The sequence below is a fragment of the Pseudoselenomonas caprae genome (assembly GCF_008271345.1).
GTDB classification, from domain to species: Bacteria; Bacillota; Negativicutes; order Selenomonadales; family Selenomonadaceae; genus Selenomonas_A; species Selenomonas_A caprae.
Window position 1 is genome coordinate 1 of the sequence record NZ_VTOZ01000025.1, and the last position, 46881, is coordinate 46881.

The window sequence follows — 46881 nt, forward strand, 5'->3', positions numbered from 1 at the left end:
GGGTGACGATATTTAAATTTTCTTTTTGAGAAGGACTTTTATAAAAAATGTCTAATATAAAGAAACAAGAGAAACAGATAGTGTTTATTGTATACTGTACTTTTTTATCAAACATACCGAATAAATGATATAAAATACAGGTGGATGGTGAAAAGGTCTTCCGATAACACACAAATGGGTAAATAATATGACCTGATTGCCTAAAAAAGCATTGACTTTTGTAAACCTGTAAACTATAATTAGTTCCATCGTTGAATTGTTTAACGGATAAGGGAGGAATTCGCATGAATTTCAGCAAGAAAAGTCTGAAACTCATGAGCGTGCTTGCGGGCACGATGCTCATGGGAAGTGTATTTGCCGGTTGTGGGGATGAAGGCAATGCCGATGAGATCAAGGTCGGTGCCAACTTCGAGCGCACGGGTAATGTCGCCAACTATGGCCAGGCAACGCTCGATGGCTTCAATCTCGCCATCAAGGAAATCAATGAAGCTGGTGGTATCAACGGCAAGAAGATAAAAGTCGTTGAAGCAGATAACAAATCAGAGGCTTCGGAGGCAGTCAATGCCGCTACGAAGCTCATCTCCGATGACAAGGTCAAAGTCATCGTTGGCCCGGCTGTAACGGCAAATGTCATTGCTGAGTCCCAGGTCGCTACGGACAACAAGGTACCGGTCATCGCACCGGATGCTACGAGCCCGGATGTAACGGTCGAAAATGGCAAGGTCAAGCCGTTCATCTTCCGCAGCTGCTTCATCGACCCGCAGCAGGGTTCGGTCATGGCGAAATTCGCGGCTGAGCAGCTCAAAGCCAAGACGGCTGTCATCTACGTCGATAACAGTTCGGACTACTCCAAGAGCCTCGGCAAGGTCTTCAAGGAGAAGTTTGAGGCTGCTGGCGGCAAAGTCCTTATGGAAGAGGCTTTCCTCGCCAAGGATCAGGACTTCAAAGCCGCTCTGACGAAGCTCAAGACGGCCAATGCTGATGTCGTATTCGTTCCGGCCTACTATGAAGAGGTCGGCAAAATCGTAAAACAGGCCCGTGAGCTTGGTTTCGCGCAGCCGTTCCTCGGCACGGACGGTTGGGATGACTCGAAGGTTGCCGATATCGCTGGTGCTGACGCGCTGAACAAGACGTATTTCAGCACGCATTATTCCGATAAGGATGCGGAAGTTAAAGGCTTCATCGATGCGTTCACGAAAGAGTACGGTCATGCGCCGAACGTATTCGCTGCACTTGGCTACGATGCCGGCAAGATGCTGGTTGATGCCATCAAACGTGCAGGCAGCGATGATCCGGAGAAGATCCGCGAGGCTCTGGAGCAGACCAAGGACCTCAAGGTCGGTACGGGCATCATCACGATGGACAAGAATCACAACCCAATCAAACAGGCAGTCATCCTGGAGAACAAGAATGGCGACCGCGTCATGGTTGCCAAGATCATGCCGGATGCTGAGTGATTGAGCCAATAAGGCAGACAAGGGGGCCGCAGTGATGCGGCCCTTTAGACTATCGCAGGTTGTCCTTCATGGACGGACGCGACAAGGAGGCTATTATGGAATTTACGCACCAGGTCCTGCAGCAGCTCGTCAATGGCATATCGCTGGGCAGCATTTATGCGCTGATTGCGTTAGGCTATACGATGATCTACGGTATCATCAAGCTCATCAACTTCGCTCATGGCGATATCTATATGGTGGGCGCATATATCGGTTTCTATGCGATTACGCAGGCACATCTTTCAATCGTACCCGCACTTTTGATCTCATTCGTTGTCACCGGCATCCTCGGCATGGTGGTGGAAAAGCTGGCTTATAAGCCGCTGCGTCATGCGCCGCGTATCTCGGTGCTCATCACGGCTATCGGTGTCTCGTTCTTTCTCGAGTACACGAGCATGTATTTCGTCTCGCCGACGCCGCGCACGTTCCCAGCTATGTTCGGCGATGTGGCCATCAATATCGGCGGCATCGTCATCAATGGACAGCAGATGCTGATCCTTGGCATCACGGCAATTCTGATGGTCATCCTGACGTATGTCGTCCATAAGACGAAGACGGGCAAGGCCATGCGGGCCGCCTCGTTTGATACGGAGACGGCGCAGCTCATGGGCATCGATTCGGATCGCATCATCTCAATCACGTTTGGCATCGGCTCGTCACTGGCAGCGGTTGCTGGTGTGCTGGTCGGTGTCTACTACAACTCCATCGATCCGCTGATGGGCATCATGCCGGGCCTCAAGGCCTTCGTTGCCGCTGTTCTCGGTGGTATCGGCATCCTGCCGGGGGCTGTGGTCGGCGGCTTGATCCTCGGTGTTGTCGAGGCGTTTGTTTCCGGCTTTGTCTCGTCGACATTCCGTGATGCCGCGGCTTTTGCCATCTTGATCCTGGTGCTCTTGTTCAAGCCGACAGGTATCTTCGGCAAGAATACGAAAGAAAAGGTCTGAGGGGGGAGCTTCATGAAATATTTACGCAAGAATGACTGTATCATGCTGGGCTTCGCCATTGTCCTGTTCGCGGTCTTGCAGGGGCTTATCACGGGGCGCGTGCTGAGTTCGTTCTGGCAGCTGAATCTGCTGATCGTTGGCATCAATATTATCATGGCGGTGAGCCTCAACCTCATCAACGGTTATACGGGACAGTTCTCGCTCGGCCATGCGGGGTTCATGGCGGTTGGTGCTTATGTCGGCATCGTGCTGACGACGAATTTCCATCTGCCCTTTGCCGTGGCATTGCTCGCCGGTGGTGTAGCAGCAGGTTTTTTGGGCTTTCTGATCGGCATTCCGACACTGCGCCTGCGCGGTGACTATCTGGCGATTGCGACGCTGGGGCTCGGAGAGATTATCCGCGTCGTCATCATGAATATCGACTATGTCGGCGGCGCAGCTGGCTTCAAGGGCATTCCACATCATACGAATTTTGCCTGGGTATTCTTCCTCATGCTGTTCGCACTGTTCTTCATCAAGAATTTCGTGAACTCGAATCATGGCCGTGCCTGCCTGGCTATCCGAGAAAATGAGATTGCTGCAGAATCGATGGGCGTCAATACGACGAAGTTCAAGGTCATGGCCTTTACGATCGGCGCTGCGTTTGCTGGTGTGGCTGGCGGCTTGTTTGCGCATTGCTTCTATCTTGTCAGCCCGAACTCGTTCACGTTCATGCAGTCCTTCAACTATCTGATCATGGTCGTCATGGGCGGTCTGGGATCGATTACTGGCTCAATCGCTGGTGCGTTTGTCGTCACGTTCATTTCGGCAGCTTTGGCCAGCTGGCCCGAGTTCCGCATGATCATCTATGCACTGGCGCTGATCCTGCTGATGTTCTATCGCCCGCAGGGCTTGTTTGGCTACATGGAGGTCACGAACATGGGGATCTTCCGCAGAATATTCAAGAAAGGAGGCCGTAACTGATGGCCAACGAATTACTCAAAGCGACGGATGTGTCTGAGGTCTTTGGCGGCCTCAAGGCGGTCTCGGATTTCAATTTCCACATCAATAAAGGCGAGCTCATCGGACTCATCGGCCCGAATGGTGCCGGCAAGACGACGGCGTTCAATCTGATCACGGGCGTCTATCAGCCGACGACGGGGGATATCAAGTTCGATGGCAAGAGCATCGTCGGGCTCAAGCCTTATCAGATCACGCAGCGCGGTATTGCGCGCACGTTCCAGAACATCCGCCTGTTCTCAGAGCTTTCGGTGCTGGAGAATGTCAAGATCGCGTTCCATTTCCATGTGAAATACGGCCTGCTGGAGTCGGTGTTCCGCATGGGACGTTATTTCAAGGAAGAGGAGCGTATCGAGGAAGAGGCACGGAAGCTGCTGAAGATCTTCCATCTTGAGGACAAGGCTGAGGAGCTGGCCAAGAACCTGCCGTATGGTGCCCAGCGCCGCCTGGAGATTGCGCGGGCGCTGGCTGCGAAGCCGAAGCTCCTGCTGCTCGATGAGCCGGCTGCCGGCATGAATCCGCAGGAGACAAAGGAGCTCATGGAGATGATCGCCTGGATACGCAAGGAGTTTGGTTTGACAATCCTGCTCATCGAGCACGATATGAGCCTTGTCATGGGCATCTGCGAGCGCATCTACGTGCTTGAGTATGGTATGATTATCGCGCAGGGGACTCCGGCCGATATCAAGAACGATCCTGAGGTTATCCGGGCATATCTGGGAGGCGAAGCATAATGGGCAAAATGTTGGAATTGAAAGATGTGAACGTCTATTATGGTGCCATCCATGCCATCAAGGGAATCAGCCTTGAGGTCAACCAGGGCGAAATCGTTACGCTGATCGGAGCAAACGGCGCTGGCAAGTCGACGACACTGCGTACGATCTCGGGCTTGCTCAAGCCGAAGACGGGTACGATCACATTTGAAGGGCAGGATATTGCTGGCATCCGTGCCCATGAGATTGTCCGCACGGGGATCAGCCAGGTGCCGGAGGGGCGCCGCATCTTTGCCGAGATGTCGGTCATGGAGAACCTTGACTTAGGGGCGTTCACGCGCAAGGACAAGGCCGGCATCAAGGCCGATATCAAGCATGTCTTTGAGCTGTTCCCACGCCTTGAGGAGCGCAAGGATCAGATTGCGGGTACCTTGTCGGGCGGCGAGCAGCAGATGCTCGCGATGGGCCGCGCGCTTATGAGTCGGCCGCGTCTTCTGCTGCTGGATGAGCCGTCGATGGGCTTGGCACCGCTGCTCATCAAGGAAATATTCAATATCATCGTCGATATCAACAAGGCTGGTACGACGGTGCTGCTTGTCGAGCAGAATGCGAATATGGCCCTTTCGATAGCCAACCGTGCCTATGTGCTGGAGACGGGGCGCATCACGCTGGCAGGGGATGCGAAGAAACTCGCGGCCAGTGAGGATGTCCGCAAAGCATATCTCGGTGGCTGAGTGTCGAGAGAAAAAGAAGCAGGGATTCGCCGCACTTTGGCGAATCCTTTTACTATAAACAATGCAGAAAATCCCGAAGCCTGCTTCGGAAGCGGAAATGGAGGATATCAATATGTTTGTTGCAAATCGCATGGCCAAGAATCCCGTAACGGTGACGCCGGACACCTCGCTTGATGATGCGGCGCTGGCGATGAAGAAGGGCAATTTCCGCCGCTTGCCGGTGGTGGAAGACGGCAAGCTGGTCGGTTTCTTCAGCGACAAGGATCTCATGCGCGTGGCGCCGTCGCCAGCGACGACCTTGTCGCGCTATGAGGAAAAATCCCTGCTGGCCAAGCTGAAGGTGGCGGAAATCATGAATAAGGATGTCATCTCGGTCAGTGAGGATGCGACCATCGAGGAGGCCGCCCTTATCATGTACGACAAGAAGATCGGTGGTCTGCCGGTGGTCTCACAGGTCGGAGCGGTCGTTGGCGTGATCACTGAGACCGATATCTTCAAGACGTTTGTCGATGTCATGGAGCTTACAGGGGGCAAGACGCGCCTTACGGTGCTGGCCGATAACAAGGTCGGTGTCGTCAATGAGCTTTCGGGGGTCTTCGCGGCTGATGGGCTCTCCATCGACAGCCTGGTGACTTGCAAGCAGCCTGATGGCAGCTATGAGATCGTCATTCGCGGGGATATCCCGGATGTTGCCTCGTTGAAAGAAAAAATCGAAGCCAAAGGATATAAGGTCATCCACTCGGTCAGATTTTCATGATGTCCATAGATGAATACAAGTGGAGTGGGCGATTTTTTGCTTGCTTTTTCGATGTTTTTCATGGATAATATAAATAGGAATACTTTACTCTGATATGTGTAAGTGTACGTGTTAAACATTAAGGAGGAAGCTAACATGGATGTCAACAACATTGCTTCGCTCTCCCAGCAGACCGCTGCATTGAGTGCGAGCTACAAGAAAACAACAACGTCGACAACGACGGATGCTGAGAAGAATCTGACCACAACTACTACGACAACCGAGGCGTATAGCCTCGATATCTCTGAGGCGGCGCAAAAGGCCTCGGGGGCAACGAAGGGCATGACGGCTGAACAGGTGGATATCCTCAAGGAAGGCATCCAGAAGAGCTATCAGCTCATGATCAAGACGATGACTGAGCAGAATCTCAAGCTGCAAGGCTGGCTGGATCAGGGTGTTGAACAGCTGAACTTCGATGGTATATTGATCGGTGCGGACAAGTTCGCTCTGCCAGAAGTGGCCACGACGCCGGAAGAGGCAGCCAAGGCTGTGGCTGATGGTGGTGCTTACTCGGTTGACAGTGTGGCGACACGTATCATGGATATGGCGACGTCGATTGCTGGCGGCGATCCGGATAAGCTCAAGGCCATGCAGGATGCTGTCGAGGAAGGCTTCCGTCAGGCAGGTATCACTTGGAAGGACGCTATGGGCGAGGACGATATGCCGCAGATCACCAAGGATACTCATGCGGAGATCAACAAGCGGTTTGAGGAGCTGTTCAATAAGCTGAACAATCCGGAACAGGAATAAGCAGGGATACAGACTCACTGCGTGGATAAGCGCTTGCTGGCTATGCTGGCGGGCGCTTGTTTTTCTTGTTTTTAGAAAACGTTTACAAATTTCTTGACTTTCGCAGCGGTTAGCGGTAAACTATAAGCAACAAAACAAAATGCGGTGCAAATGCGATGAGATGTCGGTTTGCACCATGTTTTTGGGGAAACATGAAAACGTTTACTTGATTATGGGGAGGAAAAGAAAATGGAGCAGGAAATCTTGAAGGAAATGAAAGCGGTTTTTACGGAAAAATTCGGCGATAAGACGACGCGGAGCTATTTTTCGCCGGGCCGTGTCAACCTGATTGGCGAGCATACCGACTACAATGGCGGCCATGTTTTTCCGTGTGCGATTTCCCTTGGTACGTATGCGCTGGTCGCTGACCGCGACGATGGTAAGACGCGCGTCTACTCCATGAATCTTGCCGATAAGGGGGTCATCGAGTTCTCGATGACGGGGCTTGCATACGATAAGGCCAAAGATTGGGCCAACTATCCGATGGGCGTAGTCAGCGTGTTTGAGCAAGCTGGCCATGCTTGCAGCCACGGCTTCGATATTGTCATCAATGGCACCTTGCCGGGCGGTTCGGGCTTGTCATCTTCGGCCTCGATCGAAGTGCTGACGGCAGTCATCCTCAACGATGCCTTTGGCTTCGGCCTCGATATGGTCGATATGGTCAAGCTCTCCCAGAAGGCGGAGAATGTATTTGTTGGTGTCAATTGCGGCATCATGGATCAGTTCGCTGTCGGCATGGGCAAGAAAGACTGCGCCATCCTGCTGGACTGCAATACGCTTTCGTATCGTTACAGCAAGATCTCGCTCAAGGATGCGAGCATCGTCATCACGAATACAAACAAGCCGCACAGCCTGGCATCGAGCGCCTATAACGTCCGCCGTGCCCAGTGCGAGCATGCACTCAATGAGCTTAAGGAAGTGAAGCCGGAGCTTACAGCCCTCGGTGAGCTGTCCAATGAGGAATTCAACAAGCTGGCTGGGCATATCGCTGAGCCGTTGGAGCGCCAGCGTGCCCGCCATGCCGTCTATGAGAACAATCGCACGCTTGAGGCTGTGGCGGCACTGGAACAGGATGATGTCGAGCGCTTCGGCAAGCTCATGGATGCATCGCATTTCTCGCTGCGCGATGACTACGATGTCACGGGCAAGAACCTCGACACGCTGGCGGAGCTTGCCTGGGCACAGGATGGCGTCATCGGCTCGCGCATGACGGGGGCTGGCTTTGGTGGCTGCACGGTCAGCCTGGTACGCAACGATGCAATACCAGCTTTCAAGGAAAATATCGGCAAGGCCTATACGGAAATCATCGGCTATGCACCGAGCTTCTATGTGGCCAGCATTGCGGATGGTACGCATCGTCTCGGCTGAGGGAGATAGAAAAGCAGCGTAGAAAACGCATAGAAAACATGATAAAATAGAAAGCGATTTCTGTTTTGATTATTTACGGATAGAAAGGGAGTTTCCATTATGTCTATTCTTGTTTGCGGCGGAGCCGGCTATATCGGTTCGCATGCGGTGCACCAGCTGGTGGGCAAAGGCGAGGATGTCGTCATCGTCGATAATCTGCAGTCGGGCCATCGCGATGCGCTGAACCCCAAGGCTAAGTTCTACGAAGGGGATATCCGCGATGCCGCTGTCCTCGATAGGATCTTCACGGAGAATAAGATTGAGGCGGTCATTCATTTTGCCGCGAACTCGTTGGTTGGCGAGAGCATGGAAAAACCGCTCAAATACTTCAACAACAACGTCTATGGCATGCAGGTGCTGCTGGAGGCGATGGTACGTCATGGTGTGGACAAGATCGTCTTTTCCTCGACGGCGGCAGTTTACGGTGAGCCGAAGCGCGTGCCCATCATGGAAGACGATGAGACGAATCCGACGAATACCTATGGCGAGACGAAGCGCACGATGGAGAAGATGATGAAGTGGGTCAGCCGTGCCGATGGCATCCGCTATGTGTCGCTGCGCTATTTCAATGCGGCCGGTGCCCTCGATGATGGCTCGATTGGCGAGGATCATCATCCGGAGACGCATCTTATCCCGCTCATCCTGCAGGTGCCGCTGGGCAAGCGCGACCATATCACGGTATTCGGCGATGATTATGCGACGCCGGACGGCACTTGCCTGCGCGACTATATCCATGTCATCGACCTGGCTGATGCCCATGTGCTGGCGCTGGAGTATCTGCGCAAGGGTGGCGAGAGCAATATCTTCAATCTCGGCAACGGCAAAGGCTTCTCGGTCAAGGAGATGATTGAGGCGGCCAAGAAAGCTACGGGCAAGGATATCAAGGTCGAGATGGGCAAGCGCCGTGCTGGCGATCCGGCCCAGCTGATCGCGTCAAGCGAGAAGGCACGCAAGATCCTTGGCTGGAACCCGCGCTACACGGATGTCGAGCAGGTCATCGGTACGGCCTGGAACTGGCATCAGAAACACCCGGACGGCTACGAGAAATAAACAAAGGAAGTTTCAGCCGAAAGGAAGATTACAGTGTCAATCAATACAGAAATCAACCGCCTGTTGCATTTTGCCAAGCAGCGCGGACTTATGAACGAAGAAGATACTTTTTATACGGCCAACAGACTGCTCGACGTATTGAAGGTGGAGGAGTTTGTGCCAGAAGAAATCAGTGAAACGCTGGAAACAGCTGCACCAATCCTCCAGAATATGCTCGCTTATGCGGTGGCACAGGGCCTTATCGAGGATACGGCCAATGAACGCGACCTTTTTGACACGCGCCTCATGGACTGCGTGATGCCGCGGCCGTCAGAGGTCATCCGCCGCTTCAACAGCGATTACGCGCGCGCCCCCAAGGCCGCGACGGATAATTTCTACAAGCTCAGCATTGCCTCGAACTACATCCGCAAGGACCGTATCGACAAGAATGTTGTCTGGCAGACAGCGACGGAGTATGGTGATCTCGATATCACGATCAACCTGTCGAAACCTGAGAAAGATCCGCGTGATATTGCCAAGGCCAAGCTCGTCAAATCCGGTTCATATCCGAAGTGCCTGCTGTGCCGCGAGAATGAGGGCTATGCGGGTCATGCCGGTCATCCGGCACGGCAGACGCATCGCCTGATCCCGCTGCGGCTGGCAGGGCACCGCTGGTTCCTGCAATACTCGCCCTATACCTATTACAATGAGCATTGCATCGTGCTGAACCGCAAGCATATCCCGATGAAGGTGTCGCGCAAGAGCTTTGAGAACCTGCTGGATTTCGTCACGATCTTCCCGCATTATTTCCTCGGCTCGAATGCTGACCTGCCAATCGTCGGCGGATCTATCCTGTCCCATGATCACTATCAAGGGGGCCGCTATACCTTTGCGATGGCCAAGGCACCCATCGAGAAGAGCTATGTGTTCAAGGAGTATCCAGGCATCCAAGTGGGCCGCGTCAAGTGGCCGATGTCGACGCTGCGGCTGACGGGCGAGGACCGTGAGGCTCTGGCCGGATTGGCTGAGAAGATCCTTGCGGCTTGGCGCGCCTACAGCGATGCGAGTGTTGGCATCCTGGCTGAGAGTGATGGTGAGCCCCACAATACGATCACGCCGATCGCGCGCCGCCGTGGCAGCCTGTATGAGCTTGACCTTGTGCTGCGCAACAATCGCACGAGCGCGGAGCATCCGCTGGGGATTTTCCATCCCCATGCGGAAGTGCATCATATCAAGAAGGAAAACATCGGCCTCATCGAGGTCATGGGACTGGCGGTATTGCCAGCCCGCCTGAAGGAAGAGATGCGCCGCGTGGGAGAAGAGCTCGTCAAAGGAACGCCGGACATCGCGGGGATTGAAGCCATTGCCAAGCACAGCGAGTGGTATAAGATGCTGGCGGCTAAATATCCGCAGGTCACGGCCGGACAGGTTGAGAGCATCCTCCAGGAGGAGATCGGCCAGGTGTTCAAGACGGTGTTGATGCATGCGGGTGTCTACAAGCGCGACGATGAAGGCATGGCCGCTTTTGACCGCTTTGTAGCCAGCCTGGATTGAGCAGGGCAGCTGTTTCGGCAAAGTAACAGAGAAAGCAGGGAGTCATCCATGGAAGATAGGAAAAATGCGACGATCGTTGACGTGGCTAAGATGGCCGGGGTGTCGGTGGCTACCGTTTCGCGCGTAGTCAATGGCAACTATCCCGTCAAGGTGGAGACGCGCGAGCGCGTGCAGACGGCCATTGAGACGCTGCACTATGTTCCCAATGTGCAGGCGCGTGAACTCAATACGCGCCGGTCATCGACCATTGGCGTCGTCGTCCCCGGTTTATACAATATGTTCTTTGCCGAAGTCATCGATGGCATCGAGGAGACCGTCCGCAAGGATGGCCTTTCCTTGTTGCTGAACTGTGCAAAGAACGATCCCCAGCAGGAGATGAACTGCATCAATGCACTCGTTTCCCGCAACGTTTCGGGCATCATCGTCATCAGCCCGAATACGGCCGACATCAAGGAAAGCTTTTACGCAGATCTCGTCAAACGGATCCCCTTGGTATTCATCAATGGTTATCATCGCATCCCGAATGTATCCTATGTGGGCAACGATGAGAAGCTCGGCTCACGGCAGGCGCTTGAATATCTGGAGGGACTGGGCCATCAGCGCATCCTGTTCGTGCGCGGTGCGAACTCGGACTCGTACGCCATCAAGGAGGAGTCGTATCGCCAGCATATGGCAGAGAACAAACGGCTCGAAGAGCAGCTGATCGTGAATATCGGCGAAGGCAACGGTGTGGAGACTGTCGACTCGACGATGGCGCGTCTGTTGGAAATCATCCCACAGGCAAAGCCTACGGCAATCTTCTGCTGCAATGACCTCATGGCGGTTGGTGCGCTGAATGCCTGCAAGCGTCTGGGGCTCAAGGTACCGGAAGATATATCGGTCATGGGCTATGATAATATCTCGCTGTCGCGGCTCATCGAGCCGAAGCTGACAACCATGGATCAGAATATGTTCCAGCTGGGCAGCAATGCAGCGGCATTACTGACGGAAAAGATCAAGGGCGGCAAGAGCAAGCGCATCACCCTCGACAATGTGCTTATCACGCGCGATTCTACGGGGCCTGTCCGCTAGGAGCTGCTATGCCTGCGGTAGGGGGGGATTTCCTGTACAATACGTTGCTTTTGTAGTATGCTAGAGAAGAAAGAGGCGCAAGCTGCAACGAGGTGGAGGGAGAGGCATGAAGATTCTGCTGGCAGAGGATGACCGGCTTAGCCGTGATTTCCTTGAAGGATTCATGAAGGTCTATGGCGACTGTGATTCAGCGGCTGATGGCATGGAAGCAATCGACAATGTCCTTGAGTCCATGAAAATGCATGAACCGTACGGCTTGCTCTGCCTGGATCTCATGCTGCCGAAGGTCGATGGGCTCAAGGTGCTTGAAATTGTCCGCAGGCTGGAGGAGCAGTATCATGTTCCTGCTGCTGAGCGGATGAGGGTCATCATCATGACGGCCATCGCTGATGTGAATGTAATCGATCAGGCGTTCAAGCTCGGCTGCGACGCCTATGCATCCAAACCCATCGATACGGAAAAGATACAGAAGGTCATGGCCGATCTAGGCCTGGCGCAATAACGATAAAAACACCGCCCCTGGCAGGAGATAGGTCCTGTCAGGGGCGGTGTTCTGTTTCAGCGCTGGAGTTTCTGTTTCAGATTGGCAACTGCACCGAGCAAGTTGGCATCGTTGCCGTGCTGGCAGGCGATGATGGTCGGGCGGATGCGGGCGACGCGGGCATTGTGGATGATGCGGTCGATATGCTGCTCAATGCCGGGAATCAGATCGGCACGGGCGCTTATGGCACCGCCGATCAGGAAGGCCTCGGGATCGAAGATGTACTGGATATCGTAGATGGCCCGGGCCAGATGCGCATACATATCGTCGATATAGCGGCGGGCCTCGTTGTCGCCTTCTTCAGCCATCTGGAAGATGATGCGGCCGTCCAGTTCGTCGCTGGGGATATTGCGAGCCTTGGCAATCTGACGGACAAGCGCGCCGGAGCAGCCGCTCTCACTGAGGATATCTTGGCGCTCGTTTACATAGATGTAGCCGAATTCGCCGCCATGCAGGTGGGCACCATGGATGATTTCCTTGTTATGGACGAGGGCTCCGCCGACGCCGGTACCGAGTACGAAGAAGGCGACGTCCTGATAGTCGCGGCCTGCGCCGGTCCAAACCTCGCCGAGAGCGGCGCAGTTGGCATCATTCTCCATGGCGATGGGCAATTTGAGCATAGCGGCCAGGGCGTCGCGGATCGGGAAATCGTGGATATAGGGCAGAGCACTGCTGCCGCCGATGATGCCATCCTTATCGTCGACAGCCCCGGGCAGGCTGAAGCCGGCACCGCTCAGTGTGTATTGGCCCGCCATGGTGTCTTTGACGGATTGCAGTTTGTCGTAGAACTCCGGCAGGGTTTTGGGGGTCGGGGTTGAACCTTTTTGCTGGAAGTTGCCAGTTTCGTCAATCACGGCATACTTTATGCTGCTGCCGCCTACATCAAATCCGAGAAAATTCATCTGAGCCACTCCTTCTATCGTATTGTCAATTTTAGCCTAACACGAAATGCGGGTGTGTTCAATGCTGGCTATAGGGATTGGTTGACTGTTTCAGATTTTGGCTGGATAGTGTGTAGCAGTGACAAGTTGTAAAAAATAGAGAAACTGTATATTGTAATTTCCTAGAAAGAAGATTATAATCGGATTAGATGTCTCTGCCATAGGAGATATTTACCGGAAATAATTTGTTTTGAGATTGTTCGGGAGGAAATTATGAATCAAGGACGGAAAATCGTACAGAAGAAGATGAAGAAAAAGGCGCTGGCAGCAGTCCTTGCAGCGGGACTTTTGGCTGTAGCACCAGTTGCTATGCCGAGAGCTGAGGCTTTTGGATGGATGGATGTTTTTACGGGGGTAATCAATACTGCGGTAGAAGCGGATGCTATCAGATCAAATTATCTTAATGCTGGTGATAATCCTGTGGTACAGAATACTAGCAATACTATGGCGGAGCGGCAGGCGACAGCAAATCGTTCGGTTGATTCACGTGCAGTGACGTTAATCGATGGTATTATGAAACAGTTAGTGGATAATGGAGATTACGTATTGCGCAATAATTCGCTTCCGTTTCGCTGGAAGGTAGTTGCAAATGATGAATTCAATGCAAGTTGTAATTGTGCGGACTTCGTTACGGTTTATGATGGCATTGTAGATAAATGTGGGTATAACAGAGATATGCTGGCGGCTGTGCTGGGGCATGAAATGACACATGGTTTTAATCAGCATATTGCGAATAGTGTTGCGAAGACTGCGTGGGCGAAGTCTGTATCCAGTATGGCTAGTGCAGCATTGAATTCTTCGAATTTTGGTGTGGGAACAAGTTTATCTGATTTGTCAGAGACGACGATTAGGTTCTTATCGGTTAAGAATATTAACCTTCCTGATGAAAAAGACGCTGATCGTAATGGCTTCTTTGTTATGGCATCAGCTGGATTTAATCCTGGTGGAGCTGCTGCGATGATGGCGCGCATGAGCTATTATACGGAGCATCATAGTCAGGTAGCGGATTTCTTTAATCCGGATGATCATCCGGATACGCGCAAGCGCCTTAAAGATATGGCTGAGCTGCTGCATAATTACGGCATTGGCCATACTGAGGTCAAGAATGTCAACGATATCTACTTCGATAAGGAATTGCTGCTGACGGCAGAGCCGGACGGTATGCAGGATGCTGAGGAGATGGCATACTTGATTTCCGGCGGCATCGCCAAGGGCTTCCATGACAATCGTTTCTTTACGTCTTGGAATTTCAAGACCCTGCCAGATGGCTCGGTGGATTTTCTTACAAATGATCCGGTTTATGTGCCATTGAAAAATGCTTTAAAAAATGAAAAGGGTCTTGGGCAGAGATTCCAGGCCATGGTAGAACGTGCTTATGGAAATGATGTAAAGAACAATGCCCGAGTTACGTATATGAAGGAAGAGTTGGAGCGCAAACAAAAAAATCGTGAACTACGCGAGAAACAGGCAAATCGCAAGGAAGACTCCGGTGACAAGGCAGTCAATGGTAGGACGTATCTGAAGTTAGGTTTGACGGACTTGGCTGAAAAAGAATTCCAGCGTTCAGCTAAACTGGATGCGAATAATCCGTCAGCTAAGAGCGGCCTGGCAACCGTCATGGGCAAGCAGGGTAAATTCGATGCGGCATTGCAGCTGGCTAATGAGGCCATCGCCATGGATCCGAATCTTGGTTCGAGCTATGTAGCGCGTGCCATCATTTATAAGGATATGGGCAATCTGGATAGTGCTTTGAATGATTGCAATAAGGCGCTGCAGTCGCCGGCTGCCAATACGTATGCCTATAAGCTGGCGGGGGATATATTCCATGCGCAGGGTGCTGAAGACAGTGCGCTGATGGAATACAGAGCGTATCATGAAGCTAGACCAGGGGCAAAAGATATTCCGGCTGAGTACGCAGCGCGGTTGCAGTAAGGCGGCATTGTATGAGAAAATTGCTTTGCAGCGTCCTGGCTGTCGTACTGTTGGCGGCCCCATTGTCTGTTGCGGTGGATTTGCCTATCGCACAGGCGAATCAGAAAGTGTATCGCAAGGTAACGCCGGAAGACAATAAACGCGCGGTACAGTTTTTGGAGCAGGCCAATCAGCTGCGGGCGGCCGGCGACTATGAGCAGGCTATCACGCTTTATACCAAGGCCATCCATATCAATGAGCGGTTGGGCGGATATGCGGGGCGGGCATATTGCCGGTTCCTGCTGGGGGATTATGAGCAGGCGGAGCGTGATGCCAATACATCCATCTACAACCGCAGCGCCAGCGATCTGCTGCTGCCTGGCATGATGGGCATGGCTGAGTATGTGCGCGGCGTCTGCCGCTACCGTCGTGGCCAGTTTGCGGAGGCAGAGGCGGACCTGCGGGCGGCATCCTCGAGCCGTTATGGCACGGACGAGGTCAAGCAGATGTATCATGACTGCCGCCAGAAAGCAGCAGTGGCCAAGGAAAAGGCAGCCGTGGCTAAGGTGCAGGAACAGTTCGCTGATGCGGACAATACGATCCGTGAGGCCTTGCAGACTGGCAAGATCAAGGCTTATGACCTGTCGCGCGGCGATTCGTGGTGGCGTTCGGATAGGGATCGCCAGGATTTTGAAAACACGATGCAGCGCAATGCGCCGGTGGAGGCAGCTTCGGTCTTGCAGGACTTCACAAAGTATCTGTGGGTCAAGGGCTCCCTTGATGGTGATTACGTGGATATCGTAGCGTTTGTTCCCCGGCATACAGCCATAACTGGCGGGGATGGCACGATATATCGTGATAAGGTCATCCTGGTGCAGGTCTCGTCGGTGCCGCGGAATATCAAGCTGGTATCCGAGTTGCCGCCAAGTGCGACGCTGTATGATACGCATATGGTGGAGCGGGGCGGTCTGGCGCAGATTGTCCATACGGGTGACAGCGATGGCTATACCTGGGAGTCGCTGGCTCAAGAAGAAGTCCGCAAGCAGCAGGAAGCTTCGTATGGTATGACGGTAAGAATGGGGATTCCTGATGATTATACGATCGTGCCGACATCCAATCCTTGGGTGTATAAGCTGGCGCATGCCGATGGCGAGCGGGTGTACTGGCTGTCGCGCATTGATGTGGCACTGCCAGCCCTGCCATGAATGAAAACGCAGATAAGGCATAAAAAGAAGCTCTGAAGCAGCATGTATTGCGCATGCTCTTCAGAGCTTCTTTTTCTTATAGCAGGATGCTTATTTCTGTTTGAGGCAGGCCTCCATGATGAACTGGTTGGCCAGGATGTTCATGTCGGCTGAATTGATGGCGGCTGCTGCGGCAAAGTCAGTCCAAGCTGTCGCATATTTCTTCTGCTGGATATGGGCGACGCCAATGAGATTGCGGGCAAAGGCCGAGTGGTCTTCGAGCATCAGCAGCTGCATCATATCTGCAATCGCGCCGTCATAGTCTTTTTTCTCGAAGCGCAGATGTCCGCGGTTGTACCAGGCCTGTGTGAGCTTGGGGGAGATTTTCAGCAGGGTATCATAATCTTTTTGCGCCGTTTTTGTATCGCCAAGCTTGGTGGCTGCCAAGGCGTGGTTGTAATAGCCGTCGCCCGCGTTGGGGGCGAAACGGAGTGCTTGGGAAAAATCTGCCAGTGCTGCCTGATAGTCATGGCGATTGTAGAGGACGATGCCGCGATAGGTGTAGGCGGATGCTTCGTCTGGTGCCTTCTTGATCTTGTTGTTGGCCGCATGGAGTGACGCCTCGGATGCATCGGGGGCCTGAGCCTGCTGCCAGAGACGCAGGATATCCTGCCCATACGTCTTGCCGGGAACAGCCCAGGTGCCGTTGAGTCCTGTCCATTTCGTCACTTTGCCGCAGAGGTCGGGACGGTTGCGCACAACATGCCAGTAGCGCGGATCGACAATCGGCAGGCTCGGCTGCGCGGCGCGGGCGTAGGCCAGCAGGTGCTGGATGTGGGCGCGCACGCCCAGCTGCGGTGTGGCAAAGCTGTGTCCTGGTTCGTGGTAGTTGCCGAGGGCACCAAGACCGCAGAAGTTGTTCTGGTTCGGTGCGACATCGCCACCATAGTTGAAGAAGCCTGTTTCCTTGAGTGCCTGGCAGAGGGCGACGTCGGGACGTATGCCCTCGCGGCCGGCTTCTTGGTAGTAGAAGTTCACAATGTCTTCTACGGTGCAGTTGAGTTTCGGGTGTGCATTGTGCTTCTTGATGAAGGCGATCATCTGCTCCTGTGTGGCTTCGGCTGGCCCGAGGATGGTGATGGTGGATGGATTGATGTCGGCATTCATAAGCGGGACATCATAGAGGGGCTTGGTTTTCCAGTGTACCTCACGGATGGCTTTGGGATTGATCTCGCCGGGCATTTGCGCGGCGAAGTCAGGACGGTTGGCCAAGGTCCGGTTGCTGACCGGCGTTTGGGCAGCAACTGCCGCTGGCGAGGCCGCTTGGGCGGGCATGGGCTGGGACGACAGGACAGCTGCCAGACCGCAAAGGGCAAGCAGGGGGCGGAAAGAACGTGCAGCATACATGATGAAAACCTCCAAGTAAGTAAAAAAGCTACATGGAAACCATGTAGCTTGATATTCATCTGGAGCGGGTAATGGGAATCGAACCCACCTCTCTAGCTTGGGAAGTCTAGGCTGATATTTCACTTCCCAATCATGGCAGATTTATTATAGCCTGTCACCCCTTATAAATCAAGGGGTGACGGCATTTTTATTTTCTGTTGCATCGAAATATATTTGCAGTTATTTGCAGTTATTTACGGTCGTTTTACCCGCAATAAGGTGCAAATAAGGTGCAGAAAGCCGATAGTGAAGACTATCTCCTGTAGAGTGAAGGCTTAATTTTCGGTGTTGTATAGTTCTATAAAACAATTTTACAAAATCGATACTGAAGAATTTTATTGCCGAAAAAAGCTGTTCCTTGTGCTAAAATAAGGGCAAAGATATGTATGCGTTTGTAAGCGGCCACTGCTGCGCAGTTGGTCGGAAAGGCAGATAGAGATTTATGGTTATAGAATACAGTCCCCCCCTATGATGATGTGTTTCGCACGATGGTAACAGATTGCAGTCCGCTATTGCTGCCAATGTTCAATGAATGCTTTCATGAGCATTATACAGGCAGGGAACGGATTGTTCTGCTCCAGAATGAACATTTCCTCAAACAGCAGGATGGCAATGAAGATAAGCGGGTTACAGACTCCTTTATTGTTGTCATCGACGAAAAGGGAGAGAAGAAGACCTATCATGTGGAAACGCAATCTACTCCGGATAACAGTATGCTGGTGCGTATATTTAAATATGGTGCACAGTTGGCACTGGCTGGAGGGGAAAAAGAGGGAAACGTCCTGACTGTGACCTTCCCGCATGCAGCGGTGCTATTTTTAAGGCATACTGAAGAAACATCGGATGAGATGACCATACGCATGGTAACGCCGGGAGGTACGGTGGAGTATGGTATACAGGTAATGAAGGACAAGCGGTATACCATTGATGAAATCTTTGACAAAAAGTTGTATTTCCTCATTCCGTTCTATATATTTACCCATGAGAAGCGATTTGAAGAGTATGAAGCGGATGAGGGCAAGTTAGCGGTGCTTTTGAATGAGTATCGCCAGATAGTAAGAAAACTGGAACAGCTACAGGAAGCAGGCGAATTGGATGCCTTTACCCGTCAGGCGATTATTGACATGGGTAAGAAGGTCGTTCGCCATCTGGCTATAGACAAGAAGAAAATCGTGGAAGGAGTGGAAGATATCATGGGCGGCAAAATTTTGGATTATGAAGCAAAAGATATTTTGAATAAAGGGCGTAATGAGGGGCGTCTTGAAGGACGCGCTGAAGGAATCGTATTGGGGCAGACGCAAATGCTGACTCAATTGGTCTTGTCGAAGCTAAAGAAGCATAAGTCTCCTGAGGCAATCGCAGATGCTTTGGAGATTTCTGAGGAAAAGGTGCTGGATATAGCTAGAGCAAATGGATTTGCTCTATGATTGTTTGAATGGAGAATTACCGACCTCTGAATAGAGGTCGGTAATTTTTTCGGGAAAAACGATACATCATGAACCGTTTTGGAGCAGCTTGTCGTGGTGTTGTTGGATTAGATTGGTGAGGCAGTTCATAAAATCACTGGATGTATCTTTATGGGGATTATTTGACGGGTTGTTAAGTTCCTTCATATCTGAATTAAATTTTTCTTCGTCGAATATTATGTTGAAGAACGCAGAGCGGGTATCATGACCAGGGGCTCTCTTACATTCTGTATTATATTTTGTGGTAATAAATTTTTTAAAATTATTGATTTTTATGGTGCTATTATAGCCATACGCATCAAGGAATGTGGTAAAAAAATCATATAGGCCAGGTCCTTGCTCGTCTTTGCTACTTTTTTGATAAATAAAATCTTCATCATTATCGGAACTGGTTACATATCTTCCTGTAAATTCCTTTAAATAAAATTCAGGATCATATACTTTGACTTCTCTTTCTCCGGTGTTCATCAATTCAATTCCGTACTCTACAAACGTGGTTACCATAAAGAAACGTTCGTAAAAGGCTAGTTGCGTGTCATATGGACGGTCCAAATCTGATTCTGACAAGTCAATTACATCGCTAATCGGCAATAAATCCTTAACAAAAGAATCATCCAAGGATGGACGTATGAACACATAGTGACAGTTACTACGATAATATAGATTTTCTACAACATCATCATTTTGAGTTAATAAATCTCCTGATATAATCTTTTTCAAAACAGTAGCGTCGTAATCAAAAGTGGAATCGTCTATGTTTGCTATATTGCCAATAAGTTTGTAATATATTAGCTCGGAAAGATTTTCTTCATTGGCTAATTCGCGACAAGTATATTTAGTAAAATGGATTTTGTTTTCTAGGTCATATTGTTCTTTATTCAATGAATTAGTTGGGGCGATTGCTATAATGTCGTTAAAAAAATTCTTTATAAATTCAGTATTACGAGTGATAATTAACGTGCAGTGATGTTTGGATTTGTCAATACATGAAACAAAAGCACGACCGCAATAGATTTTAGCCAATAAAACAGCAAAGGCATCCAGTAAAGATTTATTACTAGCGCATATGGTGTCTAAATAAGAATATAGTCTTTCATATTTTTTGTCTCTGTTTGAGCCAAATCTTGAGTTACGAGCTGCATTTTTATATAAACCTGAAATTGTATTAATGGAAAGAATATAGCCCTGTTCACTCATGGGGAAATATGTATTGATAAAATTCTTTGCAATACATTGTTTGCTTTCAAAAAACAATTTTGTGTTCTTATTAGCTTGGCTGAAAATGAAATTGTCAGACTTAGAAATTATGTATTGTGTAATGTTTTGATGAATTGCATCAATTATTTCTCCATAGCATATTTCCCCCTTTGATAGTGGGTATATATTGTCGATTTTTATTAGGTAATAAATAGATTTGAGTACATGTAAATCACCAAATTTTTCCGAGTCATAAGGGGTATTAGCATCACAAACCAAATCAAAATTCCAATTGTTTTGCATAGATTTAAAAAATAGGTTGTCATCGAACTTGAATAACATTGCTTTATAAAAATTAATATATTTATATATGCAATATTCATGTATGCTTTCACATGGAAATTCATTTCTATAGGAACAACTCTTTATGGGACATTTATTACGTAAAAAATCATGAATAATTTGACGACTTTCTGCTAATTTTCTTTCTTTTGCAGATATGGTTTCTTGTTTATCGTGATGTTTTTTTACCGGCGATAAGATCCTACTAATATCTAATAAGGCGTGTTCTGACATTTCGTAACGATGTAACTGTTCCTTATTTGGTTTGGTTAAATAATCATCCTTGTTTACTTTTGAGAAATCAAACTGATTTTTGGATTGGATAGAATAATCTGTGCTGTCAGCTTCATTCTGGAGAGTAGGTCGATTGTGTTCCATAGAAATTTTCCTCCTACAACCAAATCATATTGCGCATAAGCCTAGTTTATACGCTAATTTTAGCATTATTTGTAAGGGGAAGCAAGGAAATCATATTTATCCATAGTCAGACTACATATAGTTTGCTACATGGTCATAGCACAATATATAGTATCGTAGCAACGTAGCAGAAGAGACGTGAATATGATTGTCGCAATCTAAACTAGGGGCCTTCTATATTGCTGCTAGGCTTTTAGAATAAGGGGGGAGGCCATTGGCTTGCGTTCTTGTAAATGATAAATTTTATCAAGCTATGTGCTACGCAACATATTCGCTACGGCAGCTATATATAAGACCTCAGTAATAGTAAAAATTTTTTCATACTGATATTAAGTGTGAGTCCAATACGGTTTTGAGATACCACAATGGATATCAAAGTTCATATATACAAATAACTACAATTATGTGCCTATATACATAGACAAATATCAAAATTTAAAACTGACTATACATGATGATAAATCCAAATTCAAGGAGGCATCATTATGAATGCAGAGTTTATGACAGCAAAGGAAGTAGCGGAGAAATTCTTTAATGGGGAGTGCAGTTATCACAAGGTATTACGTCTTACAAGGACCGGTGTGTTACCTGCCATGAAGATGGGAAAGTCATACTTGTATAGAAAGGCAGAACTGGAGAAATGGGCTGAGCTCAATTTCAGCAGGCCTGCGTATGCAAAGGCAAAATTCAATATGTGAGAAGTAGCGGTGCTGAGCCTCATTCAGAAGCGAATGGGGCTCTTTTTTTATGGAGGTAAGTACAATGGAAGGTTCAGTTATTAATAGAGGCGGAAACACTTGGGAACTTAGAGTATCTTGTGGGTATTGCAATGGGAGGCAGAAGCGCAAGACTAAACGGATCGTTGCCACGTCCAAAAGAGCAGCCAAGCAGGCATTGGACAAGTTCTATTATGAAATCATCCAAAGGGATGAGGAGAATAATGTGGATATGACCTTCGGAGACTTCGCACAGATTTGGAATGAAAAGCATAACGCTAATTTGGCCTTAACCACTAGAATTACGCACCTGCAAATCTTAAATGACAGGATTCTGGATGTGTTCAAGGGGGTACCCCTGGCTAAGATTACTACGCAGGATATCCTAGATTTTATGGATGGTTTACAAAGGATTCGCATAAAAGACAGGAAGAGGCATTCTGATAAAATGGTGCCGTTATCGGCCACAACCATACACAAGCACTATAAGCTGCTGAACCATATCCTGTCTAAGGCAGTCGAGTGGCATATGCTCAGGAAGAATCCCTGTGATGATATTCCAAGCCGCTTGAAACCCAAACCGGATTATCATCAGCATCCTATCTGGGAGGAGGACGATTTGCAACGCTTCTTAACTATCTTGGAATACCTGCCGGATACAGCCATCAATGTAAAGCATAAGGCAATGTTCTACTTGGCTTTATCCAGTGGAGCCCGGCGTGAGGAGTTCAGCGCATTGACTTGGGAAGACGTTGATTGGAAGAATAATGCGATAAGCATCAACAAGGCCTATAAGTACATCAACAGCAAAAATGCAGAGATTTCGGAAACCAAGACAAGAGAGTCAAACAGGGTGGTTTACGTAGATGATTATGTGATGGAACTTTTGAGGAAACATAGGGAAATGCAAATAGAATATCTCTTGGAGCATAGGCTGGGGAATGAACATGGATACGTGTTTCTGGCCTCGAAGCTTCGGAACGGTAAGGTGTGTCCTGTAACGCCTAATTGCTTATACATCTGGCTTAAGGGGATGTGCAAAAAACACAATCTGCCCCATATCACAGTACACTCCCTAAGGCATATGGCAGCAACGTATGCTTTGAATAATGGAGCAACGTTGACAACGGTAAAGGCAATGCTAGGGCATACGGACATTAGAACTACGGCTATCTATTTACATTCGTTAGACAAGCAAAGGAGAGAGACAGCAAGCATCTTATCGAAATGCTTTAAGAGTATGCGTATTAACAAGCATGGTATGAACCATATGGTGATGGATAATGGTATATCTTCTTAAAAGGTAATAATTTTATACAATACACTAACATATGAATAATATACTGATAGTTACCTTAGGTAATGATGGATACCTGCATATGAGTAAACTGTTAGGGACATATAGGAAGGTTAAGGTACATGTTTATAGGCTATACCCTATGAAGGGAGGTGATGTTAATAGAAGGGAACTATAGGAATATGGGGATGGGGTTATCTTCAAGATAGGGAATGTAAGTACAATTTTAAGGAGGATTTTTCATGAAAATGGAAGGTAATGTACGTAAGTTTAATGTCAAATTGTCTGAGACTGAGTATAGGAAATTAGAGGACAAGGCAGCTAAGGCTGGCGTAAGTAAGAGCGAGTTGATGAGGAGGCTTATAAATGCAGATGGGAATGTAGTAATCAGATATGATGCTGCTGAAGTTATACGGCAATTGCCTAGAATACAAGAATCAGTAAACAAGAAGTGTCAGTTTGTATTGGATGAAATTGATGCGGTAAAAAGTGATATCGAAGCACTTAAAAGTGAAATCCAATATAATGCTCCTATGGATAAACCAATCCCTGTAAAATTGGCAGAGATGGAAGCGCAGATAGAAGGGAAAAGGCTTGTTGTAACTAGGGTAGAGGAGAAAGCGGCGAAGGAGATGGATGAAATTGTCGATTTTTAAGGTTGTAAACTATACCCATGAAAGTACAGCACATTTACAGGACAGACTAACGTATATTCGCAGGGTGGAAGCTACGCGGACATCATACATATACGCGGTTAATGTTTCAGGCACAGCACCATTCGAGCAGATGATGTATGTTAAGGATGCTTATAACCAGAATAGGGGAAAGACGCATTACCATTACGTATTAAGCCCGGAGGCGGACGATTTTGATGTCGTATCGTTGAAGGAGTTTTATGAAGTTAGCCAGAGAATTGCTATGCTTATAGCTGGATTTTATGGACAATTTCAAGTGGTTTCTGCTGTACACTTCGACGGTGCATACCCGCATCTGCATATCATTGCCAACAATATTGACTTTGAAACGGGAGAGCGGTTTGATTTGCCGAAAAGACGATTGTATGAATTGAAAGAGGCTATCAGTGATATACTAAGGCGAGTAGGGATGTCGGAGATAAAGCAGTACGGTTATGAGATGGATGATCGCTGGTAAAGATTGTTACGTTGTGGGAGAGGATTGCATAGGTACAGTGGCGAATTTAACGGAGTAGCAGTATGATGATGGGAGATGATTGCTTTGCATACGTTAATGAGAGCTGCTGTGCTGACCGCGCTGGCAATGGTGCTGCTTATGACAACGGCCTTTGCCAGTGCGTATCCTGCGACTCTGGAAAATGGAAACCTTGTACTGGTGGATGGTGGTATGGGAGTAGGGCGGTATGCTGATAGGACATCCGTGATGGTGGAACAGTATGAACCGCCCAACTACCAAATTGCCATAAATCTGGTGTCGGTAACCTTTTCTGATGACTATTGGCGCCAGCACGACACCTACGTTGGTGGCCCCTATGTCATTGGGGATGTGTTTACCGTGCGGTTCCGTTACCATTGGGGCAGGAAGTCCATAGCCTATAAATTGGGAGAACAGTGGCAGGATTGGGATATCAATCGTGATTATAGTCATGCGGAAGGTGATCCAATGATACCCAATACGGCAGAGGTGGCCTTCGTGTCGGCATATAATATGAGATTTTTTGATGACAAGACCGGCTATAGCCCAGTGTTGAAGCGGCATAGGCGGGTGGTTGACGAGAGCCTGTATCAGGCAATGGGAATTTGATAGTTATAAGGAAGAGTATGCGTAATATGTAAAGGAGGCGATTGGGGTGAGTAGTATTGTAGATAAGTTCATACGTGTAAGAAAAGACGATTTAAGGGAGGAGGAGTTTGAGGAAAGATGGGAACAAGTAGAGAGACACCATCATCATTGGTGTAGTACCCCTGATATTGTGGACCGTATACTCAGAAAAACGAAGAAAGCAAAGGATGATGACGCAGATTGTACTAAAATGTAGTTGATGCAGACAATTAGAGCTTGATACAAAAAATATAGATATCTAGGGCTTCGAGACGTATCTCGAAGCCCTTTTGTGGTGCGCCCAGTTTGGGCGCACCACAAAATGCTGAGCTATCCGATAGCGGGATGGTCGTAGATTAACACTAAGAGGAGCCAATGTGATGTGAAATCTGAAGGACGGCGTGTGTAAGCTGCTAAGTTTCGTATTTAGGCTATTAGTGTTCAAGGCTAGAAACTTTTTCGAATTCCAGATATGAGATAATAAAAAGGAGATGGAGGTGAGCTCGTGGATGTTCGAAAAGCAATTATATTCAAGCAAATAGGCGCTAAGATTGCATATTATCGTACATTGCGGGGCATGCACCAAGTTGATCTAGCGAATAAGATTGGCGTGAGTAAAAGTGTTCTAAGCCGTATTGAACGTGGTAAGTACAATGATAATATATCTGTTTCATTGTTACTGGATATTGCAGATGGATTACAAATTGATATGTCTATGTTGGTAACATTCAATGAGCAGGAAAAGCAGATGTGGTGGAATGAATTAAATGATTGAAAAATGATGGAGGAGTTCACGGGAGGTTTGTTCTGTAATTTATGCTGGGAAAGTTGAGTAAAATAGTGTCTTATTTTATTGCAACGTGAATTATTGTAGTTAGGAGTGGGGTTATGAAAAAAGCTTTTATTGCACTAGGGGTAGCGTTGGCAATGGTTGTTGCCGGTTGTGGCGATGATAATGCCAAAAATTCAAGTTCTGCCAAGCAGGACAAACAGGTGTCTACTTCAGCTAAATCATCAAAGTCCTCGAGCGAATGGACAGAGAAACAGAAATTAGATTTTCTGATTCCGTTAGCAAAGAGATATTCTCTTAATGAGGAAGCTTTAAAGGGGGTTGTGAAAGTCCTGGATGATTGTGGTGTGGATTTTAACTCTCTAAGCTGGAAGGAAAGTACTGCTAGCATTATAGTAGCTAATCCGAATATTACCCCGGATAAGCATTTAGGAGCAGTGAATGGTTTTGATATAAAAATAAAGGATGGCAAGGTTTCTCTGGTACGAGTTACTTTACATGGAGGTCGAGTTGGGAAGTGGTTCGATTTATATGATAAGGATAAGGGCATTTCCCGAAAAGCCTTTGCCGAAACTATTCTTGATAATGAAAAATATCAAAATATCATAAATAGCGTAGATCAGTATGTTAAAGATAAAAAAGGAAAATTGGTTGTAATAGGCGATGACAAATCGAAATCTGTCAATATAGGTGCATTTGTTCAGTATCCTAATGGCAAGGAAAATTATGATGATTGTACATCTGAGGAATTAAAACAGAGTAGGGTGGCTTATGTGGTGAAATTCTCTTATGGTACAAAATCAGAAGTATATGGAAAAGAAAGTGATGACAGGCATTTGGTAGAGGCTGTATATAGTGCAGATGGGAAACTTACAGTAGAAAAAGATGATGTTTCAGCAGTACCGCTTAAGTAATGCTTTATTATAAGCATTGCTTTTGCTGATATGGCGAAAGATAGAATCGCTATACAAGCTGCTCAATTTTCTCAGATCACAAACGCCTGTCAAGGATGAAAATTCTGGGTGTTATTAAAATAGAATAGGTTCTTTATATAAGGAGGATAATATTTATGGGATTTTGGGATACTCTTGGAAAAGGTTTGAACTATGCAGCGAAGAAAGGTGAAGAGATGCAAAATGTTCGTAATCAAATGGAATGCTATGATGATGAAACATTGTTTGATTATGTGCATAGGAGACGAGGTGGTACGCAACTTCAGCGTATGATGGCTGCACAGATACTTAAAGATCGTGGTTATGGAGAGCAGTGATAATATGGGGTACAGAGATAATTACTTTAACAATACAAAGTCGAATTATGGCTGGTATACTTGCGTTCGTTGTGGCAGGAAACTAAGAAAAGGTGATGCTGATATTGACCATATTCTACCGCAAAAGTATGGTGGCGGTGATGGGTTGGACAATTTGCAGTGTATGTGCAAACATTGTAATCGTTCAAAAGGTGCTAGTGTTAGAGATACCGTGTCTGATTATGCTAGTCATAATATGAACAGAGCAAAAGATTCAATTTTAGGTTTGTTTGATTAAATAGAATCTGAGAATCTGATAAGAATAAAGAAGGGACTTAGCATAATGCCAAGTCCCTATTTTTTTAGTTGTGATGTAAACTATGCTCTTTGATGTACTCGTTGACGCATTCCCGTGGAATGCGCCAGACACGTCCTATTCGGAAGCATTTTAGTTCTCCGGACGATACGAGGCGGTAGGCAGCAGTAGGGCTTATTTTTAGTAGATTACAAAGCTCCTCTACGGTTAGCAATTCTGTGTAGTCATTATTCATGATGATACAACCTTTCCTAAGTATTTTTATTTAGATGTTGTAGTGTTGTTGAATAATAACTTAATGGTTAGGAGCTGTAGACGGGTTCATTTCTGTTAGGCGTGCATCCATGTAATGTTTCAAGGATTCCTCGGGAATATGCCAGGCATAGTGGTTTTCATCCTTGTAGGCACAGAGTTTGCCAGAATGGATGAGCTGATAGACACCGCGATCGCTTATACCGAGTAAATAAGCTGCTTCACTTGTGTTAAGAATTCTCTTGTCAAGAATCATGATCGATTCCTCCCTTAAATTTATTTATCATTATGTTATGGTGCCGAGACATACAAATGATTATTTAACACCATCTTTGATTATTTGTAGTTATGAGGGAGTGTAAGCTGATACATGGATAGGACGTCGTTTTTCAATGATATATTATAGCAGTGAGGGTACCTGCGATTGCTTCGCATCCGAGGTACACTCGGAACATAAAAAGGGGACATAGAAAGTTTTCTGGGCAGGCCGAAAGACCTGTCCTTTTTATGCCCCAAGGTCATTGAAGAAAGGACGGATGAATCATGAAGCAAGGAAAAACTTTGGTAGACTTAGGCAGAGAGTTGGAACGGCAGCGGTTAAGTCGCAAGGATTTTGTGGCAGACACCCGCAGTCTGGATTTTGTCACGGAGGATGGGGAATCGGCCATAAAGGTTAATGTGGGTGGCAAGCCCCAATCCTTTGGTGTGAAGGATTTTGCTCATCAGCAGATTGCCACCCGGTTGCAAATCCCCTACCGCTACTATCAGAAGATGCAGACACTCTCCCCTACCCTGCTGGATAACAATGTGAATGTGTGGTTTCAGCAGACGCCGGAGCGCAGGTTGCTGCGGGTAATGGATGGCAAGGTGCGGGCATTTCTGTCTGACCGCTATCGGCGGCTTGACCATTTGGAGCTATGTGCGGCGGTGTTGCCAGTTATCAAAGATATGAAGGGGGCCAGCATTGAAAGCTGTGAGGTAACGGAATCTCATATGTACCTGAAGGTCATCAATAAGCGGATGAAGGCTGAGGTGGCTGTGGGCGATGTGGTGCAGGCTGGTTTTTGCATATCCAACAGTGAGATTGGCATGGGGAGCCTGCGGGTTGAGCCGTTGATTTATCGGCTGGTCTGCAAGAATGGCCTGATTGTCAAAGATTACGCCAAAAAGAAGTATCATGTTGGCCGTCAAGTGGAAGGAGAAGATGAGGCTTACGAAATCTATTCGGATGAAACCTTGGCACAGGATGACCGGGCGTTCTTTATGAAGGTGCAGGATATTGTGCGCTGTGCCGTGGACGAGAGCAAGTTTATGCTGACCGTAGATAAGATGCGGGAGTCCATGAATATTCCATTGGAACATGATCCTGTAAAAGAAGTTGAAGTTTTGGCGGATAAATTCCAGTTGACGCAGAGCGAGCAGGGGGATGTGCTTCGTCAGCTCTTTAAGGGCGGGGACAACAGCCGTTATGGACTCTTTAATGCGGTAACAGCTGCCAGCCAGCTTTCTGCATCTTATGATAGGGCAACAGCTTTGGAACGGATTGGCGGAGAGATTCTGGCTATGCCTGTGCCGAGAGGGCTTATACCTGTAGCCAGCAAGGTAATGAAGAACATTACTCCCCTGCCCTTGCAGTTAGAAACGGCGTAATTTTATAAGGTTTTGAGCGGTGCTTTCCCGTTGGGGGCACCGCTTTTTGTTGTTTTGAAAATTAGGAGGCAAAGATCATGGAAATGGAAGAAAAAGTAAAATTAGCTGAGAAAAATATTTGGCAGGCACTGGATGATTACCGTGCCCATACCTGCAATACGGCTGTACTGGATGATGTCAGCGATGTTTTTGTGCATAAGCTGGCTAGGGACAATACATATTATAAGCAGAAGCTGCGGGACTTGTTCCGTAAGTCCCCTGTTTGGGATGAGGAACTGGATGCTATGGTTATCAATGGCACCCGCACCCATAATCCCGATTATGCGAGAGTGCTGTGCTTGGCCGAGAGAATTCTGGCTCCTGCCCGTCAGAAGATGCGTGTCACGGAAAATACCCTGCTGGATTTGGCGCTTAGGTTCTTTGGCTATCCGGAGGAAGATGCGCAGCCGGCCATTGATGCCATGGAAAAGCTTGTGCCCAAAGCCTTTGCGCTGAATAAGAAGCCCAGCCGTATTTTCCGCAGTCTTTGTGATGGCCTTGGGGTGACAGACAATGCCGCAGGCAGTGAGTTCCAGCGGCTTTATGCCCAGTTCGCAGATGAGCTTTCTTCCCGTAAGATTGATTTCAAGCTGTATGTGTCCTTGAATCCTGCTCATTTCATTACCATGAGCAATCCCAAGAATGATAAGCGTGGCGATACACTGACCAGTTGCCATTCCTTTAATTCTACAAGCTATCAGTACAACAATGGCTGTTCTGGCTATGCCCGTGACCAGTACAGCTTTATTGTCTTCGTGGCAGCCGATCCGAAAAATCCGGAAACCTTGAATAACCGCAAGACAATGCGGCAGATTTTTGGATATATGCCGGGAAATGGCGTTTTGTTGCAAAGCCGTTTGTACAATACCAGCGGCGGAACTTATGGGGCACAGGAGGACATGCAGCTTTATCGGGATTTGGTTCAGCGGGAAATTTCCGAGCTGGAGGGTGCGGTAAATCTGTGGCAGACCTATACCTACCATAACAACAGTCATTGCGTTATTGGCACAGGTGAAGGCTTTGGCGGGTACGCAGATTGGTTTTATGCTGATTTTGATACGAAAATCAGCATAAGGAATGACCATGCCAAGGATTACCAACGCTTCGATTTGGGCACCTATGGCCTTTGTATTTCATGTGGCAAAGAAATATCTGCCAATCTGTATTGCTATGATTGTGATGATGAGGCAGAGGACAGGGATGAAGAAAGGTGCGACGAATGCGAGGAATATGTGGATACGACCTATCCGGTCTATGATGCGGAGGGGGCATCAATCAGAGTCTGTGCAGCCTGCCGCAATCAGTATTATGCGTATTGCCGTGAATGTGGGGAATATCACCCGCGGGAAGAGATGACCGTACAGGAAGATGGCAGTATGCTTTGCCGTAGCTGTCAGTCTCAGCATACGGAGGAAGGAGGGCAGGCAGCATGATGACGCTCAAAGATTGTATCAAGGCAAGCCAGACACAGCTCTTTAGATCGCTTCTGCGCCAATATAATGAGAACAGCATTGCCCGTCAGGGGAAGTTCCTCCTTGTACGTGGCGATGTACCGGTTTTACTGGTGGCCCATTTGGATACGGTGCATGAGGAACCTGTACATACTATTTGTATCAGCGAGGATGGTAGCATTATGATGTCTCCCCAAGGCATTGGCGGGGATGACCGCTGTGGGGTATATGCCCTGCAGCGCATCTATGCTGAGGCTGAGAAGAAACCTTGGCTGTTGTTTACCTGTGATGAAGAAATCGGCGGACATGGTGCAAAAGCCTTTGTGGAGGAGTATGAGCAGGAGAAATTGCCCCAAGAACTTGCCAATATGAAAATGTTGGTGGAAATTGACCGCAGGGGCAGGAATGATGCGGTATTTTACGATTGTGGCAATCCGGAGTTTGAAGACTATATTAACAGTCATGGCTTTTTGACACAGTATGGTTCCTTTAGCGATATTTCCTTGATTGCCCCAGTTTTGGGCGTAGCGGCGGTCAATCTCTCTTCCGGCTACTATGATGCCCATACCCGCCATGAGTATATTAACTGCCGTCATTTGGAAAATACCATTGTCAAGGTTGGAGAAATGGTGGCCGAAGCAAGCCAGGATGATTTTTCACAGTACGATTATCAGGAATGCGATTGGCTGGCCGACTGGCAGAATTATGGCTATGCGGCAGTGAAGCAGAATCTATCAAAGGGGCAACGGCGCATCTATAAGCGGCTGATGGAATTTTTCGCCGTGGAAGAAATTGAACGGTACAGGCAGATGTATGGGGATGGAATCTTGCAACAACTCTATGAGGATGTGCGTGAATACTGTATGGAAGGGTGAGGAATATGCCGGCTACAAAATTTATCTGTCCCAATGGGCAAAAAGTTCCCATTGCCAGTTGTTTGGCTGGATGTATACAGGATGAACGCTGTATGTTTCTGCCAACTCTGCGGGCAGTAGCCAAATCTTTGGATCGGGGGCTGACGGAACCAACGGTCACAGAGCTGATTGCCGGTGTGCGGGAAACTTATCTCAAAAAGACCAGCAATTACGCCGTAGATCCGCAAAGTGTTCTCTATGCCCTGCATGGGCAGGCGGTGCATACCATCAATGAGAATCATACCGAGGGAGAAATCCTGAGCGAAATCCGTTTGCAGGATAAGATTACCAGTGGCAAATTTGACCTCTTTGGCAAAATCATTGACGAGGAAGAAGGCGTGCTGGGGGATTTGAAAGTTACCAGTTCCTACAAGCTCATGAAGGCTCTAGGAATATATAAGGAAGAAATTGAAACAGGAGAGGTCTATAAATCGGGGCTGCGCAAGGGACAGCCCAAGACCAGGAAGGTTCTGCGCTATGATGGTGTGCGCTTTGTGATGGATTGGGCGATTCAGCTCAACTATTATCGTATCTTGCTGGAACAGGCAGGCTTTACGGTAAAAAGGATGTTTATACAGGCTATGTGCCGGGACAGCAGTTTGCGGACTGCTGCCGAGCGGGGCATAACCCGCCCGGTGTATATCATTCCTATCCATAAAATAAGTGACTGCTGGATTCAGCGTTACTTTCAGCATAAGGCTAAACTTCTGGCCAAGGCGATAGAGAATAAACATCTGCCACCAGTCTGCACCGCCAAGGAGCGGTGGAATGATATAAAATGCCTTAGCTACTGCGACGGACGGGAAAACTGTCCATACGGGCAGCAGCTAAGGCTGGAACAGGAAAGCAAAGCAGGTTGAGAAAGGAAGAAGAATTATGACTACGAAAGAAATTACCAAGGTTGAACAGGGCGAAAAAGCAATGACAGGTTTTGCTGACAACAAGGGGCTGGAGTTCTTGCAGGAGGCTATGGCTACGGAGTATGCAGGTATGGAGTTTCAGTTGGACAGGCTGAAGTTTCCCTCGGCGGGAGCCACAGTCTTTGAGGTGGCAGATGACGAGGAAAGCGAAGCTGTGAAGGAGATTGTGGGGGTGATTGTCCTCCACCACCCCGCCTACGCTTATTATGCAGAGGCTTATCAGGGGGGGCATCAGCCACCTGACTGCTGCTCTTTCGATGGACGGCAGGGCATTGGCAATCCCGGTGGCCAGTGTCGTAACTGCCATCTGAACCAGTATGGCAGCAGCCGGGAAGGAACCGGCAAGGCTTGCAAAAATCGGCGGATGCTCTATGTACTGCGGGAGGGCGAGGCATTTCCCATTATGCTGTCTGTACCCACAGGTTCGCTGAAATCATGGCAGGCCTATGCCAAGCATCATTTGTCCAAATTCCGCAAGCTCAGCGAAGTGGTAACAAAAATCAGCTTGAAAAAGGCTGTCAGCTCCACAGGGATAACCTATTCCCAGCTGACTTTTGCCACGGTGCGATTATTGGAGGATGAGGAAAAGAAGGCTATTGCCAAGGTTACGGAACAGGCCAAGGATTATGCCATCAGCTTTATGGAAATGGCTATGAATCCGACCACAGATGAAGCGGCAGCGACGGCGTGAATAAAATCAGCTTGATATTGATTGGGGAGGGCGTTGACTCTCCCCTTAATTTTTTAGACAGGAGGTGTCAGCATGGCTGGAACCGTAATAAACAGGGGCAATAACAGATGGGAGCTTAGAATTTCTCTGGGTTATGATGCTAATGGCAAGCAGATACGAAAAAGTAAGCGGGTAACGGCTACTTCCATGCGAGCGGCCAAGAAAGCCTTGGATGAGTTCTACTTGGAGATTACAACTACACCGCAAGGCGGTGATGAGCATATGCTGTTTCAAGATTTGGTAGCATTGTGGGACAAGAGACATAATGCCAAAAAGGCCATTAGTACGAGGAATATGCAGATAGACATGCTAAATGGCCGGATTATGGATGAATTTCGGGATATGAGGATAAGTGATATAACAGGCGAGCAGATTCGTCACTTTGTGGAGAAACTGCGTGTGGAAAAAAATCCACGGGCCAGAACAAAGGATGGCAGGTTGTCAGCGACCATGGTTCATAAACACTTTAAGCTGGTCAATCATGTCTTCAATAAGGCCGTTGATTGGAAAATACTGGGCAAGAATCCCTGCCGGGATATTCCTCGTGATGAATGGCCCAAGCCTAACTATCATCACTATCCCGTTTGGGAGGAGGAAGATTTGCAGAAATTTTTACGGATAGTGGAGGAATTGCCTGATTATCCTTACATTTTGAAGCATAAGGCCATGTTTTATCTGGCTTTGCTTACAGGGGCAAGGAAAAGTGAGATTATAGCTTTGACTTGGGAGGATATAGATTGGAAAAATAATATGGTACACATCAATAAGGCTCAGAAGTATGTCAACAGCAGGAAAGTGGAAATTTCTGCGCCGAAAACAGCAGAATCGGTTCGAAGTGTTTATGTGGATGAATATGTGATGGATTTACTGATGCTGCACCGGGAGAATCAACTGAAGTATTTGAAGAACAAGGGATATGAAAATACGCATGGCTATATTTTCCTGGCGGTACGGCTGCGAAATGAAGAATTGGTGCCAGAGGCACCGAATAGTTTTGCAGGGTGGCTGAGAGGATTAGCGAAAAAACACGGTTTGCCTGGCATTACGGTACATTCGCTGCGCCATATGGCAGCCACTTATGCGTTGAACCATGGCGCGGCTCTTACAACCGTGCAGAGTATGTTAGGCCATACCAATATCCGTACCACATCAATCTACCTGCATCCGCTGGATAAGCAGAAGCGGGAAACGGCACAAATTATGTCCAACCACTTGCAGAGTTTGCGGGAATCGAAGGAGGGGGACGAAGCGAAGAAATGAATACATCAAAAAAGCGGTTGCCAACGCAACCGCATAAAGTTCAATGGAGCGGGCAAGCGGAGTCGAACCGCCCTCTGAGGCTTGGGAAGCCGCCATTCTACCGATAAACTATGCCCGCAATATGATGTTTTTGCTCCATAAGGTGCGGATAAGGTGCAACCTGCTGGAACCGAGATTTTTTGACAAGCCGTGAAGCCTTGTCCTGTCTGGCTTGCTGGATTTGTCCCTTACGATAGAATACAGACTTGGGAAGCTGGCATTCTACCGATGAACTATACCCGCATCGACTCATTTATTTTATCATTATTGTTATCTTTTTGCAAGGTTTTATCGGTGCAGATAATGATTTTTCTTGCGGAACGGGCAGATTTCTTTTATAATATAAGTGGAAAAGCCTGCGTAGAATCGTGGGCTTTCGCTATAAGGTTTTGGGAAAAGAAGAGAAAGGAGGATGCTTATGAGCATCAATGGCATCATGAGTGGTGTCAATCACTCGTTGAACACGCTGAATAAGGTCCAGTCGGCCCAGAGCAGCAGTGTTCAGAAGATCGCTACTGGTTCCAAGTATCCTAGTGCCTCGTATGGCCCGTCTGACTATGCGATCATCCAGCGCACGTATTCCAATATCGGCGCGGTGGCGCAGTCGAACAGCAATACGCAGACGGCGAACTCCATGCTGTCGACGGCAGCCGGTGCTGTCAACGAAACAGTCAACAGCCTGTCCTCGCTGCGCTCCACCCTGCTTGAGGCGGCCAATGGCACGAATGGCAACACGGATCTGGCAGCTTTGCAGAAGTCGGTTGAGCAGACCATTTCGTCCATCGATGATAATGCGTCGGTGACGTATAATGGCAAGAAGCTGCTCGATGGCAGCCAGTCGATAACGGTGGCTGGGGCTGACGGGTACAATACGGTCAGCCTGGGCAACATGACGTCGCAGGGCCTTGGGCTCACGGACAGTGAGGGCAAGAGCACGATCGACCTGACGGATGCGTCATCGATCAGCGCAGCTCTCGACAAGGTAGACAGCGCTTTGAATGCGGCTACCGATCAGGCAACGAATATCGGTGCCGCGCAGCAGGGGCTCACGTACCAGTCGTCGAACTACACGACGCAGGAAGAGAACCTCGTGGCTACGGCAGAGACGATGGACTCGGCAGATATTGCCAAGGAGTCGGTGAATCTCGCCAGCTCGAATACCCAGGAGCAGGCAGCACTCTGGGCTATCAAGCAGGGCATGCAGAGCCTCAGCCAGCAGTCTGCTGGTGCGCTCGGCGGCCTCAACAATCACAGTCGCGGGGCAGCCGTTGGCATGCTGATGTAATTTTGTGTATAGAAAAGCCTTCCTTATCTGCAAGGAAGGCTTTTGTTATGCCAGCAATCCGGCGATGTCCTGCATGATCTTCACATGGGGATACTTGGCAAAGGTTTCGCAGGATGTGGTGCCAGTGGTCACGGCGGCAAAATCCACGCCGGCATTCTGGGCAGCACCAGCGTCCACATAGCTGTCGCCGGTGTAGAGTACGTCAGCTGGTGGTACGTCGAACCAGGCCAGTGCTTTTCTGATCCCTTCGGGGTCAGGCTTATGGGCGCTGACATCGTCGCTGCCGATGATGTGATCGATGAGCTCCGGCACATTGTCGCGGTCGAATTTTTCCTGGATGCGTGAGCGCGTCTTGCTCGAGATGATGCCGATGCGGGCACCGCGGGCGCGCAGGGCCTGAAGCGTGCTGACCGTATGGGGGAAGAAATGGGTGCCCTCCGTCATATAGCGGTCGGCCTCGTGCTTGTAGACAGCGAGGAATTCGCGGGCCTGGCGGTCATCGTCAGAATCGATGACGCGTTTTATGGCGTCGAGCATCGGCAGGCCAATCGTGCAGCGGATGGTATCATCGTCGCGCTGCGGCCAGCCAGTCTTGTCGAGCGTGATGTGGAAGCATTTGAGGATGGCAGATTCCGAGTTGACCAGCGTATAGTCAAAGTCAAACAGATAGAGACGGTAGTTTTTCATAGCAAAAAATCCTTTCCGTGGTCGATTCCATCTTATGATAGCATAGAATCCTATTGAAGAAAATGGCGGGATAACGTAGAATAAGAAGATAGAAGAAAACGTACAGAAAGTGCAGGGGTTACAGATGAAGTATGTTGTCGTCGACTTGGAGATGAATCCGGTAAGCCGGGAGTTCCGCGAGGTGCGCCGCAAGATCAATGAGGAGGTCATTGAGTTCGGTGCAGTGCGGCTCAACGAGAAGTTCGAGCAGGAGGCGGAGTTCCAGTGCTATGTGGCACCCGCTTATGGTCCCATCAAGAAGCATATCACGAATCTGACGGGTATCACTCAGGCCATGGTCGAGGGCAAGGACAGCTACGAAATCTGTTTCCAGAATTTCGTCGACTGGATTGGCGAGGAGGAAACGCGCATCTATTCCTGGAGCATGTCGGATATCAAGCAGCTCAAGAAGGAATGCCGTTTCAAGATGCCGGATTTTGATGTGCAGTGGCTCGACAGCCGCTGGGTTGACCTGCAGCAGGAGTTTGACGACCGTCTGGGTCTGCACAACAGCCTGGCGCTCAAGCATGCGCTCGGGGCGATGGATCATAAATTCGAGGGCGAGCAGCATACGGCGCTGGCCGATGCCATCAATACGAGCGCGATCCTCGTGCTCATGCAGGACGATGAGAAATTCAAGGCAACTATGCAGCCTGTGCTTGATATCTTGCAGCCCAAGGAAGATCTTGCGAGTTCAATCGGCGATCTCTGTCCGGATCTGCTGAAGCTGAAAGACAGTCTTTGAGACATATGTTTTTGCCGTGCGCATAAAATATGTAACGTTTTAAATATTGCTTGCGATTATGATGGCTGTGTGTTATCATAATACCATTCAAGGCCCTGTCCTTCGGAGGACGGGGCCTTTTTGCAAGGCAGGATGGGAGGATGTTGGCTATGAGCGAGACGATGGGGGTGCTGGGGCCCAAGGGGACGCATAGCGAGGCCGCGGCAAGCTATCTGAATGAGCAGCTGCCGCAGCGTTGCGAGCTGGTGACGGTTCCTGATCTTTTTGCGTGTCTGCAGGATGTCGAGGAGGGCAGGCTGGATACGGCACTGGTTCCTGTGGAGAATTCCCTGGAAGGGGCAATCAATATCACGCTGGACACGCTGGCGCGCAGTGAATCCTTGGAGGTCATGCGTGAGCTTATCTGGCCGGTGCACAACCAGCTGATGGCTAAATGCGATGGCGCTGCAATCAAGCGCATCTTCTCGCATCCGCAGCCGATATCGCAGTGCCGTGCCTATTTGCAGCAGCACTATCCCCAGGCGGAGATCGTGAAGGTTGCCAGCACGGCGCGCGCAGCAGAGCTCGTGGCGGCAGAACCTGCGTCTTCGGGCTGGGCGGCCATCTGTACGAAGCGGGCTGGTGAGCTTACGGGGCTTTCGACGGTTGCGGCCGAGATCCAGGACAATATGGCGAATTGCACGCGTTTCTTTCAGGTGCGGCGCCGTGGAACTGGTGCGGAATGCCTGCCGAAGGAAAAGGTGCTGATCATCTGCCAGATTGATGGACAAAAAGCCGGTGCGCTTTACGATGTCCTGAAGGAATTTGCCCAGCGTGGCATCAATATGACGCGCATCGAGTCGCGGCCTGCGCGCACAGAGCTTGGGGCGTATATTTTCTTTTTTGACCTTGAGTACACGGCTGCTGTGGATGTCTTGCAGGAATCCATCGCGGCTGTGGCGAAAAAGAGCATTTGGCTCAAGAATCTCGGGACATTCCCCGTCTTGATTGTGGAATGAACCGTGTATATAAACGTTAAAGGAAAAGAGGCAGAATCTATGGTTATTATCATGAACCCAGATGCAACGGCAGCTGAAATCAAGAGTGTCATCGAGGTGATCACGGCCGCAGGGCTGGAAGCCAAAGTCATGGAGGGCAGCCAGCAGAAGATTGTCGGCGTCATTGGCGACAAGACGAAGGTGGCCGATGTGGCCATCGATGTCATGCCGGGCGTGGAGAAGAGCGTAGCTATCTCCAAGAGCTTCAAGCTGGCCAGCCGTGAATTCCATCCGCAGAACAGCGTTGTCGATGTCGCCGGCATCAAGATCGGCGATGGTACGCCGGTGGTCATGGCGGGCCCCTGTGCAGTCGAGTCCAAGGAGCAGCTGTTTGAGGCAGCTGATATCGTCAAGGCGGCCGGTGCTCAGTTCCTGCGCGGCGGTGCTTATAAGCCGCGTACGTCACCGTACTCTTTCCAGGGCCTGGAAGAAGAAGGGCTCAAATATCTGGCCGAGGCGCGTGAGCGTACGGGTTTGCGTGTCGTTACGGAGGTCACGACGGTAGAGGCGATCGAAAGCGTCGTGAAGTATGCGGATATGCTTCAGGTCGGCGCACGCAATATGCAGAACTTCGGGCTCTTGAAGGAAGTCGGCAAATGCGGCAAGCCGGTCCTTTTGAAACGCGGCCTGGCGGCAACTATCGATGAGTGGCTCAATGCGGCTGAGTACATCATGAATGCCGGCAATCCGAATGTCGTTCTCTGTGAACGCGGCATCCGCACTTATGAGACGTATACGCGCAATACCCTCGACCTCAGTGCTGTGGCAGCGGTCAAGCACCTTTCGCATCTGCCGATCATCGTCGATCCGAGCCACGGCACGGGCAAATGGCGCATGGTGAAGCCGATGGCGTTTGCAGCTATCGCTGCCGGCGCTGATGGCCTCATGATGGAGGTGCATCCGAATCCGGCCAAGGCGCTTTCGGATGGCCCGCAGTCACTGACACCGGAGAACTATCAGGAAGTCATGGCAGGCATCTACAAGCTATCGCAGTTTATGAAACAGGAAAATATCACGTCGATGGATATCTGATGCTATCGGCGTACAAGAAAAGCCTTCCCGCGGGAAGGCTTTTTGCATGTTTTTATTTGTTGAGTTTTTCGATGTTGGGCTTGGCGCCGCTTTCGATGCAGTCCTTAGTGATGATGACTTTGCGCGGCTCCTCGGATTTCGGGATGTCGAACATGATGTCGAGCATGACATCCTCGATGATGCCTTTGAGGGAGCGAGCACCAGTCTTGCGTTCGATGGCTTTCTTGGCGACAGCACGCAGGGCATCTTCCTCGAATTCGAGCTGGACGTTGTCCATCGCCAGCAGTTTCTCATACTGCTTGACGGGAGCGTTTTTGGGCTCGGTCAGGATGCGCAGCAGCGCGTCTTCGTCGAGGGTTTCGAGGGTGCAGATGACCGGCAGGCGGCCGATGATTTCCGGGATGATGCCGTACTGCATGAGGTCTTCCGGACGGACCTTATGGATGAGCTCATCGAATTTCGGCTTGTCGTCCTTGCCCTGCACCTCGGCACCGAAGCCGATCGAGGAGGATTTGGACAGGCGCTTGCCGATGACTTCATCGATGCCGACAAAGGCACCGCCGACGATGAACAGGATGTTCTTGGTGTCGACTTTGATGGTCGGTGCCTCGGGATGCTTGCGCTGGCCGCGGGAAGTGAACTCGACGACGTTGCCTTCGAGCATCTTCAAGAGCGCCTGCTGGACGCCTTCGTGGCCAGGGTCGGCTGTGATGGAGTTGTTGGCGCCGGATTTACGGGCAATCTTATCGAACTCGTCGAGGTAGATGATACCGTGTTCGGCCTTCTCGATGTCCTTGTCGGCGGCATAGTAGAGGTTGCGCACGGCGACTTCTACATCGGCACCGACAAAGCCGGCCTCGGTGAGGCTCGAAGCGTCCGTTACGGCAAACGGGATGTCGAGGAGCTTGGACAGATGCGAGAGCAGTGCCGTCTTGCCGCAGCCGGAGGGGCCGAGCATGATAACGTTGGATTTCTCGATTTCGGTGCCATCGTCGTTCTGATAGCCGTACTTCATGCGTTTATAATGGTTGTAGACCGCGACGGAGAGGATCTTCTTGGCGCGGTCCTGGTTGATGATGTATTCGTCAAGATACTGCTTGATGATATGTGGCTTGTTCTTGGCCAGGATATCGTCGAGCTGGCCGGCGAATTCCTTATGCTCTTCCTGCTGGGTGGCGGCGTCGTGCTCGTCGAGGAAGTGATTGATCTCGCGCACACAGTTCTTGCAGATGGCAAAGCCGGTATTCGGGTCATAGATCGGCATATCGTATTGATCATGGACTTTGATCGTGCGCTTGCAGAAGCTGCACTGATGCGTGATTGGCTGCTTAGACATATGAAACGTCCTTTCTGACACGTATTTTGCGTATGTTAGTAATCTTATTATCTTATATAAGTACGGTTTTTTCAAGAGGGTTCTGCCTACTTGCATTTTCCGCTCAATGTGAGAAAATAGGATTGATGGATTCCCCGCTGTTGAGGAGGAGAAATTATGTCAGTAAAACTTTTTGTAACGGATCTGGACGGTACGCTGCTGCCCGGCGGACAGCAGGTATCGGCCGCGAATATAGAGGCAGCACAGGCGGCTGTCAAGGCTGGCGTCACGGTGACGATCGCGACGGGACGCATGTACAAGGCGGCCCTGCCGGTAGCGAAGGCACTGGGCGTCGATGTGCCGATCATCACGTATAACGGTGCGCTCATAAAGACTGTGGGTGGTGAGGTGCTGTACAGCAGCTTCCTGGATCCCGAGCTTGTCTGCCGCGTGGTGGATTTCTGCCGTGACAGGGGCTGGTACTTGCAGACGTACAGCAAGGATGAGCTCTATTATGCAGAATACGATGAGAATGCCAAGGCTTATGAGGCTTCGCAGAAGATACAGGGCCATGCTGTGGGCTGGGATGGCCTCAAACAGCACACGGATGAGGTGTGCAAGGTGCTGTCGGTGTCAAGCTGTGCAGCGGAAACCGATGCCCGTATCGCGGAGCTGCGGGCGGCGTTTGGCGATGTGATCGCACCTGTGCGCTCCAATGCCAACTATGCGGAAATCATCAATGCTGGTGTGAGCAAGGCGGCCGGCATCCGCAATCTGGCCAGTCGGCTCGCTATCGCGATAGAGGATACGATGGCTATCGGCGATGCAGACAACGACCTGCCGATGCTCAAGGCCGCCGGAAAGGCGATCGCTATGGGCAATGCAGTGCCAGCGGTCAAGGCGGTCTGTGATTATGAGACGACGGACTGCGAGGCGGACGGTTTTGCGGCGGCGATCTATCGCTATGTCATCCCGCAGGACTGACAGGTAGAATATAACGATATTTTTTTATAGAAGGTGAAATCATGGAGAATGAAATGGAGGCTGAACTCGTGCAGCCGAAAAAGGATGACTTCCGTTTTGTCATTGTCACGGGCATGTCGGGCGGCGGCAAGACACAGGCCTGCCGCTATATGGAGGATCTGGGCTATTTCGTCATCGACAATCTGCCGCCGGTCTTCATCCCGAAATTTGTCGAACTCTGCAAGCATGCAGGCGGCCATGTCGGCAAAGTGGTGCTCGTTGTCGATACGCGCAGCCGCGAGTTCTTCGATACGTTCATCCACACTCTTGACGATATGGATCGCGACGATGTGTCGTATGAGATGCTGTTCATGGATGCGTCCGATCCAGTCATCATCCGCCGGTACAAGGAGACGCGGCGCCGTCATCCGATGGCTCCTTCCTCGCGTATTTCGGAGGGGATCGCCAAGGAACGCGAACGCCTGGCACCGGCCAGGGCCAAGGCTACCTATATCATCGATACCTCAGAACTCAAGAAGGTGGAGCTTCGCGACAAGATCCATCGTCTGTTCGGCAACACCGAAGGTGAGCAGATGAATATCAATGTCTTGTCGTTCGGGTTCAAGTTCGGCATGCCACTGGATGCCGACATGGTGCTCGACGTGCGTTTCCTGCCGAATCCATTCTATATCGAGACGATGCGGCATAAGAGCGGGGCGGTGCCAGAGGTGGCAGAGTATATAGCCAAATGGCCTGTTACGCAGGAATTCATCGAGCGTCTTGACGGCATGATCGATTTCCTCGTGCCGCAGTATGTCAAGGAGGGCAAGAGCCAGCTGGTCATTGCCGTGGGCTGTACGGGCGGCATGCACCGCAGCGTGTTCATCGCCAAGCATATCTATGAACGCTTGAGTGCGAAGAAGTACCCAGTGAAACTCGAGCATCGCGACCTCATGAAGAATGATGTTCATGAACATGTGCGTGAGGAGTGTTAAGGGAAGATGCATTTATTGAAATGGCTCTATCCGGGCATGAAGTTCAAGCGCTGGCTGCTGCTGTTCTCGGCAGGTGTCATGCTGGTGAGCTTGGGCTTGGCGCTGATTTTCAACTATAAATACCTCGACTACATCGAAGAAGCGATTTTCCGCGCGGTCTATCTCTGGAAGGGCAGCTACAATTACACGTTTTCTACACTTATCGGCATAACCGTGGTGGTACTGGGGGCAGCACTGATGCTGGTAGCGACGAAGTTTGTCATCCGCTCGGTCATCACGGTGCTGCTGCCGGACAATTCGGAACGTCTCGTGGATATCATCTATGAGAAACGCCGTCTGGGCAAGGGCCCGACTGTGACGGTGGTCGGCGGTGGTCATGGCCTGTCGGTCTTGCTGCGCGGCATCAAGTCCGCGACCAGCAACGTCACGGCGGTGGTGACCGTAGCCGATGATGGCGGCTCGTCGGGCCGCCTGCGTGAGGAGCTGGGCATCATTCCGCCGGGGGACCTGCGCAACTGCCTGGTGGCGCTGGCTGATACCGAGCCCTTGATGGAGAAGTTGTTCCAGTACCGCTTCCGCGGCAAGAGCGAGCTGGCTGGACATAGCTTTGGCAACCTGTTCATCGCGGCGATGAATGAGGTGACTGGCGATGTCGAGAAGGCCTTGCAGGAATCCTCGAAGGTTTTAGCTGTCAAGGGGCAGGTTCTGCCTGCTTCGAAGGAGCATGTACGGCTTGACGCTATCATGGAGGATGGCACGGTGGTCGAGGGCGAGTCACATATCCCCGAGGTGCAGAAGCGCATCCATCGCGTGCGCTTGTTCCCAGAGAATCCGCAGCCGGTGCAGTCTGCACTGGCTGCCCTGACTGCGGCCGATGCAATCATCCTTGGCCCAGGCAGTCTCTATACGAGCATCATGCCGAACCTCTTGGTTAGTGGTGTGGCTGAGGCCTTGCGCAAGAGCAAGGCGGTGAAGATCTATATCTGCAACGTGATGACCCAGCCGGGAGAGACGGATGGCTATACGGCTTCGATGCACGCCAAGGCCATCATCGATCATGGCGGCAAGGGGGTCATCGACTACATGCTGGTCAACAGTCATCCGATCTCGTCGGAGATGCAGGCATATTATGCCGAAAAAGGGGCCTATCCCGTCGAGGTCGATGAGGAGGCCATCAATGCGCTGGGCATCGGTTTTGTCAAGGCAGATATCATCAATGAATCAGACGTTATCCGCCATGATCCGGACAAGCTCTGCCGCAGCGTCATGAAGATGGTTTACCGCCTGCAGCCTAGCGCTATGAAGGGCTTTGAGTAGAGAACAGGCGGAGGAGTGAGATGCTATGCCGTCATTTGCGACGGAAGTAAAGAATGAATTGGCACGACTGAGCTATGACCGCAGCTGCTGCCGCACGGCGGAGCTGGCGGCGCTCTTGCGCATGGGGGCGACGATAACCTTTGGCCTGCGCCGCACCTTTGGCCTGAATTTCACGACCAAGAATGCGGCCGTAGCGCGCAAGACGCTGCAGCTGCTGAAGAGCGAAGGCGGCGGCATACGCACGGAGATCACTGTGCGCCGTGCACGCCAATTGAACAAGAACAACAATTATACGGTGCGTGTGGTGCCGTCGCCAGATGTTGCCGGCTTGCTGGAGACTTTGGGCTTCCTGCATGATGACAGCCTCAATATGGATACGGACATGGCTATCCTCAAAAAGAATTGCTGCCGCGTAGCTTACTTGCGCGGCGCGTTCCAAGGCGGGGGCAGCGTGAACCGTCCGGAGGCCAGCTATCATCTGGAGCTCGTGACCGGCAGCTACAGCTTGGGGAAATTGCTCTATACGCTTCTGAAACGCATGGATTTCCCTGTGGGGTTCATCGACCGGAAGGATGACTACGTTGTGTACCTCAAGGAAGGCGATGCGGTCATGGACTTCCTGGCGATGATCCAGGCTGATGAGGCGGTAGAAGCTTTTGAGGTGGCCCGCAATGTCAAGGAGGTCCGCGAACAGGTGAACCGGCTGGTGAACTGTGAGACGGCCAACCTGCAGAAGACTGTGGATGCTGCAGGGCGGCAGCTTGAGGCTATCCGCAGGCTGCAGGCGGCCGAGGTCATTCCGCGACTGCCTAAGAAGTTGCGACAGACTGCGGAGCAGCGCCTCGCACATCCCGATGCGAGTCTGGCTGAGCTGGCGGATATGCTGGGAGTCAGCAAGTCGGGGATGAATCATCGGATGCGGAAGCTGCGCGAGCTGGCAGAGGAATTGCCAGCTGCCCAGCTGTGATGAGAGAAAGGATAATCTGTTGAAATACTTCAAACGAATACTACTGGTGGCGGGGGCGCTGCTGTTGGCTTTTGCTGGCTGGCTGGCCCTGACGCCGATGCCGGACGGAGTGCCGGTGCTCGAATATCATATGGTCAATGATGCGGATAATGACGAAGGCTGGGCGTATAACGTGCCGCCGGAGGAGTTCCGCCAGCAGCTGGACTATTTGCAGCAGCAGGGCTATACGACGATTACCATGCTGGAATTCATGAAGGCGAAGAAGGGCAAGCTGGAGCTGCCGGACAAGCCTATCATCCTTACGTTTGATGACGGATATGAGGATAACTATACGACGATGCTGCCGATGCTTGAGGAGCGTGGCATGAAGGCTGTGGTCTATATGGTGACCAATGATATCGGCCGGCCGAATTACCTGAGCTGGGATCAGCTGCGAGATATGCAGGACCGCGGCATTGAGATCGGCAGCCATACGGCTAACCATCAGCCGCTCACACATCTTGATCCAGAGAAGCAGGCTGAGGAGATGCGCTTATCGAAGCTCCTGATGGAGTGGAATGGCATCCGTACTGTATTCAGCTTTTCCTACCCGAATGGGGCCTATACTGATGCGATGCCGGGAATGCTGGCAGAAAATGAGTATCTGACAGCCGTGACAGGCGATGCCGGGCTCAACACCTTTGCCACGAATCCCTATCTGTTGCAGCGTGTGAATATCCCGCATCCGCGTTTTGGGCTTACGGAGTTCAAGTTGCGCCTTTGGAAAGCGGCGGTCATGACGAAGTTAGGAGTGAAGCAACATTGAAGCTGAGAGTTGTCAAGCGGATGCCAGCAAAGAAATTGCTGGCTGCATGTGTGCTGGCTGTCGCTATGACCAGCTGCCAGCTGCAGCCGGTTTCTGCATCCAGCCATGAAGTGGGGCAACAGGAAATGAACATCAAAGAGCGGATAGACACCATCCTGAATAAGGCATCAACAAGACCGGCTTCCATGGGCAGTGAGGTGTGGGGCAAGGAACCCTGCGTGATGCATGAGCTGCCGACCGAGAGCAGGGATGAGGGCGGTACACTGCTATTTTCGGACAGTCCTGAATATGTAAAACAGGATGGCGTGTTGTATCGTGACACGGTGGCAGGTGATGCACGGGTATTTTACTATCATCTGAACAATACCGATGTGCCGAAAAAGCTGGCAGTCGTGCTGCGCAATAAATACGATGGGGTGAACATCGTCAAAGTGACCCGGGGCGGCAGCGGTGCGCCGAGCAAGGATTACCTTTTTGTCGGCAAGACGGTGCAGCTGGATTATTTTGCAGCGTCGATGGATGAGACGCTGGTATTGACGCGGGACGGCCGCCGCTTATTGCAGGACTCGATGGCTGAAGTGGTATTGAAGCCGGATGAGCTTGTGGCGGGCATGTACGATTTCCAGGCTTTGCATCCTGTGGAGGTGTCGGTGCTCATGGTTGGGGAGGATGCTGATCCGCTGCAGGCGGCATATGAACTGCCAATCCTGCCCAAGGATGAGATGCGGCTGCGTGGAACCTTTACGGGGATGAACCGGCAGTTGACTGTGACGAAACGCTATGATCCGGCGAAGGATGGCGTCATGTATTTCCGAGTGGCCGATGATGAGCGCGACAAGTTCCGCGACGGCATCGATGCGACTGATGGCAGCAAGGTGAGCAATGAGGGGAATTATGGTGTCGTCTACCGTATCCATATACCTATCAAGGGGAACCAGCCTGTGCAGTACTTCCTGTCACCATTGGGCGGTGTATATGCAGGCGCGATACGAGCTGTGACTGAGACGGCGGAACAGAAACTACTGCCGGTACCAGCGAAGGCACCGTTCTTCGGTGCTGCTATATTGGAAATATCGAAAGAACTGCTGTCCCGGCTGGCTCCAGGCGATGATATACTCGTCAAGAGAACGGAGCTGTCTGACTTAGGCATCTATCCCGGTGACCGATCGGTATGGTTTTATTACTCGCCGCCAGGGGCATCGAATCTTCCTGTCAATATCATAGTGAAACCTGCGCCCTGATTGTGGCGTGTAGGGAAGAGATTGTCGAACGCCTGGCGACGGACAATCTCTTTTTT

47 protein-coding genes and 1 tRNA gene are annotated in these 46881 nt (G+C 50.1%); 40 read left to right on the plus strand and 8 right to left on the minus strand.

Going from position 1 to position 46881, the window contains the following annotated elements; translation table 11 throughout:
- Nucleotides 1-284: 284 nt before the first annotated feature.
- From FZ041_RS10955 to FZ041_RS11010, 12 genes are all read left to right on the plus strand, one after another.
- Nucleotides 285-1457 carry an ABC transporter substrate-binding protein gene (locus tag FZ041_RS10955; protein WP_075445693.1) on the plus strand — a complete coding sequence of 391 codons (1173 nt, stop codon included), beginning with the start codon at nucleotides 285-287 and terminating at the stop codon, nucleotides 1455-1457.
- 95 nt (nucleotides 1458-1552) lie between these two features.
- Nucleotides 1553-2440 carry a branched-chain amino acid ABC transporter permease gene (locus tag FZ041_RS10960; protein ID WP_075445694.1) on the plus strand — a complete coding sequence of 296 codons (888 nt, stop codon included), beginning with the start codon at nucleotides 1553-1555 and terminating at the stop codon, nucleotides 2438-2440.
- 12 nt (nucleotides 2441-2452) lie between these two features.
- Nucleotides 2453-3403, plus strand: coding sequence for a branched-chain amino acid ABC transporter permease (locus FZ041_RS10965; RefSeq protein WP_149189585.1), 951 nt, complete (start codon nucleotides 2453-2455; stop codon nucleotides 3401-3403).
- Nucleotides 3403-4173: an ABC transporter ATP-binding protein gene (locus FZ041_RS10970; RefSeq protein ID WP_075445696.1), complete on the plus strand. Its 771-nt coding sequence runs from the start codon at nucleotides 3403-3405 to the stop codon at nucleotides 4171-4173. Before FZ041_RS10965 ends, FZ041_RS10970 begins: the two co-directional genes overlap by 1 nt.
- Before the next feature lie 8 nt (nucleotides 4174-4181).
- The gene (locus tag FZ041_RS10975; RefSeq protein ID WP_149189617.1) at nucleotides 4182-4886 is read left to right on the plus strand and encodes an ABC transporter ATP-binding protein; all 705 of its coding nucleotides are present in this window, start codon (nucleotides 4182-4184) and stop codon (nucleotides 4884-4886) included.
- Nucleotides 4887-4998: 112 nt separating this feature from the next.
- Entirely contained in the window at nucleotides 4999-5643 is a 645-nt protein-coding gene (locus tag FZ041_RS10980) for a CBS domain-containing protein (RefSeq protein ID WP_075445717.1), read from the plus strand.
- 135 nt (nucleotides 5644-5778) lie between these two features.
- On the plus strand, nucleotides 5779-6432 hold the full coding sequence (locus FZ041_RS10985) for a hypothetical protein (RefSeq protein ID WP_149189586.1): 654 nt from the start codon (nucleotides 5779-5781) through the stop codon (nucleotides 6430-6432).
- Nucleotides 6433-6660: 228 nt separating this feature from the next.
- Nucleotides 6661-7839 (plus strand): galactokinase, encoded by a 1179-nt coding sequence (locus tag FZ041_RS10990; RefSeq protein ID WP_149189587.1) that lies wholly within the window; start codon nucleotides 6661-6663, stop codon nucleotides 7837-7839.
- Between the two features lie 99 nt (nucleotides 7840-7938).
- Nucleotides 7939-8928 carry a UDP-glucose 4-epimerase GalE gene (gene galE, locus FZ041_RS10995; protein WP_075445699.1) on the plus strand — a complete coding sequence of 330 codons (990 nt, stop codon included), beginning with the start codon at nucleotides 7939-7941 and terminating at the stop codon, nucleotides 8926-8928.
- Nucleotides 8929-8961: 33 nt separating this feature from the next.
- Entirely contained in the window at nucleotides 8962-10461 is a 1500-nt protein-coding gene (galT, locus tag FZ041_RS11000) for a UDP-glucose--hexose-1-phosphate uridylyltransferase (RefSeq protein WP_149189588.1), read from the plus strand.
- A 48-nt stretch (nucleotides 10462-10509) separates the two neighbouring features.
- Complete coding sequence (locus tag FZ041_RS11005) at nucleotides 10510-11532, plus strand: LacI family DNA-binding transcriptional regulator (RefSeq protein WP_149189589.1); 1023 nt, start codon at nucleotides 10510-10512, stop codon at nucleotides 11530-11532.
- 106 nt (nucleotides 11533-11638) lie between these two features.
- Nucleotides 11639-12034, plus strand: coding sequence for a response regulator (locus FZ041_RS11010; protein ID WP_075445702.1), 396 nt, complete (start codon nucleotides 11639-11641; stop codon nucleotides 12032-12034).
- A 56-nt stretch (nucleotides 12035-12090) separates the two neighbouring features.
- On the opposite strand, the gene FZ041_RS11015 is transcribed toward FZ041_RS11010, so the two are convergent.
- Nucleotides 12091-12975 (minus strand): ROK family protein, encoded by an 885-nt coding sequence (locus tag FZ041_RS11015; protein ID WP_149189590.1) that lies wholly within the window; start codon nucleotides 12973-12975, stop codon nucleotides 12091-12093.
- Between the two features lie 252 nt (nucleotides 12976-13227).
- Here FZ041_RS11015 and FZ041_RS11020 point away from each other — a divergent pair, with 252 nt between their 5' ends.
- Together FZ041_RS11020 and FZ041_RS11025 are read left to right on the plus strand one after the other, a co-directional pair.
- Nucleotides 13228-14946: a M48 family metallopeptidase gene (locus FZ041_RS11020; RefSeq protein ID WP_149189591.1), complete on the plus strand. Its 1719-nt coding sequence runs from the start codon at nucleotides 13228-13230 to the stop codon at nucleotides 14944-14946.
- An 11-nt stretch (nucleotides 14947-14957) separates the two neighbouring features.
- Entirely contained in the window at nucleotides 14958-16130 is a 1173-nt protein-coding gene (locus FZ041_RS11025) for a tetratricopeptide repeat protein (protein ID WP_149189592.1), read from the plus strand.
- Between the two features lie 90 nt (nucleotides 16131-16220).
- Here FZ041_RS11025 and FZ041_RS11030 read toward each other — a convergent pair whose 3' ends face one another.
- Nucleotides 16221-17516 carry a glucosaminidase domain-containing protein gene (locus tag FZ041_RS11030; RefSeq protein WP_149189593.1) on the minus strand — a complete coding sequence of 432 codons (1296 nt, stop codon included), beginning with the start codon at nucleotides 17514-17516 and terminating at the stop codon, nucleotides 16221-16223.
- 527 nt (nucleotides 17517-18043) lie between these two features.
- On the opposite strand from FZ041_RS11030, the gene FZ041_RS11035 reads away from it, so the two are divergent.
- Nucleotides 18044-18982: an RpnC/YadD family protein gene (locus tag FZ041_RS11035; RefSeq protein ID WP_149189594.1), complete on the plus strand. Its 939-nt coding sequence runs from the start codon at nucleotides 18044-18046 to the stop codon at nucleotides 18980-18982.
- Nucleotides 18983-19048: 66 nt separating this feature from the next.
- Here the strand turns inward: FZ041_RS11035 and FZ041_RS11040 are convergent, their stop codons facing one another.
- Nucleotides 19049-20938, minus strand: coding sequence for a hypothetical protein (locus FZ041_RS11040; protein WP_149189595.1), 1890 nt, complete (start codon nucleotides 20936-20938; stop codon nucleotides 19049-19051).
- Nucleotides 20939-21462: 524 nt separating this feature from the next.
- Here FZ041_RS11040 and FZ041_RS11045 point away from each other — a divergent pair.
- The 9 genes from FZ041_RS11045 (at nucleotide 21463) to FZ041_RS11085 (ending at nucleotide 27124) form a co-directional block, all read left to right on the plus strand.
- Nucleotides 21463-21675, plus strand: coding sequence for a helix-turn-helix domain-containing protein (locus FZ041_RS11045; RefSeq protein WP_149189596.1), 213 nt, complete (start codon nucleotides 21463-21465; stop codon nucleotides 21673-21675).
- A gap of 64 nt (nucleotides 21676-21739) precedes the next feature.
- Nucleotides 21740-22993: a tyrosine-type recombinase/integrase gene (locus FZ041_RS11050; RefSeq protein WP_187626368.1), complete on the plus strand. Its 1254-nt coding sequence runs from the start codon at nucleotides 21740-21742 to the stop codon at nucleotides 22991-22993.
- 239 nt (nucleotides 22994-23232) lie between these two features.
- A complete protein-coding gene (locus tag FZ041_RS11055) occupies nucleotides 23233-23646 on the plus strand; it encodes a plasmid mobilization protein (protein WP_149189598.1) in 414 nt (137 codons plus the stop codon).
- A complete protein-coding gene (locus FZ041_RS11060) occupies nucleotides 23633-24142 on the plus strand; it encodes a relaxase/mobilization nuclease domain-containing protein (RefSeq protein ID WP_187626369.1) in 510 nt (169 codons plus the stop codon). Before FZ041_RS11055 ends, FZ041_RS11060 begins: the two co-directional genes overlap by 14 nt.
- Nucleotides 24143-24226: 84 nt before the next feature.
- Complete coding sequence (locus FZ041_RS11065) at nucleotides 24227-24769, plus strand: hypothetical protein (protein WP_149189600.1); 543 nt, start codon at nucleotides 24227-24229, stop codon at nucleotides 24767-24769.
- A 523-nt stretch (nucleotides 24770-25292) separates the two neighbouring features.
- Nucleotides 25293-25562, plus strand: a complete 270-nt coding sequence (locus tag FZ041_RS11070; RefSeq protein WP_149189601.1) for a helix-turn-helix domain-containing protein — start codon at nucleotides 25293-25295, stop codon at nucleotides 25560-25562.
- A 113-nt stretch (nucleotides 25563-25675) separates the two neighbouring features.
- The gene (locus FZ041_RS11075) at nucleotides 25676-26491 is read left to right on the plus strand and encodes a hypothetical protein (protein WP_149189602.1); all 816 of its coding nucleotides are present in this window, start codon (nucleotides 25676-25678) and stop codon (nucleotides 26489-26491) included.
- 155 nt (nucleotides 26492-26646) lie between these two features.
- Nucleotides 26647-26847: a hypothetical protein gene (locus FZ041_RS11080; RefSeq protein WP_149189603.1), complete on the plus strand. Its 201-nt coding sequence runs from the start codon at nucleotides 26647-26649 to the stop codon at nucleotides 26845-26847.
- A 4-nt stretch (nucleotides 26848-26851) separates the two neighbouring features.
- Nucleotides 26852-27124, plus strand: coding sequence for an HNH endonuclease (locus tag FZ041_RS11085; RefSeq protein WP_149189604.1), 273 nt, complete (start codon nucleotides 26852-26854; stop codon nucleotides 27122-27124).
- A gap of 64 nt (nucleotides 27125-27188) precedes the next feature.
- Here FZ041_RS11085 and FZ041_RS11090 read toward each other — a convergent pair whose 3' ends face one another.
- Nucleotides 27189-27377 (minus strand): helix-turn-helix domain-containing protein, encoded by a 189-nt coding sequence (locus FZ041_RS11090; protein ID WP_149189605.1) that lies wholly within the window; start codon nucleotides 27375-27377, stop codon nucleotides 27189-27191.
- A 60-nt stretch (nucleotides 27378-27437) separates the two neighbouring features.
- Nucleotides 27438-27650, minus strand: coding sequence for a helix-turn-helix domain-containing protein (locus tag FZ041_RS11095; protein WP_149189606.1), 213 nt, complete (start codon nucleotides 27648-27650; stop codon nucleotides 27438-27440).
- A 287-nt stretch (nucleotides 27651-27937) separates the two neighbouring features.
- On the opposite strand from FZ041_RS11095, the gene FZ041_RS11100 reads away from it, so the two are divergent.
- The 6 genes from FZ041_RS11100 (at nucleotide 27938) to FZ041_RS11125 (ending at nucleotide 34358) form a co-directional block, all read left to right on the plus strand.
- Nucleotides 27938-29044: a DUF932 domain-containing protein gene (locus tag FZ041_RS11100; RefSeq protein ID WP_149189607.1), complete on the plus strand. Its 1107-nt coding sequence runs from the start codon at nucleotides 27938-27940 to the stop codon at nucleotides 29042-29044.
- Between the two features lie 77 nt (nucleotides 29045-29121).
- Nucleotides 29122-30516, plus strand: coding sequence for a TraR/DksA C4-type zinc finger protein (locus FZ041_RS11105; RefSeq protein WP_149189608.1), 1395 nt, complete (start codon nucleotides 29122-29124; stop codon nucleotides 30514-30516).
- Nucleotides 30513-31409, plus strand: a complete 897-nt coding sequence (locus tag FZ041_RS11110) for a zinc-binding metallopeptidase family protein (RefSeq protein ID WP_149189609.1) — start codon at nucleotides 30513-30515, stop codon at nucleotides 31407-31409. The genes FZ041_RS11105 and FZ041_RS11110 overlap by 4 nt, the downstream gene beginning before the upstream one ends.
- Nucleotides 31410-31501: 92 nt before the next feature.
- Nucleotides 31502-32308 (plus strand): hypothetical protein, encoded by an 807-nt coding sequence (locus FZ041_RS11115; RefSeq protein ID WP_255449377.1) that lies wholly within the window; start codon nucleotides 31502-31504, stop codon nucleotides 32306-32308.
- A gap of 16 nt (nucleotides 32309-32324) precedes the next feature.
- Nucleotides 32325-33059, plus strand: a complete 735-nt coding sequence (locus FZ041_RS11120) for a hypothetical protein (RefSeq protein WP_149189611.1) — start codon at nucleotides 32325-32327, stop codon at nucleotides 33057-33059.
- Between the two features lie 72 nt (nucleotides 33060-33131).
- Entirely contained in the window at nucleotides 33132-34358 is a 1227-nt protein-coding gene (locus tag FZ041_RS11125; RefSeq protein ID WP_149189612.1) for a tyrosine-type recombinase/integrase, read from the plus strand.
- 44 nt (nucleotides 34359-34402) lie between these two features.
- On the opposite strand, the gene FZ041_RS11130 is transcribed toward FZ041_RS11125, so the two are convergent.
- Nucleotides 34403-34476: transfer RNA gene (locus FZ041_RS11130), tRNA-Gly, on the minus strand.
- Nucleotides 34477-34815: 339 nt separating this feature from the next.
- Between FZ041_RS11130 and FZ041_RS11135 the strand changes: the two genes are divergently transcribed.
- On the plus strand, nucleotides 34816-35682 hold the full coding sequence (locus tag FZ041_RS11135) for a flagellin (protein WP_075445707.1): 867 nt from the start codon (nucleotides 34816-34818) through the stop codon (nucleotides 35680-35682).
- Nucleotides 35683-35727: 45 nt separating this feature from the next.
- Here FZ041_RS11135 and FZ041_RS11140 read toward each other — a convergent pair whose 3' ends face one another.
- On the minus strand, nucleotides 35728-36369 hold the full coding sequence (locus FZ041_RS11140) for an HAD family hydrolase (RefSeq protein WP_075445708.1): 642 nt from the start codon (nucleotides 36367-36369) through the stop codon (nucleotides 35728-35730).
- Nucleotides 36370-36493: 124 nt separating this feature from the next.
- Between FZ041_RS11140 and FZ041_RS11145 the strand changes: the two genes are divergently transcribed.
- From FZ041_RS11145 to aroF, 3 genes are all read left to right on the plus strand, one after another.
- Complete coding sequence (locus FZ041_RS11145; RefSeq protein WP_075430884.1) at nucleotides 36494-37153, plus strand: 3'-5' exonuclease; 660 nt, start codon at nucleotides 36494-36496, stop codon at nucleotides 37151-37153.
- A gap of 149 nt (nucleotides 37154-37302) precedes the next feature.
- The gene (gene pheA, locus FZ041_RS11150; RefSeq protein ID WP_149189613.1) at nucleotides 37303-38151 is read left to right on the plus strand and encodes a prephenate dehydratase; all 849 of its coding nucleotides are present in this window, start codon (nucleotides 37303-37305) and stop codon (nucleotides 38149-38151) included.
- Between the two features lie 39 nt (nucleotides 38152-38190).
- On the plus strand, nucleotides 38191-39222 hold the full coding sequence (aroF, locus tag FZ041_RS11155) for a 3-deoxy-7-phosphoheptulonate synthase (RefSeq protein ID WP_075445710.1): 1032 nt from the start codon (nucleotides 38191-38193) through the stop codon (nucleotides 39220-39222).
- A 52-nt stretch (nucleotides 39223-39274) separates the two neighbouring features.
- On the opposite strand, the gene clpX is transcribed toward aroF, so the two are convergent.
- On the minus strand, nucleotides 39275-40558 hold the full coding sequence (gene clpX, locus FZ041_RS11160; protein ID WP_149189614.1) for an ATP-dependent Clp protease ATP-binding subunit ClpX: 1284 nt from the start codon (nucleotides 40556-40558) through the stop codon (nucleotides 39275-39277).
- A 156-nt stretch (nucleotides 40559-40714) separates the two neighbouring features.
- Here clpX and FZ041_RS11165 point away from each other — a divergent pair, with 156 nt between their 5' ends.
- The 6 genes from FZ041_RS11165 to FZ041_RS11190 are packed head-to-tail and all read left to right on the plus strand — an operon-like array spanning nucleotide 40715 to nucleotide 46825.
- Complete coding sequence (locus tag FZ041_RS11165; RefSeq protein WP_075445712.1) at nucleotides 40715-41521, plus strand: Cof-type HAD-IIB family hydrolase; 807 nt, start codon at nucleotides 40715-40717, stop codon at nucleotides 41519-41521.
- Between the two features lie 41 nt (nucleotides 41522-41562).
- The gene (rapZ, locus tag FZ041_RS11170; RefSeq protein ID WP_082336335.1) at nucleotides 41563-42495 is read left to right on the plus strand and encodes an RNase adapter RapZ; all 933 of its coding nucleotides are present in this window, start codon (nucleotides 41563-41565) and stop codon (nucleotides 42493-42495) included.
- A gap of 6 nt (nucleotides 42496-42501) precedes the next feature.
- On the plus strand, nucleotides 42502-43812 hold the full coding sequence (locus FZ041_RS11175; RefSeq protein WP_149189615.1) for a gluconeogenesis factor YvcK family protein: 1311 nt from the start codon (nucleotides 42502-42504) through the stop codon (nucleotides 43810-43812).
- A gap of 25 nt (nucleotides 43813-43837) precedes the next feature.
- Nucleotides 43838-44779: a DNA-binding protein WhiA gene (gene whiA / locus FZ041_RS11180; RefSeq protein WP_075445714.1), complete on the plus strand. Its 942-nt coding sequence runs from the start codon at nucleotides 43838-43840 to the stop codon at nucleotides 44777-44779.
- Nucleotides 44780-44798: 19 nt separating this feature from the next.
- Nucleotides 44799-45584, plus strand: coding sequence for a polysaccharide deacetylase family protein (locus FZ041_RS11185; RefSeq protein ID WP_439653969.1), 786 nt, complete (start codon nucleotides 44799-44801; stop codon nucleotides 45582-45584).
- Nucleotides 45581-46825, plus strand: a complete 1245-nt coding sequence (locus tag FZ041_RS11190) for a copper amine oxidase (protein ID WP_149189616.1) — start codon at nucleotides 45581-45583, stop codon at nucleotides 46823-46825. Before FZ041_RS11185 ends, FZ041_RS11190 begins: the two co-directional genes overlap by 4 nt.
- The last annotated feature ends 56 nt before the right edge of the window (nucleotides 46826-46881 follow it).

What these genes read in the sequence shown, in the direction of transcription:
- FZ041_RS11050 (WP_187626368.1), top strand. Translation starts at nt 21,740, where the DNA reads ATGGAAGGTTCAGTTATTAATAGAGGCGGAAACACTTGGGAACTTAGA.
- FZ041_RS11140 (WP_075445708.1), bottom strand. Translation starts at nt 36,369, where the DNA reads ATGAAAAACTACCGTCTCTATCTGTTTGACTTTGACTATACGCTGGTC.
- FZ041_RS11090 (WP_149189605.1), bottom strand. Translation starts at nt 27,377, where the DNA reads ATGAATAATGACTACACAGAATTGCTAACCGTAGAGGAGCTTTGTAAT.
- whiA (WP_075445714.1), top strand. Translation starts at nt 43,838, where the DNA reads ATGCCGTCATTTGCGACGGAAGTAAAGAATGAATTGGCACGACTGAGC.
- FZ041_RS11105 (WP_149189608.1), top strand. Translation starts at nt 29,122, where the DNA reads ATGGAAATGGAAGAAAAAGTAAAATTAGCTGAGAAAAATATTTGGCAG.
- FZ041_RS10955 (WP_075445693.1), top strand. Translation starts at nt 285, where the DNA reads ATGAATTTCAGCAAGAAAAGTCTGAAACTCATGAGCGTGCTTGCGGGC.
- FZ041_RS11120 (WP_149189611.1), top strand. Translation starts at nt 32,325, where the DNA reads ATGACTACGAAAGAAATTACCAAGGTTGAACAGGGCGAAAAAGCAATG.
- clpX (WP_149189614.1), bottom strand. Translation starts at nt 40,558, where the DNA reads ATGTCTAAGCAGCCAATCACGCATCAGTGCAGCTTCTGCAAGCGCACG.
- FZ041_RS11165 (WP_075445712.1), top strand. Translation starts at nt 40,715, where the DNA reads ATGTCAGTAAAACTTTTTGTAACGGATCTGGACGGTACGCTGCTGCCC.
- FZ041_RS10960 (WP_075445694.1), top strand. Translation starts at nt 1,553, where the DNA reads ATGGAATTTACGCACCAGGTCCTGCAGCAGCTCGTCAATGGCATATCG.
- FZ041_RS11075 (WP_149189602.1), top strand. Translation starts at nt 25,676, where the DNA reads ATGAAAAAAGCTTTTATTGCACTAGGGGTAGCGTTGGCAATGGTTGTT.
- galE (WP_075445699.1), top strand. Translation starts at nt 7,939, where the DNA reads ATGTCTATTCTTGTTTGCGGCGGAGCCGGCTATATCGGTTCGCATGCG.
- FZ041_RS10990 (WP_149189587.1), top strand. Translation starts at nt 6,661, where the DNA reads ATGGAGCAGGAAATCTTGAAGGAAATGAAAGCGGTTTTTACGGAAAAA.
- FZ041_RS11020 (WP_149189591.1), top strand. Translation starts at nt 13,228, where the DNA reads ATGAATCAAGGACGGAAAATCGTACAGAAGAAGATGAAGAAAAAGGCG.
- FZ041_RS11015 (WP_149189590.1), bottom strand. Translation starts at nt 12,975, where the DNA reads ATGAATTTTCTCGGATTTGATGTAGGCGGCAGCAGCATAAAGTATGCC.
- FZ041_RS11080 (WP_149189603.1), top strand. Translation starts at nt 26,647, where the DNA reads ATGGGATTTTGGGATACTCTTGGAAAAGGTTTGAACTATGCAGCGAAG.
- FZ041_RS11095 (WP_149189606.1), bottom strand. Translation starts at nt 27,650, where the DNA reads ATGATTCTTGACAAGAGAATTCTTAACACAAGTGAAGCAGCTTATTTA.
- FZ041_RS11100 (WP_149189607.1), top strand. Translation starts at nt 27,938, where the DNA reads ATGAAGCAAGGAAAAACTTTGGTAGACTTAGGCAGAGAGTTGGAACGG.
- FZ041_RS11005 (WP_149189589.1), top strand. Translation starts at nt 10,510, where the DNA reads ATGGAAGATAGGAAAAATGCGACGATCGTTGACGTGGCTAAGATGGCC.
- FZ041_RS11025 (WP_149189592.1), top strand. Translation starts at nt 14,958, where the DNA reads ATGAGAAAATTGCTTTGCAGCGTCCTGGCTGTCGTACTGTTGGCGGCC.
- FZ041_RS11175 (WP_149189615.1), top strand. Translation starts at nt 42,502, where the DNA reads ATGCATTTATTGAAATGGCTCTATCCGGGCATGAAGTTCAAGCGCTGG.
- FZ041_RS11115 (WP_255449377.1), top strand. Translation starts at nt 31,502, where the DNA reads ATGTTTCTGCCAACTCTGCGGGCAGTAGCCAAATCTTTGGATCGGGGG.
- FZ041_RS11125 (WP_149189612.1), top strand. Translation starts at nt 33,132, where the DNA reads ATGGCTGGAACCGTAATAAACAGGGGCAATAACAGATGGGAGCTTAGA.
- FZ041_RS11045 (WP_149189596.1), top strand. Translation starts at nt 21,463, where the DNA reads ATGAATGCAGAGTTTATGACAGCAAAGGAAGTAGCGGAGAAATTCTTT.
- FZ041_RS11010 (WP_075445702.1), top strand. Translation starts at nt 11,639, where the DNA reads ATGAAGATTCTGCTGGCAGAGGATGACCGGCTTAGCCGTGATTTCCTT.
- pheA (WP_149189613.1), top strand. Translation starts at nt 37,303, where the DNA reads ATGAGCGAGACGATGGGGGTGCTGGGGCCCAAGGGGACGCATAGCGAG.
- FZ041_RS10985 (WP_149189586.1), top strand. Translation starts at nt 5,779, where the DNA reads ATGGATGTCAACAACATTGCTTCGCTCTCCCAGCAGACCGCTGCATTG.
- aroF (WP_075445710.1), top strand. Translation starts at nt 38,191, where the DNA reads ATGGTTATTATCATGAACCCAGATGCAACGGCAGCTGAAATCAAGAGT.
- FZ041_RS10980 (WP_075445717.1), top strand. Translation starts at nt 4,999, where the DNA reads ATGTTTGTTGCAAATCGCATGGCCAAGAATCCCGTAACGGTGACGCCG.
- FZ041_RS11085 (WP_149189604.1), top strand. Translation starts at nt 26,852, where the DNA reads ATGGGGTACAGAGATAATTACTTTAACAATACAAAGTCGAATTATGGC.
- FZ041_RS11040 (WP_149189595.1), bottom strand. Translation starts at nt 20,938, where the DNA reads ATGGAACACAATCGACCTACTCTCCAGAATGAAGCTGACAGCACAGAT.
- FZ041_RS11135 (WP_075445707.1), top strand. Translation starts at nt 34,816, where the DNA reads ATGAGCATCAATGGCATCATGAGTGGTGTCAATCACTCGTTGAACACG.
- FZ041_RS11030 (WP_149189593.1), bottom strand. Translation starts at nt 17,516, where the DNA reads ATGTATGCTGCACGTTCTTTCCGCCCCCTGCTTGCCCTTTGCGGTCTG.
- FZ041_RS11055 (WP_149189598.1), top strand. Translation starts at nt 23,233, where the DNA reads ATGAAAATGGAAGGTAATGTACGTAAGTTTAATGTCAAATTGTCTGAG.
- FZ041_RS10965 (WP_149189585.1), top strand. Translation starts at nt 2,453, where the DNA reads ATGAAATATTTACGCAAGAATGACTGTATCATGCTGGGCTTCGCCATT.
- FZ041_RS10975 (WP_149189617.1), top strand. Translation starts at nt 4,182, where the DNA reads ATGTTGGAATTGAAAGATGTGAACGTCTATTATGGTGCCATCCATGCC.
- FZ041_RS11035 (WP_149189594.1), top strand. Translation starts at nt 18,044, where the DNA reads ATGGTAACAGATTGCAGTCCGCTATTGCTGCCAATGTTCAATGAATGC.
- FZ041_RS11110 (WP_149189609.1), top strand. Translation starts at nt 30,513, where the DNA reads ATGATGACGCTCAAAGATTGTATCAAGGCAAGCCAGACACAGCTCTTT.
- rapZ (WP_082336335.1), top strand. Translation starts at nt 41,563, where the DNA reads ATGGAGAATGAAATGGAGGCTGAACTCGTGCAGCCGAAAAAGGATGAC.
- FZ041_RS10970 (WP_075445696.1), top strand. Translation starts at nt 3,403, where the DNA reads ATGGCCAACGAATTACTCAAAGCGACGGATGTGTCTGAGGTCTTTGGC.
- FZ041_RS11145 (WP_075430884.1), top strand. Translation starts at nt 36,494, where the DNA reads ATGAAGTATGTTGTCGTCGACTTGGAGATGAATCCGGTAAGCCGGGAG.